The sequence below is a fragment of the Shewanella algicola genome (assembly GCF_014648035.1).
Taxonomy (GTDB): domain Bacteria; phylum Pseudomonadota; class Gammaproteobacteria; order Enterobacterales; family Shewanellaceae; genus Shewanella; species Shewanella algicola.
This window is the reverse complement of record NZ_BMQI01000013.1, coordinates 1-57,671: the sequence shown is the minus strand read 5'-3', so window position 1 is coordinate 57,671 and position 57,671 is coordinate 1. Positions and strand designations below refer to the sequence as shown.

The 57,671-nt window shown below is 42.5% G+C and carries 50 protein-coding genes (1 of these 50 running past the window's edge); 32 read left to right on the top strand and 18 right to left on the bottom strand.

Annotation, left to right across the window (positions count from 1 at the left end; translation table 11 throughout):
• A protein-coding gene (gene mnmE, locus IEY42_RS07510) for a tRNA uridine-5-carboxymethylaminomethyl(34) synthesis GTPase MnmE (protein ID WP_188924684.1) crosses the window boundary here: on the top strand, positions 1-1,351 show its 3' portion. It extends 11 nt beyond the left edge of the window; the window shows 1,351 of its 1,362 coding nt (coding positions 12-1,362); its start codon lies beyond the left edge, outside the window; the stop codon is at positions 1,349-1,351.
• Between the two features lie 55 nt (positions 1,352-1,406).
• Positions 1,407-2,024 (top strand): 3'-5' exonuclease, encoded by a 618-nt coding sequence (locus IEY42_RS07505; protein ID WP_188924683.1) that lies wholly within the window; start codon positions 1,407-1,409, stop codon positions 2,022-2,024.
• Here the strand turns inward: IEY42_RS07505 and IEY42_RS07500 are convergent, their stop codons facing one another.
• A complete protein-coding gene (locus IEY42_RS07500) occupies positions 2,025-2,891 on the bottom strand; it encodes a LysR substrate-binding domain-containing protein (RefSeq protein ID WP_188924682.1) in 867 nt (288 codons plus the stop codon).
• 138 nt (positions 2,892-3,029) lie between these two features.
• On the opposite strand from IEY42_RS07500, the gene IEY42_RS07495 reads away from it, so the two are divergent.
• The 21 genes from IEY42_RS07495 (at position 3,030) to IEY42_RS07395 (ending at position 24,140) form a co-directional block, all read left to right on the top strand.
• A complete protein-coding gene (locus IEY42_RS07495; RefSeq protein WP_188924681.1) occupies positions 3,030-4,160 on the top strand; it encodes an S-(hydroxymethyl)glutathione dehydrogenase/class III alcohol dehydrogenase in 1,131 nt (376 codons plus the stop codon).
• Between the two features lie 78 nt (positions 4,161-4,238).
• Complete coding sequence (fghA, locus tag IEY42_RS07490; protein ID WP_188924680.1) at positions 4,239-5,084, top strand: S-formylglutathione hydrolase; 846 nt, start codon at positions 4,239-4,241, stop codon at positions 5,082-5,084.
• 256 nt (positions 5,085-5,340) lie between these two features.
• Positions 5,341-5,784, top strand: coding sequence for an FMN-binding protein MioC (gene mioC, locus IEY42_RS07485; RefSeq protein WP_188924679.1), 444 nt, complete (start codon positions 5,341-5,343; stop codon positions 5,782-5,784).
• Positions 5,785-6,252: 468 nt separating this feature from the next.
• Positions 6,253-8,142: a tRNA uridine-5-carboxymethylaminomethyl(34) synthesis enzyme MnmG gene (mnmG, locus tag IEY42_RS07480; RefSeq protein ID WP_188924678.1), complete on the top strand. Its 1,890-nt coding sequence runs from the start codon at positions 6,253-6,255 to the stop codon at positions 8,140-8,142.
• Positions 8,143-8,253: 111 nt separating this feature from the next.
• A complete protein-coding gene (gene rsmG, locus IEY42_RS07475) occupies positions 8,254-8,874 on the top strand; it encodes a 16S rRNA (guanine(527)-N(7))-methyltransferase RsmG (RefSeq protein WP_188924677.1) in 621 nt (206 codons plus the stop codon).
• Positions 8,875-8,936: 62 nt separating this feature from the next.
• A complete protein-coding gene (locus IEY42_RS07470; RefSeq protein ID WP_188924676.1) occupies positions 8,937-9,725 on the top strand; it encodes a ParA family protein in 789 nt (262 codons plus the stop codon).
• A gap of 9 nt (positions 9,726-9,734) precedes the next feature.
• Positions 9,735-10,619, top strand: a complete 885-nt coding sequence (locus tag IEY42_RS07465) for a ParB/RepB/Spo0J family partition protein (RefSeq protein WP_188924675.1) — start codon at positions 9,735-9,737, stop codon at positions 10,617-10,619.
• A 225-nt stretch (positions 10,620-10,844) separates the two neighbouring features.
• Positions 10,845-11,228 (top strand): ATP synthase subunit I, encoded by a 384-nt coding sequence (locus IEY42_RS07460; RefSeq protein ID WP_188924674.1) that lies wholly within the window; start codon positions 10,845-10,847, stop codon positions 11,226-11,228.
• A 12-nt stretch (positions 11,229-11,240) separates the two neighbouring features.
• Entirely contained in the window at positions 11,241-12,035 is a 795-nt protein-coding gene (gene atpB, locus IEY42_RS07455) for a F0F1 ATP synthase subunit A (RefSeq protein WP_188924673.1), read from the top strand.
• Positions 12,036-12,100: 65 nt separating this feature from the next.
• Positions 12,101-12,352 (top strand): F0F1 ATP synthase subunit C, encoded by a 252-nt coding sequence (gene atpE / locus IEY42_RS07450; protein ID WP_011639455.1) that lies wholly within the window; start codon positions 12,101-12,103, stop codon positions 12,350-12,352.
• 37 nt (positions 12,353-12,389) lie between these two features.
• A complete protein-coding gene (gene atpF, locus IEY42_RS07445; protein WP_188924672.1) occupies positions 12,390-12,860 on the top strand; it encodes a F0F1 ATP synthase subunit B in 471 nt (156 codons plus the stop codon).
• 14 nt (positions 12,861-12,874) lie between these two features.
• Entirely contained in the window at positions 12,875-13,408 is a 534-nt protein-coding gene (gene atpH / locus IEY42_RS07440; RefSeq protein ID WP_188924671.1) for a F0F1 ATP synthase subunit delta, read from the top strand.
• Between the two features lie 14 nt (positions 13,409-13,422).
• Entirely contained in the window at positions 13,423-14,964 is a 1,542-nt protein-coding gene (gene atpA / locus IEY42_RS07435) for a F0F1 ATP synthase subunit alpha (RefSeq protein ID WP_188924670.1), read from the top strand.
• A gap of 53 nt (positions 14,965-15,017) precedes the next feature.
• A complete protein-coding gene (gene atpG, locus IEY42_RS07430) occupies positions 15,018-15,878 on the top strand; it encodes a F0F1 ATP synthase subunit gamma (RefSeq protein ID WP_188920665.1) in 861 nt (286 codons plus the stop codon).
• Between the two features lie 34 nt (positions 15,879-15,912).
• A complete protein-coding gene (atpD, locus tag IEY42_RS07425; protein WP_188924669.1) occupies positions 15,913-17,304 on the top strand; it encodes a F0F1 ATP synthase subunit beta in 1,392 nt (463 codons plus the stop codon).
• Positions 17,305-17,340: 36 nt separating this feature from the next.
• Positions 17,341-17,769, top strand: a complete 429-nt coding sequence (locus tag IEY42_RS07420) for a F0F1 ATP synthase subunit epsilon (protein WP_188924668.1) — start codon at positions 17,341-17,343, stop codon at positions 17,767-17,769.
• 154 nt (positions 17,770-17,923) lie between these two features.
• Positions 17,924-19,288: a bifunctional UDP-N-acetylglucosamine diphosphorylase/glucosamine-1-phosphate N-acetyltransferase GlmU gene (gene glmU / locus IEY42_RS07415; protein ID WP_188924667.1), complete on the top strand. Its 1,365-nt coding sequence runs from the start codon at positions 17,924-17,926 to the stop codon at positions 19,286-19,288.
• Between the two features lie 161 nt (positions 19,289-19,449).
• Positions 19,450-20,220 carry a DeoR/GlpR family DNA-binding transcription regulator gene (locus IEY42_RS07410; RefSeq protein ID WP_188924666.1) on the top strand — a complete coding sequence of 257 codons (771 nt, stop codon included), beginning with the start codon at positions 19,450-19,452 and terminating at the stop codon, positions 20,218-20,220.
• Between the two features lie 29 nt (positions 20,221-20,249).
• Positions 20,250-22,079, top strand: a complete 1,830-nt coding sequence (gene glmS / locus IEY42_RS07405; protein WP_188924665.1) for a glutamine--fructose-6-phosphate transaminase (isomerizing) — start codon at positions 20,250-20,252, stop codon at positions 22,077-22,079.
• A 141-nt stretch (positions 22,080-22,220) separates the two neighbouring features.
• Complete coding sequence (locus IEY42_RS07400; protein WP_188924664.1) at positions 22,221-23,282, top strand: type I restriction endonuclease; 1,062 nt, start codon at positions 22,221-22,223, stop codon at positions 23,280-23,282.
• Positions 23,283-23,723: 441 nt separating this feature from the next.
• Positions 23,724-24,140, top strand: coding sequence for an FAD synthase family protein (locus IEY42_RS07395; RefSeq protein ID WP_188923269.1), 417 nt, complete (start codon positions 23,724-23,726; stop codon positions 24,138-24,140).
• Between the two features lie 96 nt (positions 24,141-24,236).
• Here IEY42_RS07395 and IEY42_RS07390 read toward each other — a convergent pair whose 3' ends face one another.
• Positions 24,237-25,259, bottom strand: coding sequence for a CDP-glycerol glycerophosphotransferase family protein (locus tag IEY42_RS07390; RefSeq protein WP_188924663.1), 1,023 nt, complete (start codon positions 25,257-25,259; stop codon positions 24,237-24,239).
• A gap of 167 nt (positions 25,260-25,426) precedes the next feature.
• Positions 25,427-26,620 carry a class I SAM-dependent rRNA methyltransferase gene (locus IEY42_RS07385; RefSeq protein WP_188924662.1) on the bottom strand — a complete coding sequence of 398 codons (1,194 nt, stop codon included), beginning with the start codon at positions 26,618-26,620 and terminating at the stop codon, positions 25,427-25,429.
• 317 nt (positions 26,621-26,937) lie between these two features.
• Here IEY42_RS07385 and IEY42_RS07380 point away from each other — a divergent pair, with 317 nt between their 5' ends.
• From IEY42_RS07380 to IEY42_RS07360, 5 genes are all read left to right on the top strand, one after another.
• On the top strand, positions 26,938-27,456 hold the full coding sequence (locus tag IEY42_RS07380; RefSeq protein ID WP_188924661.1) for a TetR/AcrR family transcriptional regulator: 519 nt from the start codon (positions 26,938-26,940) through the stop codon (positions 27,454-27,456).
• Positions 27,456-28,502, top strand: coding sequence for an alcohol dehydrogenase family protein (locus IEY42_RS07375; protein WP_229779966.1), 1,047 nt, complete (start codon positions 27,456-27,458; stop codon positions 28,500-28,502). The genes IEY42_RS07380 and IEY42_RS07375 overlap by 1 nt, the downstream gene beginning before the upstream one ends.
• A 306-nt stretch (positions 28,503-28,808) precedes the next feature.
• Complete coding sequence (locus IEY42_RS07370) at positions 28,809-29,984, top strand: porin (protein ID WP_188924660.1); 1,176 nt, start codon at positions 28,809-28,811, stop codon at positions 29,982-29,984.
• Between the two features lie 118 nt (positions 29,985-30,102).
• Positions 30,103-30,627, top strand: a complete 525-nt coding sequence (locus IEY42_RS07365; RefSeq protein ID WP_188924718.1) for an FMN-binding protein — start codon at positions 30,103-30,105, stop codon at positions 30,625-30,627.
• A 21-nt stretch (positions 30,628-30,648) separates the two neighbouring features.
• Positions 30,649-31,407 carry a PepSY-associated TM helix domain-containing protein gene (locus IEY42_RS07360; RefSeq protein WP_188924659.1) on the top strand — a complete coding sequence of 253 codons (759 nt, stop codon included), beginning with the start codon at positions 30,649-30,651 and terminating at the stop codon, positions 31,405-31,407.
• A gap of 18 nt (positions 31,408-31,425) precedes the next feature.
• Here IEY42_RS07360 and IEY42_RS07355 read toward each other — a convergent pair whose 3' ends face one another.
• The 8 genes from IEY42_RS07355 to IEY42_RS07320 all read right to left on the bottom strand — a co-directional run bounded on the left by IEY42_RS07355 (position 31,426) and on the right by IEY42_RS07320 (position 43,950).
• A complete protein-coding gene (locus IEY42_RS07355; protein WP_188924658.1) occupies positions 31,426-33,027 on the bottom strand; it encodes a methyl-accepting chemotaxis protein in 1,602 nt (533 codons plus the stop codon).
• 232 nt (positions 33,028-33,259) lie between these two features.
• The gene (locus IEY42_RS07350) at positions 33,260-34,711 is read right to left on the bottom strand and encodes an SLC5 family protein (protein WP_188924657.1); all 1,452 of its coding nucleotides are present in this window, start codon (positions 34,709-34,711) and stop codon (positions 33,260-33,262) included.
• A 34-nt stretch (positions 34,712-34,745) separates the two neighbouring features.
• The gene (locus IEY42_RS07345; protein WP_188924656.1) at positions 34,746-35,510 is read right to left on the bottom strand and encodes a SapC family protein; all 765 of its coding nucleotides are present in this window, start codon (positions 35,508-35,510) and stop codon (positions 34,746-34,748) included.
• Positions 35,511-35,519: 9 nt separating this feature from the next.
• Entirely contained in the window at positions 35,520-37,043 is a 1,524-nt protein-coding gene (locus tag IEY42_RS07340; RefSeq protein ID WP_188924655.1) for a tryptophan halogenase family protein, read from the bottom strand.
• A gap of 118 nt (positions 37,044-37,161) precedes the next feature.
• Positions 37,162-39,924: a TonB-dependent receptor gene (locus IEY42_RS07335; protein ID WP_188924654.1), complete on the bottom strand. Its 2,763-nt coding sequence runs from the start codon at positions 39,922-39,924 to the stop codon at positions 37,162-37,164.
• Between the two features lie 384 nt (positions 39,925-40,308).
• Entirely contained in the window at positions 40,309-41,649 is a 1,341-nt protein-coding gene (locus IEY42_RS07330) for an alpha/beta hydrolase family protein (protein ID WP_188924653.1), read from the bottom strand.
• Positions 41,650-41,759: 110 nt separating this feature from the next.
• Entirely contained in the window at positions 41,760-42,908 is a 1,149-nt protein-coding gene (gene galK / locus IEY42_RS07325; RefSeq protein ID WP_188924652.1) for a galactokinase, read from the bottom strand.
• Positions 42,901-43,950 (bottom strand): UDP-glucose--hexose-1-phosphate uridylyltransferase, encoded by a 1,050-nt coding sequence (locus IEY42_RS07320; protein ID WP_188924651.1) that lies wholly within the window; start codon positions 43,948-43,950, stop codon positions 42,901-42,903. Before IEY42_RS07320 ends, galK begins: the two co-directional genes overlap by 8 nt.
• Before the next feature lie 241 nt (positions 43,951-44,191).
• Between IEY42_RS07320 and glpD the strand changes: the two genes are divergently transcribed.
• Complete coding sequence (glpD, locus tag IEY42_RS07315) at positions 44,192-45,715, top strand: glycerol-3-phosphate dehydrogenase (protein WP_188924650.1); 1,524 nt, start codon at positions 44,192-44,194, stop codon at positions 45,713-45,715.
• 80 nt (positions 45,716-45,795) lie between these two features.
• Here the strand turns inward: glpD and IEY42_RS07310 are convergent, their stop codons facing one another.
• From IEY42_RS07310 to IEY42_RS07300, 3 genes are read right to left on the bottom strand one after another with little or no spacing between them, the layout of a single operon-like run.
• Positions 45,796-46,713 carry an SMP-30/gluconolactonase/LRE family protein gene (locus tag IEY42_RS07310; RefSeq protein WP_188924649.1) on the bottom strand — a complete coding sequence of 306 codons (918 nt, stop codon included), beginning with the start codon at positions 46,711-46,713 and terminating at the stop codon, positions 45,796-45,798.
• The gene (locus tag IEY42_RS07305) at positions 46,706-47,668 is read right to left on the bottom strand and encodes a 2-dehydro-3-deoxygalactonokinase (RefSeq protein ID WP_229779963.1); all 963 of its coding nucleotides are present in this window, start codon (positions 47,666-47,668) and stop codon (positions 46,706-46,708) included. The genes IEY42_RS07310 and IEY42_RS07305 overlap by 8 nt, the downstream gene beginning before the upstream one ends.
• A gap of 1 nt (position 47,669) precedes the next feature.
• The gene (locus IEY42_RS07300) at positions 47,670-48,437 is read right to left on the bottom strand and encodes an SDR family NAD(P)-dependent oxidoreductase (RefSeq protein ID WP_188924648.1); all 768 of its coding nucleotides are present in this window, start codon (positions 48,435-48,437) and stop codon (positions 47,670-47,672) included.
• A gap of 192 nt (positions 48,438-48,629) precedes the next feature.
• Here IEY42_RS07300 and IEY42_RS07295 point away from each other — a divergent pair, with 192 nt between their 5' ends.
• On the top strand, positions 48,630-49,328 hold the full coding sequence (locus tag IEY42_RS07295) for a FadR/GntR family transcriptional regulator (RefSeq protein ID WP_188924647.1): 699 nt from the start codon (positions 48,630-48,632) through the stop codon (positions 49,326-49,328).
• Between the two features lie 87 nt (positions 49,329-49,415).
• Here the strand turns inward: IEY42_RS07295 and IEY42_RS07290 are convergent, their stop codons facing one another.
• Entirely contained in the window at positions 49,416-51,551 is a 2,136-nt protein-coding gene (locus tag IEY42_RS07290) for an alpha-galactosidase (RefSeq protein WP_188924646.1), read from the bottom strand.
• A 558-nt stretch (positions 51,552-52,109) separates the two neighbouring features.
• On the opposite strand from IEY42_RS07290, the gene IEY42_RS07285 reads away from it, so the two are divergent.
• A complete protein-coding gene (locus tag IEY42_RS07285; RefSeq protein ID WP_188924645.1) occupies positions 52,110-54,074 on the top strand; it encodes a beta-galactosidase in 1,965 nt (654 codons plus the stop codon).
• Between the two features lie 49 nt (positions 54,075-54,123).
• Here IEY42_RS07285 and IEY42_RS07280 read toward each other — a convergent pair whose 3' ends face one another.
• From IEY42_RS07280 to IEY42_RS07270, 3 genes are all read right to left on the bottom strand, one after another.
• The gene (locus IEY42_RS07280; RefSeq protein ID WP_188924644.1) at positions 54,124-54,345 is read right to left on the bottom strand and encodes a DUF2061 domain-containing protein; all 222 of its coding nucleotides are present in this window, start codon (positions 54,343-54,345) and stop codon (positions 54,124-54,126) included.
• 198 nt (positions 54,346-54,543) lie between these two features.
• Positions 54,544-55,458, bottom strand: coding sequence for a 1,4-dihydroxy-2-naphthoyl-CoA synthase (locus tag IEY42_RS07275; protein WP_188924643.1), 915 nt, complete (start codon positions 55,456-55,458; stop codon positions 54,544-54,546).
• Positions 55,459-55,556: 98 nt separating this feature from the next.
• A complete protein-coding gene (locus tag IEY42_RS07270) occupies positions 55,557-55,904 on the bottom strand; it encodes a hypothetical protein (protein WP_188924642.1) in 348 nt (115 codons plus the stop codon).
• Positions 55,905-55,980: 76 nt separating this feature from the next.
• On the opposite strand from IEY42_RS07270, the gene ccoG reads away from it, so the two are divergent.
• Positions 55,981-57,408 (top strand): cytochrome c oxidase accessory protein CcoG, encoded by a 1,428-nt coding sequence (gene ccoG, locus IEY42_RS07265; protein WP_188924641.1) that lies wholly within the window; start codon positions 55,981-55,983, stop codon positions 57,406-57,408.
• The last annotated feature ends 263 nt before the right edge of the window (positions 57,409-57,671 follow it).

Below are 57,671 nucleotides of genomic sequence, written 5' to 3'. Positions count from 1 at the left end.
CACTATCGTAGCGCAAGCAACAGCACCAGGACGTGGTGGAGTGGGTATCATTCGTGTATCTGGCAATCTCGCTGCCAATGTAGCCAACGCTATTATTGGTCATGTGCCTAAAACCCGTTACGCCGAATATTGTGATTTTAATAGCCACGATGGTCACGTTATTGATCAGGGTATTGCGCTATTTTTTAAAGGTCCAAACTCATTTACTGGCGAAGATGTATTAGAGCTGCAAGGTCATGGTGGCCAGATAGTACTTGATATGTTGATTAAATGCGTCATGGAAATCGATGGCATCCGTATTGCTAAACCCGGTGAGTTTAGCGAACAAGCCTTTATGAACGACAAGCTCGATTTAACTCAAGCAGAAGCGATTGCCGATTTAATTGATGCTACCAGTGAGCAAGCGGCAAAAAGTGCTTTGCAATCACTGCAAGGTGAATTTTCTAAAGAAGTTCATGAGCTAGTAGAGCAAGTCACTAACCTACGTTTATACGTAGAAGCCGCGATTGATTTTCCTGATGAAGAAGTCGACTTTTTATCGGATGGTAAAATTGCTAATGCCTTATATCGGATTATCGACAAGCTCACTACCGTTCAAGCCAGTGCCAAGCAAGGTTCAATTATTCGCGAAGGCATGAAAGTCGTCATAGCTGGGCGTCCTAATGCCGGTAAATCAAGTTTACTGAATGCCCTTGCAGGTAAAGAGTCTGCCATTGTTACAGAAATAGCTGGCACCACCCGTGACGTACTGCGTGAACACATACACCTTGATGGTATGCCGCTGCACATTATCGACACAGCAGGATTACGTGATACCACAGATACGGTTGAGCAAATCGGTATTGAGCGCGCTTGGGCAGAAATAGCGAGTGCCGATAGAGTCTTGTTTATGGTTGATGGTACGACGACAGATGCCGTTGACCCACATGACATTTGGCCCGATTTTATTGACCGTTTACCTTCAAGACTGGGTGTAACGGTAGTGCGTAACAAAGCCGATTTAACCGGTGAACCCCTCGAAATGTCGCAAGAGCAAGGATACGATGTTTACCGTATATCAGCGAAAACCGGCCTAGGAGTTGAAGAGTTAAAGCAACACCTTAAGTCATTAATGGGTTATCAAAGTAATCTAGAAGGCGGTTTTATTGCACGCCGTCGTCATTTAGAAGCGTTAGATTTAGCCGCAAGTCACTTACAACTGGGTAAAGAACAGCTTGAAGTGTATCTCGCCGGAGAGTTACTGGCAGAAGAGTTACGCATGTGCCAAATGGCGCTATCTGAAATTACTGGTAAATTCACTTCAGATGACCTACTCGGCAAAATCTTTAGTTCATTCTGTATAGGTAAATAGTGTATCGGTAAGTAATGCATTGGTAAATCGTGTATAGCTCAGTAGGAAGAAACACATGACATTGGCTAATCAAATCGTTGTACTCGACTTTGAAACCACAGGTTTATCACCCGATAATGGTGACAGAGCCATTGAAATTGGTGCGGTAAAGCTAGTTGATGGCCAAATAGTGGACACTTTTCAAGAGTTAATAAACCCAGGTAAACGGGTAAATAGCTTTATTGAGCAGTACACAGGTATTAGCAATAGCATGCTCAAACATGCGCCATCATCTAAAGAAGTGATGGCAAAATTTGCCAAGTTTATTGATGGATTTAATTTAGTCGCGCACAACGCAAGCTTTGATAAAAAATTCTTAGATGCCGAATTCAAACATAATAAGCTGCACTACACCGGCCAATTTGCTTGCTCACTGTTGTTATCTCGTCGTATAAGCCAAGATGCCCCCAATCATAAGCTTGGCACGTTAGTGAGTTACCACCAATTACCTAACAACGGTGTGTTTCACCGCGCCTTAGCTGACGCTACCATGACCAGTTACCTTTGGTTACATCAACTCGACGTACTGCAACAGCAACTGCCGCAGCACCAGATAACCTTAGATATTATCAATAAAATATCTAGCCTGCCCAAAGCTCAAATAAACCGCTACTACCAAACTATGGCTTGTTGATTACAACTCTTGGGCTAATTTATCCACTAGCAATCGTACTTTGGGTGACAAATGGCGGTTGTGTGGGTACAAAGCCCAAATACCTTCTTTAGGTTGTTGATATGGCGCGAGTAACACCACTAGCTGTCCAGCTTCAATTGCATCATTAACGTAATAACCGGGCAATTGCACAATCCCCAACCCCTTAATGGCCGCAGACAATAAACTTAAACCACTGCTACAACTCAACGACCCATGTACCTTAACCGCTTTAGACTTGCCCTGATCAATAAAATTCCAATGCGACTGATTGCCAATTAAACAATTATGCTGGCTCAGTTCCGACAAAGTATAAGGCGTACCAAACTGAGCAATATAACTTGGTGCAGCACACACATATTGGCTTCGATTAGTTAAGCGTTTAGCCATCATTGACGAATTAGATAACCGCCCTAACCTAATGGCTAAATCAAAACCACCTTCCACTAAATCGAGTTGGCGATTAGTTAACTCACACACCACCTCAATATCACGATATTGCTGCATAAAATCGATAACAACCGGCATGACAAAATTTTCACCGTAGGTCACCGGTGCAGTCATCCTAATTAAGCCTTGAGGTTTATCTTTTAAACTTGAAATAGCCCGCTCAGCTTCATCAAGACTGTCTAGCACTTGGCGGCAATGCTGATAATAAACTGAGCCTTCTTCGGTTAACGACACTTTACGCGTGGTGCGATAAAACAGTTTAGTGTTTAAACGGTTTTCAAGTTGACTCACTTGCCGGCTCACTTGTGCCGTCGAAATACTTAACCGCTTTCCCGCTGCAGTAAAACTGTCGGTTTCTGCTACCGCAACAAACTCAAAAATTCCTTCCCACTGCATCATTATTGCATTCTCGTAAAAGTCATTTGCAAAACCAGCTGATTATCATTTTATGATAAACAAATATAATGGATAAATACACTACACTGTAGTGATGTTAGTTAACCATCATTCATGGTATTACGTTTAAGGAAGCTATCTATGTCAGCACAATTTATTAAATCAAAAGCCGCAATTGCTTGGGGACCAGGACAACCATTATCGGTTGAAGAAGTCGATGTCATGTACCCAAAAGCCGGTGAAGTCATGGTACGTATCGTGGCATCTGGTGTATGTCATACCGATGCATTCACCTTATCAGGTGATGATCCCGAAGGCGTATTTCCAGCCATTCTTGGTCATGAAGGTGGCGGGATTGTTCATATGGTTGGCGAAGGTGTTACCAGTGTCAAAGTGGGCGATCATGTTATTCCGTTATACACCGCAGAATGTGGTGTATGTAAGTTCTGTACTTCTGGCAAAACCAACTTATGTAGCGCAGTACGAGCTACACAAGGTAAAGGCTTAATGCCAGACGGCACCACCCGTTTCTTTAAAGATGGCGAACCTATTTTCCACTACATGGGTTGTTCTACTTTTTCTGAATACACAGTCTTACCTGAAATTTCACTCGCTAAAGTCAGTAAAGAAGCGCCATTAGAAGAAGTGTGCTTATTAGGTTGTGGTGTTACGACCGGTATGGGCGCAGTACTGAAAACAGCGAAAGTACAAAAAGGCGATAGCGTGGCAATATTTGGCCTAGGCGGCATTGGCCTATCAGCCATTATTGGCGCAACTATGGCTGGAGCAAGCCGCATTATTGGTGTCGACTTAAACGAATCTAAGTTTGAACTGGCTAAAAAACTGGGTGCAACAGACTGCATTAACCCTAAAGACTTCGATAAGCCAATTCAGGATGTCATTGTTGAAATGACCGATGGCGGCGTTGATTTCTCATTCGAATGTATTGGTAATGTTAACGTGATGCGCAGTGCATTAGAATGTTGTCACAAAGGTTGGGGGGAATCTGTGATTATTGGTGTAGCAGGTGCTGGCCAAGAAATTTCAACTCGTCCATTCCAATTAGTCACAGGCCGTGTATGGCGTGGCAGTGCATTTGGTGGCGTTAAAGGACGCAGTGAATTACCTGGTATTGTTGAGCAATACTTAGCAGGTGAGTTTAAGTTAGATCACTTTATTACCCACACAATGAGCCTTGAAGGGATTAACGATGCATTTGATTTAATGCATAAAGGCGAAAGCATCCGCACCGTTATCCACTTTGATAAATAAGTCTAAAAGCAGATCTTAAGTCAAATAACAATGCAGTTAATTTTTTAATTAACTGCATTTATTTTATAAGGACCCATCATGACCATTGAAAATATCAGCAGCACCAAAGCATTTGGTGGCTGGCATAAACAATATCATCATCAGTCAACGGCGCTCAATTGCACGATGCGTTTTGCTATTTATTTGCCACCGCAAGCAGAAAATAAAAAAGTACCGGTTTTGTATTGGTTGTCAGGTCTTACTTGTACTGACGAAAACTTTATGCAAAAAGCAGGCGCACAACGCATTGCCGCAGAACTTGGAATCGCCATTGTCGCGCCAGACACCAGTCCGCGTGGCGAAGGGGTTGCCGACGATAAAGATGGTGCATATGACTTTGGCTTAGGCGCAGGATTTTATCTCAATGCCACCAAACCACCTTTCGATCAGCATTATAAAATGTCTGATTATGTGGTGTCTGAGCTGCCAGAAATTATCGAAGCGCATTTTCCGGTAACTAAGCAGCGCAGTATTAGTGGTCACTCAATGGGCGGCCATGGTGCACTGACAATTGCATTGAAAAATCCAAACCAATTTAACAGTGTATCGGCATTTAGCCCTATTTGTAATCCTATGGATTGCCCATGGGGAATTAAAGCGTTTCGCGGTTATTTGGGCGATGATCAACAGCAATGGCAACAATATGATAGCTGTGAGCTGATGCAAAACAGTCAACAATTTGTGCCTGCGCTGGTGGACCAAGGCAGTAATGACAACTTTTTAGATGAGCAATTAAAACCTCATACATTAGAAAAAGTCGCACAACAAAAGGGCTATCCTCTCGAGTTAAGAATGCAGCCAGGATATGACCATAGCTACTATTTTATTTCGACGTTTATTGAACAACACCTGCGCTTTCATGCTAAACATTTAAAGGCCAACTAATACTGAGCTAATATTTCACAAAGATTTAGCGATAATTTAGCCTGCACGGGCTAAAAAACACTCAAAACGAGCCTTTATGGCTCGTTTTTTTATTGCTAAAAAATATTGCTGAGATAAAAGAGCGAAATAAGCAACTTATTTCGGACTAAAAAGTGTAAATAAGCCAACATTAAGCGTAATTGAGCGAGTAAAATAACCTTAAAGCACATAAAGCTGACGATTAAACGAGCAGATTAAGCAAAAATTTGGAGTAGAAATGGCAAACATAGCATTATTAGTGGGTACAACATTGGGCAGTTCAGAATACGTTGCAGATGAAATGGCAGAGCAATTAACTCAATTAAACCACCATACTGAGGTGTTTATAGATCCACAATTAGCTCAATTAAGCGATTTTTCAATGTGGATCATCGTTAGTTCAACCCATGGAGCAGGTGATCTTCCAGACAATATAGTGCCTTTTTATAAACAATTAATGTTAGAAATGCCTGATCTTAACGGGATCCAGCATGCATTATGTGCCATTGGCGATTCAAGCTATGACACTTTCTGCCAAGGCCCTGAAAAAATAATCGATCTGTTATTACAATACGGATCAAACACCATTGTGGATAAGATCCAAATTGATGTTCAACAAGATCCAGTACCCGAAGAGCCCGCACTGGCGTGGTTATCACAATGGCAGGATAAAATTAAATAGGCATAAAATACGATCTTATTATTGTATAAACTAAGATCAACTCACAATTTAGATCTACCTTATCCACAAATTGCTATTTTAAATAATAACTTTGTGGATAAGCTATTATTTTCAGCGATCATAACTCTGTACTATTCACACCCCGATCTGCTTAAAGATCACCCTTGTGGATAAGTACCCGATCTATCCCCACCTTATCTTGAGTTTGATCGCGATCAGATCACAGGTTTAAAAGTTCATTAGTTATTGATTTTAAATATAAATAAAAGTTACTAACAGAAAATGGCGATCCTAATAATAAACATAATAAAAAGATCTATATAAAGATCTTAAGATCTATTAAGCAAACCCATCTTGATCATTCTATGAAAAATGATCATTCACGTTCAGACAAGCAAGTGCTAAAATGCGCAGCTCAAATAACGTTACAAATTGAATTTAACTTTCTAAGCAATCAAAGGTCGCATAATGCATTTTCATGAACGGTTCGATGTAATTGTCGTTGGTGGTGGTCATGCCGGAACTGAGGCAGCTCTCGCAGCAGCAAGAATGGGATCAAAAACATTATTGTTAACCCATAACATCGACACACTAGGTCAAATGTCTTGTAATCCCGCCATTGGTGGTATTGGTAAAGGCCATTTGGTTAAAGAGATCGACGCATTAGGCGGAGCCATGGCAACAGCAACAGACTTTGCCGGGATTCAATTTAGAACATTAAATTCAAGCAAAGGCCCTGCTGTTCGTGCTACTCGTGCCCAAGCAGACAGAGCACTATATCGTCAAAAAATTCAGCACATTTTACAAAATCAACCTAACTTACGCATTTTCCAACAAGCAGTTGATGACTTAGTTGTTGAAAATAATAAAGTTATAGGTGTTGTCACTCAAATGGGTTTGGCATTTGAAGCCCCTGCAGTGGTATTAACCACAGGCACATTTTTAAGTGGCAAAATTCATATTGGTTTACAGAATTACAGCGGTGGCCGTGCAGGCGATCCACCAGCCATTGCATTAGCAAACCGTTTACGTGAATTACCCATCCGTGTTGGCCGTTTAAAAACAGGTACACCACCACGTATTGATGCTAACACCATTGATTTTTCACAAATGACAGAGCAAAAAGGCGATACTCCATTGCCAGTAATGTCATTTATTGGTGATGTGAGTCAGCATCCAAAACAAATTTCATGTTTTATTACTCACACCAATGAAAAAACCCACGACATTATTCGTGGTGGCTTAGACAGAAGCCCAATGTATTCAGGTGTTATTGAAGGTATTGGCCCTCGTTACTGCCCATCGATTGAAGATAAGATCCATCGCTTTGCGGATAAATCATCGCACCAGATCTTTATTGAACCTGAAGGTTTAAGCACTAACGAGATCTACCCTAACGGTATTTCTACCAGTTTACCTTTTGATGTTCAGCTTAATTTAGTGCGTTCGATCAAAGGCATGGAAAATGCTGAAATCGTTCGTCCTGGTTACGCAATCGAGTACGATTATTTTGATCCACGCGATCTTAAAAACTCTTTAGAGACCAAAACTATTGCAGGGTTATTCTTTGCTGGTCAAATCAACGGCACAACAGGTTACGAAGAAGCCGGTGCTCAAGGTTTATTAGCGGGTATGAACGCATCTTTACAAGTGCAAGGTAAAGACACTTGGTGTCCTCGTCGTGATGAAGCATATCTTGGTGTATTAGTTGACGATTTATCTACTCTAGGTACTAAAGAACCATACCGCATGTTTACTAGCCGAGCGGAATATCGTTTATTACTACGTGAAGATAACGCCGATCTACGATTAACTGAAAAAGGCCGTGAGCTTGGTTTAGTTGACGATAGTCGTTGGGAATTATTCAGTAAGAAAAAAGAGTCGATCGAGCTGGAATTACAACGTCTACGTGGACAGTGGGTACACCCTAACTCACCATTGCTCGATGTACTTAATCCACAATTGAATACGCCAATTTCTCGCGAAGCTTCTTTTGAAGATTTACTGCGTCGTCCTGAAATGGATTACTGTAAATTAATGCAATTAGAAGGTTTTGGCCCAGGTCTTGAAGACCCACAAGCTGCTGAGCAAGTGCAAATTCAAGTTAAATACTCAGGATATATCCAACGTCAACAAGACGAAGTTGATAAAGCCGTGCGTCATGAAAGCTCATTATTACCGTTAGATCTGGATTACAAAGAAGTACCAGGTCTATCCAATGAAGTTATCGCTAAGCTCAATAACCACAAACCAGAAACGGTAGGACAAGCCTCGCGCATATCAGGAATTACTCCTGCAGCTGTCTCAATTCTACTAGTACACTTGAAAAAGCGTGGTTTATTGAGAAAAAGCGCATAATTACAGATATTTTTTCGACTCAATAACACAAGGGAAGCCATAAGGCTTCCCTTAGTGCTTTTACGGCTTCATAATAACTGCCGTCTGTTCATGCAATTTACGAGGCTTTCTGTGTTATCTGTGCAACTCCAAACCTATTTAGCTGAAATGAAAATATCGGCCACTGAATTACAGAAAAAACAATTAATCGGTTTTGTTGAAATGCTCGCTAAATGGAATAAAGCCTATAACCTCACCTCGGTGCGCGATCCTGAGCAAATGTTAATCCGTCATATTATGGACAGTTTAACCGTTTCTCCTTATCTTGAAGGAAATCGCTTTATTGATGTAGGCACAGGACCTGGTTTACCCGGGATCCCATTAGCCATTATGAACCCAGACAGAGAATTTGTATTATTAGACAGTTTAGGTAAGCGGATCCGCTTTCAAAAACAGGTTCAATTTGAACTTAAAATTAATAATATTACCTCTGTAGAAAGCCGGGTTGAGGCTTATCAACCTGAAGATAAATTTGATGGCGTATTAAGCCGAGCATTTGCCTCAATACAAGATATGCTCAGCTGGTGTCATCATTTGCCAAAAGAAAACGGTATTTATTACGCCTTAAAAGGTCAGTTAAGTGAACAAGAATTACAGCAAATGCCAGCAGGATTTTCGCTGGTTGATACCATTGTATTGCATGTACCAAAGCTAGATGAACAGCGACATTTATTAAAAATTGCTAAGCAATAAAGCGCATTTCTTTCGCTAATTAATCTAACCGGACATCAATAATTTAAAGACAGGATGACATAGTGGGTAAAATTATTGCCGTAGCCAACCAAAAAGGTGGCGTAGGAAAAACAACAACTTGCGTAAATTTAGCCGCATCACTTGCCGCCACAAAGCGTAAAGTGTTGTTGATCGACCTAGATCCTCAAGGCAATGCAACCATGGGCAGTGGTGTCGACAAATACGATGTTGACAATACCGCCTACGAATTACTGGTAGAAGAAAAGCCTTTTGCAGATATTGTGATTAAAAATACCGTGGGTAAATTTGATCTGATCGCCGGTAATGGTGATGTAACCGCTGCTGAAATTAAACTGATGGAGTTTTTTGCGCGTGAGATCCGATTACGTAATGCACTTGCGCCAATCAGAGACGACTACGATTACATCTTTATTGACTGCCCACCTTCATTAAATATGTTAACGGTTAATGCCATGTCTGCAGCTGATTCTGTTTTGGTGCCAATGCAGTGTGAATACTATGCATTAGAAGGTCTGACAGCGTTGATAGATACCATTACCAAGCTCTGTGCAATGGTAAACCCAACATTAACTATCGAAGGTATATTGCGCACCATGTACGACCCGCGTAATCGATTATCAAATGATGTGTCAGATCAGCTAAAACAACATTTTGGTGATAAGGTTTATCGAACTGTCATTCCAAGAAACATTCGTTTAGCGGAAGCACCTAGTTTTGGTGCGCCTGCCATGTATTACGATAAATCAAGTGCAGGTGCTAAAGCTTATTTAGCCCTAGCAGGTGAAATTATTCGTCGTGCAGAGCAGCAGACACAACCCAAACAAGCGTAGGACATAAAAATGACGTTAAAAAAACGCGGTTTAGGTAAAGGCCTGGATGCCTTATTAAGCCACAGTAATGCGGCCACTCGTAAAAGCGAGCAAACTGAAGAAACTCAGTCATTAGCCACCGCAGGCGACCTTATTCATCTTGATCTCGACAAACTCCAACCGGGTAAATACCAACCGCGTAAAGATATGTCGCCTGAAGCATTAGAAGAACTGGCTGAATCAATCCGCTCGCAAGGTGTTATTCAACCTATTGTTGTACGTAAAGTTGTAGATGGTAATTATGAAATTATTGCCGGTGAACGTCGTTGGCGTGCTGCACAACTCGCTAAGCTTGATAAAGTCCCTTGTATTGTTAAGCAGGTTGCCGATGAAGCAGCTGTTGCTATTGCACTGATTGAAAATATTCAGCGTGAAGATCTCAATGCAATGGAAGAAGCAATAGCGTTACAGCGTTTACTTGAAGAGTTTGAATTAACCCATCAACAAGTCGCCGATGCGGTAGGTAAATCTCGTGTTAGCGTGTCAAACCTATTACGTCTAAACAGCCTTAACGAACCTGTTAAGCGTTTGTTAGAATATGGTGACATTGACATGGGGCATGCTCGGGCATTATTGGCCATTGAGGGCGATGAGCAAACTAATTTAGCTCGATTAGTCGCGTCAAAGGAAATGACTGTTCGAGAAACTGAACGATTAGTCAATAAAGCATTAAATCCGGCTAAAGTTGCCGAAACTCATGCTAAAGATCATGATGTTAGTCGTTTAGAACAAGAGTTAATTGAAAGGCTCGGTGCCAAAGTTGCCATCAACCATGGGACTAAAGGCAAAGGAAAAATTGTAATAAACTACCAAAATCTCGCTGAATTAGACGGTATTTTAAGTAAAATCCGCTAAAAAGCCGACTAAACCATTTCATGTAGTAATTTTGTGACACAGCGCTAATTTTTACTTTTGTATATTTAGCGCTAATTCACTTATTAAATCGTTGTTTTCCTATCATCAAAGTTGCAAACAAAGCGCGAAAAGGTATACTTTGCAGGCTTTTTGTATCTTAAGGCTAGTTTAATCTATTAAATTTAACATTAGGACCGCGAAAGGCATTAATGCGGAGATATTAAGTTGGGTAATGTTTTAGCGCGTCGTGGTAGGTTAGCAGCCTATAAATTAGTGCTGGTACAAGCGATTGTTGCGAGTATTATTTCAATACTATTTTTCGTAATGTGGGGAGCACAGTATGGTCAGTCTGCATTAGCAGGTGCGATTATCGCTGTACTTCCTAATTTTGTATTCGCAACCCTAGCTTTCTCACATAGTGGGGCAAGCTCAGCAGCAAAAGTGGTTAAAAGCTTTTACTGGGGGGAAGCGGTAAAGATGCTGTTGACCATTGCATTGTTTACGTTAGTGTTTATCAACATTGAAGTCGGATTTATGCCGCTTTTTACTTGTTATTCGTTAGCGTTAGTTGTGCACTGGATAGCACCTTTATATTTCAAGCAAAGTTAAGTGGGATGAATCATGGCTGCAACTGGTGAAGCGTTAACACCGCAGGGCTATATCCAACATCACCTTACCAACTTAAGTGTTGGGGAAGGGTTTTGGACATGGCACATTGATTCGTTGCTCTTTTCGGTTGGGCTTGGTGTGTTGTTCTTATGGCTGTTTTACAGTGCTGGCAAAAAAGCAACGACAGGCGTTCCTGGCAAATTTCAATGTTTTGTCGAGATGATTGTTGAGTTTGTTGATAGCAGTGTGAAAGAAACCTTTCACGGCCGCAATCCTGTTATTGCGCCTTTAGCTCTGACTATTTTTGTGTGGATTTTCATGATGAACTTCATGGATATGATCCCTGTAGATTGGTTGCCTTGGGCAGCAAGTCTTGCAGGCGTGCCATACCTTAAAGTGGTTCCGACTACTGACGTAAACATCACTTTTAGCTTAGCTATTGGTGTGTTTGTGCTGATTATTTACTACAGCATTAAAGTCAAAGGTGTTTCAGGTTTTGTTAAAGAACTAACATTTCAGCCTTTTAACCATTGGGCAATGATACCCGTCAACTTATTATTAGAAACAGTGACTCTAATCGCAAAACCAATCTCATTGGCTTTACGACTATTTGGTAACTTGTACGCTGGTGAGTTGATTTTTATCCTTATTGCATTGATGTATGGTTCTAACGTGGCGTTATCTGCTCTAGGTGTAGGATTACAACTAGGTTGGTTAATTTTCCATATTTTAGTTATTACTTTACAAGCATTTATTTTCATGATGTTGACCATTGTTTATTTAAGCATGGCGCATGAAGATCACTAAGGGTAACCGAAAATTTTTTTGACCTAAATCATTAATAACAACGATTTAGAATATTGGAGATAGATATGGAAACTGTATTAGGAATGACGGCTATTGCTGTTGCTCTACTTATTGGTATGGGTGCATTAGGAACAGCTATCGGTTTCGGCCTTTTAGGTGGAAAGTTTTTGGAAGGTGCAGCACGTCAGCCAGAAATGGCGCCTATGTTACAAGTTAAAATGTTCATCGTAGCGGGTCTACTTGATGCCGTAACTATGATTGGTGTAGGTATTGCGCTATTTATGCTATTTACTAACCCATTGGGTGCAATGCTTTAATTAACGCTTCTGTCTTTAATCTAACTAGGAGGCTGTTGTGAATTTCAACGCTACCCTATTCGGTCAGACGGTTGCCTTTATTCTCTTCGTGTGGTTTTGCATGAAGTTTGTATGGCCTCCGTTGATGAATGCCATCGAAGAACGCCAGAAGAAAATTGCTGATGGTCTGGCAGATGCCGGCCGTGCAGCAAAAGATCTAGAGTTAGCACAAATTAAAGCTACTGAGCAACTAAAAGAAGCAAAAGTAACTGCCAACGAGATCATTGAGCAAGCTAATAAGCGTAAAGCTCAAATCGTTGACGAAGCTAAAGCTGAAGCACAAGTTGAGCGAGCTAAAATTATCGCTCAAGGTAATGCAGAAATTGAAAACGAACGTAATCGCGTTAAAGATGACTTGCGTAAGCAAGTTGCTACTCTAGCCGTTGTAGGCGCAGAGAAGATTCTTGAACGTTCGATTGACCCAGCCGCCCACAGTGACATTGTTAATAAACTTGTTGCTGAAATTTGATAAGGAGTTGAGTTATGGCTGAATTAACCACCATCGCTCGCCCTTACGCAAAGGCAGCTTTTGATTTTGCTGTTGAACATAAAGCAGTAGATAGCTGGACAGAAATGTTAGCTTTCGCCTCATTGGTAAGTGAAAACGAATCAATGAAACCACTGCTTAACGGTACTCTTGCGAGTACTCAACTTGCCTCACTGTTTATTAATGTATGCGGTGAACAAGTCAACGAGCAAGGTCAGAACCTGATAAAGGTAATGGCTGAAAACGGTCGTTTAGGGATACTGCCAATAGTATCGCTACTTTTTGCTGAATACCGTAATGAGTGGGCAAAAGAAGTTGAAGCCACTGTGGTTTCTGCTACTGAGCTAAGCTCTGAGCAACAGCAGCAAATTAGTGTTTCTCTAGAGAAACGTCTCGCACGCAAAGTTAAGCTGAATTGCAGCATCGACGCATCGCTCATTGGCGGTGTGATTATTAAATCAGGCGACCTAGTCATTGATGGCTCGGTAAGCGGTAAGTTATCGCGCTTGTCTGATAAGCTGCAGTCGTAATTGGGAGTTTGAGCATGCAACTGAATTCCACTGAAATCAGCGATCTGATTAAGCAGCGGATCGAGCAGTTCGACGTCGTTAGTGAAGCTCGCAACGAAGGTACTATCGTTGCAGTAAGTGACGGCATCATTCGCATTAACGGCCTTGCCGATGTAATGCAAGGTGAAATGATCGAACTGCCTGGTGGCCGTTTTGCAATCGCGTTGAACTTAGAACGTGATTCTGTAGGCGCCGTAGTAATGGGCCCTTATGCTAATTTAGCAGAAGGCGCAAAAGTTAGAACCACTGGTCGTATTCTTGAAGTACCAGTTGGTCGTGGACTACTTGGTCGTGTTGTTAACACCCTTGGTGAGCCAATCGACGGTAAAGGACCTATCGACAACGATGGTTTCTCTCCTGTTGAAGTTATTGCCCCTGGTGTTATTGAGCGTAAATCAGTAGATCAACCAATCCAAACTGGTTATAAAGCTGTTGATGCCATGATCCCAATCGGTCGTGGCCAACGTGAATTGATCATTGGTGACCGTCAGACTGGTAAAACAGCGATGGCTATCGATGCAATTATCAACCAGAAAGATTCAGGTATTAAGTGTGTCTATGTTGCTGTTGGTCAGAAAGCTTCTACCATCGCTAACGTAGTACGCAAACTTGAAGAACATGGTGCACTTGCTAACACTATCGTTGTAGTAGCATCAGCTTCTGAAGCTGCCGCTCTGCAATTCTTAGCGCCATATTCTGGTTGTTCTATGGGTGAATACTTCCGTGATCGCGGTGAAGATTCTTTAATCGTATATGATGATTTGTCTAAGCAAGCAGTTGCTTACCGTCAAATTTCATTGCTATTGAAGCGTCCACCAGGACGTGAAGCATACCCAGGTGACGTATTCTATCTACACTCGCGTTTATTAGAGCGTGCATCACGCGTAAACGTGAACTATGTAGAAAAGTTCACAAACGGTGCAGTAACAGGTCAAACCGGTTCGTTAACCGCGTTACCTATTATTGAAACCCAAGCTGGTGACGTATCAGCGTTCGTACCGACCAACGTAATTTCTATTACAGATGGTCAGATCTTCCTTGAGACTGACTTGTTTAACTCGGGCTTACGTCCAGCAGTTAACCCAGGTATTTCTGTTTCTCGTGTTGGTGGTGCAGCGCAGACTAAGATCATCAAGAAACTGTCTGGCGGTATCCGTACTGCACTTGCACAGTATCGAGAGCTTGCAGCGTTCTCACAGTTTGCGTCTGATTTAGATGATGCAACTCGTGCTCAACTTGAGCATGGTGAGCGTGTAACCGAATTAATGAAGCAAAAGCAATATGCTCCTATGAGCATTGCTGCCCAGGCTGTGTCTATTTTCGCAGCTGAAAAAGGCTACCTTAAAGGTGTTGCTTTAAATGAAATCGGTCGCTTCGAAGCCGCTCTGCTTTCATACATGAACAGTCAACATGCTGACCTAATCAAAACCATCAACGCTACTGGCGATTATAACGCTGATATCGAAGGTGAGTTAAAGGCAGGCATGGACAAGTTCATTGAAACCCAAACCTGGTAATAATGAACAAGAGGTGTCATTAGGCACCTCAGGTCCCAGATTGGAGAGTAGAGATGGCCGGCGCTAAAGAGATTAAAACCAAGATCGCGAGTGTTAAAAACACTCAGAAGATCACTTCAGCTATGGAAATGGTTGCAGCCAGCAAAATGCGCAAAGCGCAGGAACGCATGGCAGCTAGCCGTCCATATGCAGAAAATATGCGTAAGGTGATCGGTCACGTAGCGCAAGGTACTCTCGAGTATAAACACCCCTATTTAGAGGTGAGAGATGCCAAGCGGGTTGGTTACATTGTTGTAGCAACCGACCGTGGCCTTTGTGGTGGTTTGAACGTCAACCTTTTCAAAAAGGTTGTGTCAGACGTGAAGAAGTGGAAAGAGCAAGGTGCTGAAGTGGACTTTTGTCCAGTAGGTGCTCGTTCAGTTCAATTCTTCAAAAGCTTTGGTGGTAATGTTACTGCCCATGCATCAGGTTTAGGCGATGCGCCAAAACTTGCTGATTTAATTGGCACAGTTCGTGTCATGTTAAAAGCTTACAACGAAGGTAAACTGGATCGTCTGTATATTGTGTTTAACAAATTTGTTAACACAATGGCCCAGACTCCTGTGATCGAACAGCTGCTACCTTTACCTAAGTCAGATGAAGAAGTAGCGAGTTACCCTTGGGATTATATTTACGAGCCAGATCCAAAAGAAATTTTGGATGTACTGTTAACTCGTTATGTAGAGTCACAAGTGTATCAAGGTGTTGTTGAAAACCTTGCCTCTGAACAGGCTGCCCGTATGGTAGCTATGAAAGCGGCAACAGACAACGCTGGCGAAATGATCGATGATCTGCAATTAGTCTATAACAAAGCCCGTCAGGCTGCTATTACGCAGGAACTGTCGGAAATTGTTTCAGGCGCTGCAGCGGTTTAGGTTAGGTAACGAATTCAAGTTTAGAGGATTAATCATGAGCACAGGTACTGTTGTCCAAGTAATTGGCGCGGTTGTGGACGTAGAGTTTCCACAAGATTCTGTACCTCGGGTATATGACGCTCTGAAGATCACAGGTGAAGGCGCCTGTAATGGTTTGGTGCTGGAAGTTCAGCAGCAGCTAGGTGGTGGTGTAGTTCGTACCATCGCTATGGGTTCTTCTGATGGTCTGCGTCGTGGTCTAGAGGTAGCAAACTCAGGTTCACCAATTTCTGTTCCGGTAGGGGTTAAGACCCTTGGCCGTATCATGAACGTATTAGGTGAGCCAATTGATGAAGCGGGTCCAATTGGTGAAGAAGATCGTTATGAAATTCACCGTGCAGCTCCTTCATATGAAGATCAATCAAATGCGACTGAGCTTTTAGAGACGGGTATCAAGGTTATCGACCTTGTTTGTCCATTCGCTAAAGGTGGTAAAGTAGGTCTGTTTGGTGGTGCTGGTGTTGGTAAAACAGTTAACATGATGGAACTGATTAACAACATCGCTAAAGCTCACTCAGGTCTTTCTGTTTTCGCTGGTGTTGGTGAGCGTACTCGTGAGGGTAACGACTTCTACTACGAGATGGAAGATTCAGGCGTATTAGACAAAGTTGCCATGGTTTATGGTCAGATGAACGAGCCTCCAGGAAACCGTTTACGCGTAGCGTTAACTGGCCTGAGTATCGCTGAAAAGTTCCGTGACGAAGGTCGTGACGTATTGTTGTTCGTGGACAACATTTACCGTTACACCCTTGCTGGTACTGAAGTATCTGCACTATTAGGTCGTATGCCTTCTGCGGTAGGTTATCAGCCAACACTAGCTGAAGAGATGGGTGTTCTTCAAGAACGTATCACTTCAACTAAGTCTGGTTCTATTACCTCTGTACAAGCAGTATATGTACCTGCGGACGATTTAACCGATCCGTCACCAGCAACAACCTTCGCTCACTTAGATGCGACTGTTGTATTGTCTCGTCAAATTGCTTCATTGGGTATTTACCCAGCCGTTGACCCGTTGGACTCGACTTCACGTCAGTTAGATCCACAGGTTGTTGGTCAAGAGCACTATGATGTTGCAAACGGTGTACAAACTGTATTACAGCGTTATAAAGAGCTGAAAGACATTATTGCTATTTTGGGTATGGATGAATTGTCAGATGATGACAAAACCATGGTATTCAGAGCACGTAAGATTGAGCGTTTCTTATCTCAACCTTTCTTCGTAGCAGAAGTGTTTACAGGTTCTCCTGGTAAGTACGTTTCTCTAAAAGACACTATCCGTGGCTTTAAGGGTATCTTGGATGGCGAGTTTGACGCTATCCCTGAGCAAGCGTTCTACATGGTTGGCTCAATCGACGAAGCTGTCGAAAAAGCTAACAAAAAGAAATAACTAGGCCGTAAAGCTTAGTTCTTTAAGGAGAACTTGATGGCAGCCAAAACAGTCCAACTTGATATTGTTAGTGCAGAAGACAGCATCTACCACGGCGAAGTGAGCTTTTTTGAAGTGAACGGCGCTGAAGGTGAGTTAGGTATTATGCCTAACCACGTTGCTCTACTAACAAAAATCAAGCCTGGTATGGCGCGCTTTATCAAGCAAGATGGTAGTGAAGAAGTGTTGTATCTTTCAGGTGGTTTACTGGAAGTACAACCTACTGCAATATCAGTGCTTGCTGATGTAGCATTACGTGCCGATGATATTGATGAAAAAGCCGCTTTAGAAGCGAAGGAACGTGCAGAGCAAGCTATTGCTAATGCTGGCGCCGACTTCAATTATGAAGCTGCTACTATTGAATTGGCCAAGTCTTTGGCTCAATTGAAAGTAGTTGAAACCATCAAGAAAAATATCACCAGATAATCTGATTATTTGACGCTGAAAAGGCGACTCATTATGAGTCGTCTTTTTTATTGCCGTTTGATACATAAATACAATAACGTGAGCTTTTCCATTTGTAATGAGATTAAGCTAAAATGGCGCCAATTAGAATTAATGTTGTTTGAAGGGATCAATTATGTCGTTAAATGTTGTCATCTTAGCTGCAGGCAAAGGAACTCGCATGCGCTCAGATTTGCCTAAAGTTCTGCATCCAATAGCCCATAAAAGTATGGTTCAGCATGTTATCGACACCGCTAACTCATTAGGTTCACAAGCGATTCAATTGGTGTATGGCTATGGTGCAGATAAGCTACAAGCGGCATTAGGTGAGCAAACATTAAATTGGGTGTTGCAAGCCGAGCAGCTTGGTACTGGGCATGCGGTAGCACAAGCCAACCCTAATATTAGCGACGACGATACCGTGCTGATCCTCTACGGTGATGTACCGCTAATTCAACAATCGACACTCGAAAGCTTGCTTGCCGCACGTGAAAAAAATGGCCTCGCGATTTTAACCGTTAATCTTGCTAACCCAACAGGCTATGGCCGTATAGTGAGAGAGTTCGGTAAAGTGGTCGGTATCGTTGAGCAAAAAGATGCTAATGCAGACCAATTAAAAATCACTGAAGTTAACACCGGCATCATGGCGGTACCCGGCAAGCAATTAAAAGCGTGGTTAAATCGATTATCTAACAACAATGCTCAAGGCGAATACTATTTAACAGACATTATTGCTATGGCACATGCTGATGATGTCGCGATAACCACGTCACAACCCCAGTCTGCCATTGAAGTTGAAGGTGCAAATAATCGTGTGCAATTAGCACAATTGGAACGTGCTTACCAAGCTCGCGCCGCCGAAAAACTCATGTTAGAAGGTGCCAATTTACGTGACCCTGCTCGTATCGATATTCGTGGTGATGTCAACGTGGGTATGGATGTGATGATAGATATCAATGTCATCTTCCAGGGTAAAGTGATATTAGGTAATAACGTCACGATTGGTGCTGGTGCTATTTTGATTGATTGCGAGGTTGCCGACAACGCTGTAATTAAACCTTATAGCATTGTTGAAGGGGCAAAGCTTGGTCAAGCAGCAAGTGCAGGGCCGTTTGCACGATTACGCCCTGGCGCTGAACTGAAGCAAGATGCGCACATTGGTAATTTTGTTGAAATTAAAAAGGCGGTTTTAGGCGAAGGGTCTAAAGCGGGTCATTTGAGTTACATAGGTGATGCGGTTATTGGTGCTGGTGTTAATATTGGCGCAGGGACCATTACTTGTAACTACGACGGAGCCAATAAGTTTATTACCACCATCGAAGACGGCGTCTTTGTAGGAAGTGACACTCAATTAGTTGCCCCTGTGACAATCGGCAAAAACGCTACCTTAGGTGCCGGCTCTACGATCACTAAAGACGTAGCAGAAGATGAATTAGTTATTACCCGTGTAAAGCAGCGCCATATTTCAGGTTGGCAACGCCCAGTGAAGACTAAAAAGTAATACGGTAAGCTCAATACAGGCGTTTACTGTCAAAACCTCTGCTAACAACAGAGGTTTTTTTGTACTTTTATTTCAATTTTAATGATTCAGATCTAGATAAAGTTTCATTTGCTGCTAAAATATCTTTCGCTTCGAAACTTATGTGATAGATTTTTAATCAAATGACCAAACGTAATACTCAACAACGTCGCCATTCGATCATTAAATTGGTTAACGACCAAGGTGAAGTCAGTGTCGATGAACTGGCCAGTTTGTTCGCAACCTCAGAAGTTACTATCCGCAAAGATTTAGCCATGCTAGAAACGCACGGATTATTGTTACGTCGCTATGGCGGTGCAGTCCAGCTACCGCAAGAAATGACACAAATAACCAATGAGTCATTGTCATTAAACAAACAAGCTATTGCCACAAAAGCGGCAGAGCTTATTCGCGATCATAACCGAATCATAATTGACAGTGGCAGCACCACGTCAGGGATTGTGCAACAACTTAACGATAAACGTGGCTTAGTGGTGATGACAAATTCATTGCAACTGGCAAACGCGATTCATGAGCTTGAAAATGAGCCGACATTATTGATGACCGGTGGCACCTGGGATCCACATTCAGAGTCTTTTCAGGGCCAGGTAGCAGAACAAGTATTGCGATCATATAACTTCGACCAACTATTTATAGGTGCAGACGGCATCGATCTTGCGCGGGGTACCACCACATTTAATGAACTCACCGGTCTCAGTAAAGTGATGGCCGAAATGTCACGAGAGGTAGTGGTGTTATTAGAGTCGACCAAGATAGGCCGGCGGATCCCCAATCTAGAGTTGCCGTGGACAGTGATTGATGTATTAGTCACCGACGACAACGTCAGCCCCCAAGCAGTAGAAACCATTTCAGCACATGGCGTTAAAGTCATACTTGCGCCATATGCCAACTAAATTAAATTGATACAGTAAAGGAAAATAACATGTGTGGAATCGTAGGCGCTGTTGCGCAAAGGGATGTTGCAGAAATTTTAGTAGAAGGCCTTCGTCGTCTTGAATATCGTGGTTATGACTCTGCTGGTGTTGCAGTGATTAACCAAGGTGAATTAAGCCGTACCCGTCGTTTAGGCAAAGTACAAGAATTGTCATCAGCGTTAGACGCAGCGCCTCTGGCTGGTGGAACCGGTATTGCGCATACCCGCTGGGCTACCCATGGTGAACCAAGCGAGCGTAATGCGCACCCACATTTATCAGAAAATGATATTGCGGTTGTACACAACGGTATTATTGAAAATCACAACAAATTGCGTGAGATGCTTAAAGATTTAGGTTATGTCTTTTCATCAGATACCGACACAGAGGTGATTTGTCACCTTGTTCATCATGAGCTTAAAGCGGCAGGTAATTTATTGGCTGCAGTTCAAGCCACGGTTAAACAGCTAGAAGGTGCTTACGGCACTGTAGTTATTGACCGTCGTGATAGCGAACGTATGGTTGTAGCTCGCAGTGGCAGCCCGTTAGTAATTGGTTTTGGTTTAGGTGAAAACTTTGTTGCCTCTGATCAGCTAGCGTTATTACCTGTTACCCGCTCTTTTGCCTTTTTAGAAGAAGGCGATGTAGCAGAGGTCACTCGACGCGACGTTAACATTTTTGATGTAAATGGCAACACCGTTAAGCGTGAAGTGAAAGAATCTGACGTTACTCATGATGCTGGTGATAAAGGTGAGTACCGTCATTACATGCTTAAAGAAATCTATGAGCAACCTACTGCTATAGCACATACCTTAGAAGGTCGCATTGCGGGCGGTAAAGTGCTTGATTCAGCCTTTGGCGAAAAAGCTTCTGAATTATTAAAAGACATTAAACATGTGCAAATTATCGCTTGTGGTACCAGTTACCATGCTGGTATGGCTGCGCGTTACTGGTTAGAAGATTGGGCTGGCGTATCGTGTAACGTTGAAATTGCATCAGAGTTTCGCTACCGCAAATCGCACTTATTCCCAAATAGTCTATTAGTGACTATTTCACAGTCTGGTGAAACTGCCGACACATTAGCGGCAATGCGCTTAGCCAAAGATATGGGCTACAAAGCAACATTAACCATCTGTAACTCGGCTGGTTCATCATTAGTGCGTGAATCTGACATGGCTTATATGATGAAAGCCGGTGCTGAAATTGGCGTCGCTTCAACCAAAGCCTTTACCGTGCAGCTTGCTGGTTTATTAATGCTTACAACGGCAATTGGTCGTCATAATGGCATGTCTAGCGACATGGAAGCGGCAGTTACTCAAAGCTTGTTGTCAATGCCTGCCAAAGTTGAACAAGCATTAGGATTAGATGATGCCATTGCTGAATTAGCTGAAGATTTTGCAGATAAACAGCATGCATTATTTTTAGGCCGTGGCGACCAGTATCCTATTGCAATGGAAGGCGCACTAAAGCTTAAAGAAATTTCATACATTCACGCAGAAGCTTACGCTTCAGGCGAGCTAAAACACGGCCCGCTAGCGCTTATTGACGCCGACATGCCTGTTATTGTTGTCGCACCAAACAATGAGTTACTCGAGAAGCTTAAATCGAACGTTGAAGAAGTTCGTGCTCGTGGCGGGTTAATGTATGTTTTTGCAGATGTCGATGCAGAGTTTGAATCAGACGACACTATGAAAGTCATCCAGGTTCCACATTGTGATGAATTTATGGCACCGCTGATTTATACCATTCCACTACAGTTATTGTCATACCATGTGGCCTTAATTAAAGGTACTGATGTTGACCAACCACGTAATCTCGCAAAAAGTGTCACAGTAGAATAAGTTACTGATTTTATTGAAAAGGCTTCTTGTGGAAGCCTTTTTTGTTGTTTGTAAAATGCTCAATAAAATATTATGGTATTTGGTTTTTATCTGCTAACTTGAAATTGGAGTGACATTAATCATTAACACGAGGTCGATGAGATGGATTTTATTGAACGAATAGATGTTTTATCAAAAAGGATTCCTGAAATAGCAGCTAGTTTGCAAACTGAAGAAGCCACTAAAAATGCGTTGATCATGCCATTTTTACATACAGTATTAGGTTATGATGTTTTTAATCCCAACGAGGTAATCCCTGAATTTACTGCCGATATAGCCACTAAAAAAGGTGAGAAAGTAGACTATGCATTAGTTAAGGATGGTGAGGTACAAATTCTTATCGAATGCAAAAAATATGGTGAAAAGCTATCCATTAAACATGCAGGACAACTTTTTAGGTATTTTTCGGTTACAAACTCTCGTTTGGCCATTTTAACAAACGGCACAGATTACCAATTTTTTACCGATCTTGATGCCCCTAATAAGATGGATGAAAAACCATTTTTAACCTTAGATTTATTAAATATTGATGATCATTTGGTTCCTGAGCTTAAGAAACTCACTAAATCTTCATTTGATGTTGAATCTATCGTGAGTGCCGCTGGTGAACTTAAATATTTAAATCAAATAAAAAAATTGTTAAATGAACAATTTAAAGAACCAGAAGAAGAGTTTATTAAATTTTTCGCTGCAAGAGCATATGACGGTGTACTTACACCTAAAGTTAAGCAACAGTTTACTGAAATTACAAAGAAAGCTTTAAGACAATTTCTAAGTGATAGTATTAATGACAGGTTGAAATCGGCAATCGGTGGTGAGCAAGTTTCAAAAAAAGATGAAGAAACTCTCCATACGCAAGATGATGATAAACCAAAAATTATTACCACTAATGATGAAGTTGAAGGTTTTAATATTGTTAAAGCTATCTTAAGACAAAAAGTAGATGCAACGAGAATTATTGCAAGAGATACTCAGAGTTATTTTGGTGTGTTATTAGATGATAATAACCGTAAACCATTGTGTCGTTTACACTTTAACGCCAAACAAAAATATCTTGGGTTGTTCGATGTCGATAAAAATGAAACTCGGCATCCGATAGATACTATTGATCAAATCTTTGATTTTAGTGAGATATTATTACAAACAACAACATACTATGAATAATTTACTCTTTTTAGTTTAGCACCAAAAAATTGTGAGTATTTAGCTGCTAAAGCTCGATAACAAGCGACAGACTCATTGAGTAGTCGCTTTTTTACATATCACTAACCCCTTTTATTGCAGCAATGCTAGCGATTATTGTGGTTGGGGGGTATATCAATATCGTTACTGGAAAATGGTAGCTTGGCTGCGCTTACCAAATCTATTCTTATTAAATCACCCTTAATAACCTATTTATAAAAAACATAATCGAAACTGTTTGGGAGCATGATTGATACTGTTGTTAACCAGAGCCGTCACATAAGCCTAATGTATCAAGCTTGTCGTTGACGCAGCTGAACATTTATTTTATTTGAATATGGAGTGAGTTGATTTCTGTCATTGCAAACATCATGGCATAATGTGGCCAACTCGTTTTATATCCATTTGTTAATTGGGTTTTATATGAAAAAAATTGGCTATACCACAGGTGTGTTTGATTTATTCCACATTGGTCACCTCAACGTGTTAAAGCGCGCTAAGCTTGAATGCGATTACCTCATTGTTGGGGTGACAAGTGACGAATTATCTATGTCTGCTAAAAATAAAAAGCCGGTGATTCCATTTCAAGAACGCCTGGAGATTGTGGAAGCAATAAAGTTTGTAGATGAAGTCGTGCCACAAATGAGCTATGACAAACTAGAAGCTTGGAACAACCTAAAGTTCGACAAAATGTTTGTTGGTGATGATTGGAAAGGTACTGACAAGTGGATTGAAATTGAAAAAGATTTTGCAAAATTAGGTGTAGAGATCATGTACTTTTCTTATACGACTCATACCTCGAGTTCTATACTGCGAGACGTGTTAAGTAAAATCAAATAGCCCGCAGAGTCATCTTTGTTATCTGACGCCCTTATCGTGTTATTTATAAGGGCGGTAATTAAATTAAACGTCATAGCTATTCTTTATCGCAAAGAATTAACTCCAACGATAATACTTTAATTTCTTTCGTATTTTTATCCGACGAATTAAGTTAAAAGGTTTTGCTTTAAGGTGAGATGTCCCTGAAGCAACCAATTTATCAATCGCATTTAATACCCGCTCACTCGACTGGCCATCTTTGTAAGGATGAATTGAACCACAATGCGTTTTTATCCTTTGCAACAAACTCTCATTTGGTTGTAAAGCGGTCTCTAACACCTGCTCTAGTTGTGATGGCTGTTGAAAGTTAACCATCCATTCTTCTGGGCGTCGATTATTTAGCGCGACAACAACTTTCTCTTGTAAAGCAAACTCAGTCAGTATTGAAGAAGTGTCTGATAAAATGATATCGGCAGCTTGTAGCAGCGGTATAATATCTCCGGTTTCAACAAAGCGTAAGTTATTGCTTGATAAAGCTTTAAACATTGCCACTTCTTCAGCGGTTGCTTTGGGGTGTAATTTTACAATCCATTGCCAATCTTTAGTTTCAACGAGTTGCTTAATAAATGGATGTAAGGCGTACGTACTGGTTAAGCTGGGTGAAAAAGTAGGGGCATACAAGATCACAGGTTTTTCAGACTGATATTTTTCAGTATCCTGATGTAATGAAAATAATGGATCAAGCTTTGACCAGCCGGTTTCGACCACCTCACAAGTACCATCATTAATTGAGCTAAAACCTTGGGTAATGTTGGGGCCTTGTGTGCAATATAAGTCAAAAAAGCCTCGTATATTGAATTTGCCTTTTTTGCCAGAATCGAAGCCATGAAAAACTTGTACTTTTATCCCCGGGAAAAAATCAGGAATAAAGTTTCCAGGTGCTAACGTTGCATGTGGATCAAACTTTTTGACTTGGTCAACGTCAGCCAAACGATCATCACTAGATAAGAGAAACTTTTCAGCCTCACTTCCTTTTGGTATAAACCAGGCCACTTTGCCACCACGCTTTTTAATCGCAATTTCAAGAGGTCTAAGTACGCTAAAAGAGTATGACAATGTTACATAAAATAAATAGCGCATCTCATTTACTGCCTTTAAATTATTATTTGATTGTTCAAGCACGTTAACAACACCTGCATTTGCGTCTTTTTTGACATTAACACTAAAACACACCATAAGCCTATTAAGCTAGAGAGGGTAAATGTTTTAATTGTTAATGTTGTTGATTTTAAGGTAATTAGATTTTATTACCAAACCCTGGCAACCAAACCTTTAAGATAATAACCTTCAGGGAATGCACTGCTGATAGGGTGATCGCTTGCTTGGTGCATGCGTTCAACAAATTGCACCTCACGCTTGGCATCTAATGCTGCGTCGGCCACCACTTTTTGAAATAGATCTGACTGCATTAAGCCTGAACAAGAGAAGGTGAGCAAGATGCCGCCTGGGTTCAGTAACTGCATGGCAATCATGTTAATGTCTTTATAACCACGACATGCGCCATCTAATTGTGATTTATTGTCAGCAAACTTAGGCGGGTCGAGCACGATGACATCAAAGGTTTTTCCTTCATCGCGATATTGGCGCAATAGCTTGAATACATCAGCTTCGTTGTAGTTAACATGGTCATCATTAAGGTTGTTAATAGCCATGTTGTCGCGCGCTGTTTGCAGTGCTAAACCTGATACATCGACATTTTCAATACTGGCCGCGCCCGCCTTTGCGGCGTACAAACCAAAAGTGCCAGTGTAGCAAAAACAGTTGAGTACCGATTTGCCTTTAACGAAACGAGCTGCCATAGCGCGGTTGTCACGTTGATCTAAGTAAAAACCGGTCTTATGGCCTTTAACCACATCGACAGCGATTTTAATGCCGTTTTCTTCAATGATGACTGGCATTGGTGGCAATTCACCGTGCAGTAACCCCATTACTGGTGCTAAGCCTTCTTTTTTACGTGAATCAACATCAGAACGTTCATACACAGCGCAATCTGGATATTGCAGCACTAGTTGCTCAACAATGGTGTTGCGCCATTTTTCAGCGCCGGTACTGAGTAGCTGACACACAAGCACATTGGCATAGCGGTCAATGGTGACACCAGGTAACCCGTCTGACTCGGCCGCAATTAAGCGGTACCCCGTAAGCCCTTGCTCAATAATCAGGTCATCACGTCCGGCTTGTGCGCGTTTAATGCGTCTTGCAAAAAAGTCGCTATCAATTTCTTCTTGTTTATCGAAGGTCCATACCCTGACTTGAATCTGCGACTCGGGTGACCAGGCGCCACGACCTAACCAACGTCCGTCGTGTGCTACTACGTCAACCGTGTCTCCGGCTTGAGGTTTGCCGCCATTGACGTTGTGAATGCCGTTGGAAAACACCCAAGGATGGCGACGGTCTAATGAACGTTCGCGGCCGGGTTTAAGTTTAATTCTGATAGCCATGGTATTGCCTAATGTCGATAAAAAGTGAATAAAATTTCGCGATGCGAGTCATCGTTGCCATTGTGATTAGGCATTTTATATTGATGACATTAGCGTATTGCGATGAGTGCAGATCATAGCGTGTTTTGGGTATAAAAACCTGACAAATAAGCTCCCCACGAAGGGAATTGTTTGCTGTAGCGGCAATTATAAATCGTGGTGTGGTAATTAAGCATACAGAGGGCTGCACTAAATGAGTGTTTAAGCGTCGACACTTGACAGGGTAGAGTAACTATTCTACCTTGCGTGTAGAATGAATACTCTACTAAGAGGGTAAGATGTTAAAGCAACAAATTGCTGCACGATTGGAACAGGCATTTAGCCTGTATGGCTTTGCTGAACCCAGTGTGGCGCAGTTAAAAACAGCCAGTGAGGTGAGTTTACGTACCTTATATAAACATTATCCGTCGAAAGAGGCGATGATCATTGGCGCGCTTACATACCGGCATCAACGTTATTTGGATTTTTTACAACAAGACTCACCAGCTACAGGAATTGAAGCTGTTAATCATATTTTTACCCAACTTAAATTATGGATGCAGCAATATGCGCCACATGGGTGTATGTCGATGAACGCCATTGCAGCTTTTCCTGATAATGCTGAAATAACCCTAGCCGTTAAACAACATAAACAAGATGTTCGCCAGTTTTTAGCCCAACAAAGCCTGCGAGCCGACTTAGCCACGCAGTTATTTTTACTCCATGAAGGTATATCAAGTGCATGGCCTTTATTGGGGGAGGAGACAATTGTGTCGGCTCACCAAACTGTTAAACAACTTATGGAGATAAACTCATAATGAATACCATTCCAAGTGTTATGAAGGGCGTGCAATTACTCGGGCATGGTGGTCCTGAAATGCTGCAATACCGTGCCGATATTGCGGTTCCGACTCCACATGCTGATGAAGTGTTAATCCAAGTGTTAGCCGCAGGGATGAATAATACTGACATTAATACGCGTATTGCTTGGTATTCTAAAGCCGAAGGCGATAGCGCTGATGCGAGTTGGTCTGGTAATCCGTTAACTTTTCCACGTATTCAAGGAGCGGATGTCTGCGGTGTAATTGTTGCTGTCGGTAAGAATGTTAATCAACAACGTATTGGCGAGCGTGTGCTAATTGAACCTTGCATAAGGCAGGTAAAAGGGGTGTCATTGGACTTGCCTTGGTATTTTGGTTCTGAATGTGACGGAGGGTTTGCTAAATATACTGTTGTTGATGCCAAGCATGCCTATGCTATTAACAGTAAGTTGACTGATGCAGAATTAGCTTCGTTTCCTTGCTCTTATTCAACTGCAGAAAACATGTTAACCCGAGCAAAGGTAACAGCTAACGATCGTGTGCTTATTTCAGGTGCCTCTGGTGGTGTGGGTTCTGCAGCTGTGCAGTTAGCTAAAGCTCGCGGCGCGTATGTGATTGCAATAACGAGTCCAAGTAAAAATCAGCAACTATTAGATTTAGGTGTCGATCAGGTTATCGCAAGAGATGCTGATTTGGTTGATGTTCTAGGTGAAAATAGTGTTGATGTGGTGATTGATCTTGTGGCCGGAGAACAATGGCCGCAGTTTTTGTCGGTGTTAAAACCGGGTGGCCGTTATGCTGTATCTGGTGCAATTGGTGGTGCATTAGTTGAGCTGGATATCAGAACATTATACTTAAAAGATTTAAGCTTTTTTGGTTGTACTGTACTTGAGCCACAAGTCTTTCAAAATCTGGTTAATTGTATAGAACAAGGCAAAGTTAACCCTATTATTGCCAAGACTTTTCCCTTACAAGACATTAATGCTGCGCAAGAAGTCTTTTTACAAAAACATTATGTTGGTAAGTTTGTGTTAACAATTTGAACGGCAAAAATAAATACTCATCATAATAGGCATATTGGTAAATAACAGGTGAGGGTGTTCGATTTACTATACTGATAAAATAGATATAAAAACGGCTTACCTTCAACGGGTAAGCCGTTTTTGCAACTAACTCGTCTATTCCGGTTTGTTGCAATTGTCTGGTAAGTGTTGTGACCTAGTGCTTAGTTGGTTAATAACCTTAATGATAATGGTTTACATTAGTGTGTGCGTTATGTATAATCCGCGTAAATTTACATAGCTTTATACAAGCTTACGGTGTTCACTTTGACCCATCAGGATAACCAAATGAAAAAAACGTTAATTGCGGCTACTTTATTAAGCCTGTTTGCTAGCCACTATGCTACTGCGTCTGACGAAACAACTGAATTACGCCAAATCATTGAACAGCAACAAAAAGTATTAAAAGATCTTGAGAAGCGTCTAGAACAAACTGAACAGCGTGTAGAAACCACTGCCGATGTTGTTGAAGCAACAGCGTCTAGCAAGTCAGCAACTACCATTGGTGGTTATGGCGAATTGCATTACAACAACATTACTGACAACAAGACGGGTAACGATAAAAAAGAATTCGATTTCCACCGTTTTGTGTTATTTGTTGGCCATGAATTTAACAGCACAACTCGTTTTTTCTCTGAACTAGAAGTTGAACACTCGCTTGCTGGTGAAGGTAAAAAAGGCGAAGTTGAGTTAGAGCAGGCTTATATCGAGCATGACTTCAATGAAATGCTTACCGGTAAAGCGGGTCTATTTTTAATGCCAGTCGGTATTATTAACGAAACTCATGAACCGAATACGTTTTACGGTGTTGAGCGTAACCCGGTAGAAAAAGACATTATCCCAGCAACATGGTGGGAAGGTGGTTTAACGCTTAATGTTAAAGCCGCTCCTGGCTTAGCATTTGATACAGCAGTGACTTCTGGTTTGTATTTAGACCAAAGCTCGGGTTACAAAATCCGTAATGGTCGTCAAAAAGTATCTGAAGCCAAAGGTGAAGATTTAGCCTATACCGGCCGTGTTAAGTACACTGCTGTACCAGGTTTAGAGCTTGCTGCGACTGTACAATATCAATCAGATTTAACGCAAGGTGAAGCGGGTGTTGATACTGCCTCTGCAACCTTAGTAACAGCACATGCTATTTACAGCATCGAAAACTTTACCGTTAAAGCATTATTTGCTCAGTGGGACATCGACGGTCAAGAAGCTGAAGCGTTAGGTCGTGATAAGCAAAATGGTTTCTATATTGAGCCTGCTTACCGTATTAATGACCAGTTTGGTGTATTTGCTCGTTACAACGAGTGGGACAACAATGCCGGTGACAGCGCGGACACCAAGAAAAAGCAAACTAACGTGGGTGTGAACTACTGGTTACACGAAAACGTAGTGTTTAAAGCTGACTTTGAAAAAATCAGCGGTGCTGCTGACTCAGATGGCTTTAACCTAGGCGTTGGTTATCAGTTCTAAGCACTGACAAGTCTTAACGTTATTTTCGGTAAAACCGATTATCGATAAAAATGGGTGCCAACAGTGTATATTGTCGGCACCCGTATTTTTTATGATTGCTTATGGATGGTATGTGCCAATGTTTCGTTCGGTGTTAGTGTTTTTTATACTGTTGTTTGTAGGATATATACCAACGCATAGCGCGCAGGCTGCCACCCAATACCAGTCAAATGATGCATTTATAAGCCAGGCATTTAACGGCAATAGCGGTGATGCCAAAGTGTTATGGCTCGATGATGATTTAAAACAAGCTGTAGAGGCAATTTTAGCCCATCGATTTACTAAAATGCGCGTGCGTTATTGGTTACATAATAATGAGACCGTGTGGATTATGGATGAGATTGGTAAAGAGTCTCCGATTACTGTGGGTATTCACGTAAAAAATCAGCAAATTGCTCAAACTAAAGTATTGGTGTACCGAGAAAGCCGTGGTGATGAAGTACGCCATGATTTTTTTACCGACCAATTTAAAGCGGCAAAATTAACTGAGCAACATCAGCTCGACAAACACATTGACGGCATTACCGGGGCAACCTTGTCTGTGAGAGCATTAACAAAACTCTCGCGCATCGCATTGTTGCTAGATGCCCATATCAATCAATAAGCCATTTTTAAGCAGGTTAGCGTGACAAAACCCTCTAGAAACAGTCTACGAATTCAATTTTTACGCGTACTTCGCCCTTGGCATCGTCGCTTAGGCTTGGCGAGCGCGTTGTTTATTCTGCTGTTAACCTTAACGGGTGTCGCTATTAACCACAGTGATGACTTAGGTTTAGATAAAACCGGTGTGACTCAAGCATGGTTATTAGATTATTACGGCATTGCTGCGCCTAAGCATGTTGCTCAATTTGGCCAGATTTCTTCTGCTTTATACATTACCGACAACTTACTGTGGCAAAATCAACAGATGATTTTAGAGGCTGCTGACACCCTAATAAGTGCCACGTTTGCCAGTAATATGATCGTAGCGATAGATGCGCAGCAGTTATATTTATTTGATAAACAAGGCCAGTTACAAGAAACCCAAGGTAGCAGCACTGGGCTGCCTGCGGATTTGCTTGGATTAGCGGTTGTTGATAATCGAGTATGGCTTAATACGGCTAATGGTATTTACCAAGCCGATGAGCAACTTATTGACTGGCAATTAGCGTCGTTACCGAATAGATTTAATGCCTGGGTCAGTGCCAATAATGAGATAGACAAGGCCATCATTAATCGAGCCCGCAGCGCCAACTTAAGCTGGCAACGAGTCATGTTTGATTTGCACAGTGGGCGCTTGTTTGGTCATTTAACGATATGGCTATGGGACTTGTTTGCCCTCGCATTATTGATGGTGTCGTTGAGCGGCTTTTGGATTTGGTTAAAACAAAAACCGCCAAGATAAACTATTTTATTTTACGCTTTAGCGTTCAAACTGATAGACAGTATCACTGAGCTTGTTGGCCAGATTATTCAATTTGCTACCTGCTTCACTTATTTGGTAGTTGCCTTCTGACACTGTTTCACCTAATAGTCTGAAATCCTGGACCTTAAGTTTAACGGTATTCGCTTGTTGTTGAGAGGCTTGTGCTAGCATGGCGGCTTCTTGGCTAAGCGTTGCCAGTGACAAAATGGTTTGTCTGCTTTGCTCTAAAGTAATGACCAACTGTTTAGCAAGCTCTACAGACTCCTGAGCCTTTTGTTGATTTGATGACATATTGCCGACGGCAGATTGAATAGAGTCAACAATATTGGCCAGCATGCTGTTAATTTCTACCGTTGATTGGTGCGTGCGCACAGCTAAGGTTCTAATTTCATCCGCGACTACCGCGAAACCTCTACCAGACTCTCCAGCTCGAGCCGCTTCAATGGCGGCATTCAAGGACAATAAATTAGTTTGTGAAGCAATATCTGCAATGGTTTTTACCACGGTGGCCACTTGTTTACCTGAGTTTTGCAAAGTTAATAGCATACTTGCGGTGGTTTCAATGTCGTCAGCTAACACACTAATGCTGGTGGCTGTATGTTGTACTTCTTGCTGACCAGCGGCCATGCTTTGCGCGCCTTGTTGTGCTGAATCCGCTGCACTTTGAGAGTGCTCAACACTTTGCTCCATGTGTTGCTCTAGTTGTGACATGACATCAACTAAGCTCACAATCGTGTGTTGTAACTCATCTACAGATGCAGAAGAGGTTTCCGTTGAACGACTCAGCTGTGCCACGGTTTGGCTGATACTGGCGATAGCGTCATGTACGTCATTCATTCCTAAGCGGAATACCTTGATTAATCCATTAACGCTGGTGGCCACATTACTGATTTCAACAATACATTCATCAGAGAGTTGAGCTTTTAGGTTGCGGTTTTGAGCAATACGAGTCAGGTCGTTTGACAGTTGTTGGATAGGACTGGCAATTTGTTTTTGCGCCGCTAAATATGCACCTACAGCCACCAATACCATAAGGCCCACCAGCACATATATCAGCAATGTATTGTCACCCAATTCTTTTTGGATGTTCATCGCATTTTGATTGGCTTGGCCTGAGATATCTTGTGCAAGTGTATCAAGGCGGTCTTTTAAGTCATTAGCACTATTATTTAATAAGCTTAGTTGTTCGCGAGCATTATCCCAATCAACAGATTGCTTGCTCATAGTTGACTCAAGTGCAGATAAAGCCGCATACAGGGCGTCAATTTGTGGCATTAATGGCGTAGATATTACGCTGTTGAGTTGTCGATATTGTTGGTTTAGATTCTCGCTAAGCAGATTTTTTTGTTCACTAAACTCGGTCACACTAATGGTTGTGCCATACAATGAATATCCCATTAACACTAATTCTTTAGCATGGCTTTGTACGTTGGTAATGCTCTTAAGTGCTGGTAATGTACCGTCAACAAAGCCTGCAACTTCAAGTTTTACGGTTTGATTGCTGCTACTGAGTAGGCCTGCTGCGACTAAAGTCATAATGACAGTTGCGGCGTAGCCTAACAAGATTCGGGCTTTTATGGTGTTAAACGCATTAAGCATGGTGATACCTTAGGTTTTTAGGCGCAATAAAAGGATAAGACCTGACAAGTGTGATTTTATGTTCAAGCGTGCTGATCTTTAAACATTGTATTTACACTATGATGATAAGTGCTAAATATCAATGTTAGCGCTCAAGCGAAGATTGTTTTATTAAAAATGTATCGGCAGCTCTAATGGCTTCTTTAAGATAAAAAAGAGCATCTAAATTGATGCTCTTTTTTATTAGTGCGTATTAAGCAATTTCAATATCGTTGCTAGAGGCAAATTGAATAGCATTACCAAAGACAAACTTGTTGGCAAGTAGCGCAAATGATACGCAGGCTGCTAAGGTTACTGGCATTAAATGAATGTAGTGCCAGCTTGAATAGAATGGTGAAAACTCGAATGTTAATGAGGCATACAGCAACACGCCAAAGATAACCGCGCCAATGCCTGCACGAGCATCAATATTTTTAAACATTAAGCCGACAATGAATATCGATAAAATAGGCATACTGAGTAAACCATTTAACTGTTGTAATAGGTTAATAATACTCTCAGCTTGTTGGTAAATAGGTACCAGAGTCAATGTCAGTATGCTCAATAACAAGGTCACCCAACCACTCAAGCGCACTACGTTAGGATCTTTCTTAATATAGGCTTCATGAATATCGCATACATACAGCGCAGTTGCCGAGTTGAGCAAGCTGTTGTAGGTCGACAAAACGGCAGCGGCCATTGCAGCAGCAAACACACCAGTTAACCATGTCGGCATTAAGTCGCCAACAATGCGCCCATAGGCTGCATCGCCAATATCGCCGTACAATTTGTACGACACAATACCTGGGATAACCACAATCGCAGGGACAATTAAAATGCGAATACCGGCAGCGGCAAAGACCCCTTTTTGTGCCTCTTTAAGGGTGGGGGCTGCCATTGCACGTTGGGTGATTGTTTGGTTGGTGCCCCAGTAAAACATTTGAATAAAGATCATACCGGTAAGCAGAGTATGCCAAGGCAAGGGTGAATCATTGTCACCAATAAAGGTTAACCGTTCAGCTGGGATGTCAGAGAAATCATAGTTAATGGCATTTAAGGCTAAAAACACCACAAAAATGGCCATACCTAAAAGCAATACGCCTGAATAAGTGTCTGATACCGCAACTGCACGTAAGCCACCAAAGAAGGCATAAACCGCACCCAACGTGGCAAAAGCAACTGCAATATACATTAACGGAATGTCGACATTAAACATGGTTTGCATAAACAGCGCCCCAGAATAAATCACCGCAGGCATGTAGATAAATGCGTTACCTAAAAAGAAAATAGCGCCAATAACGGCACGTATATGTTTATTGTTATATCGTTTTTCTAGCAGTTCGGTTGTTGTTGTACAGTTGTATTTATAATAAACAGGCAAAAACAATTTAGCTAAAATGATTAACCCGATAACCGCAGAAAACTCCCACCAAGCCAGTAATGCCATTTGGTTACCGTTCATCCCCACCAGCTGATCGGTACTCAAATTGGTTAATGTGATAGACCCGGCAACAAATATCCAACTTAAGCCTCCCCCAGCTAAGAAGTATTCTTTGTTTTGTGTGCTTTGATGCCGGTTGTTTCCGCGACACTTCATGTATGTGAGTAAACCGATAATTGCCGTGACCAAGGCAAATACCGATAATTGGATCATGTTTTCAGACATTGTTTTTCCTTTCCCAATCGAGTGTTGGGTATTGTTATGCTGCCGTTGTTTTTTTGCTGACTTCTAGTTTTATGTTTTTAATTGGCGATAATTTTGCAACCTTATTGTGGCGTTTTATCAGACTATTAAGCTGAAATAACGACATCAACATGGCTTGTAATGGTGCTAAATATCCCTTGTGGTGCAGTTCAAATAAGGCATCTTTATCGAGTGATTGCAGTTTGTCTTCGTCGATGGTGTATAAGCCAGATAAACTGGGTGTGCTGCCATCTTGGTGTTGTACCAAAATATTTATCGGACGCAACAAACCGAGTTGGCTAATGTATTGGTTAAATTCCTGGGTACGAATATCGTTTTTGATATCGGCTTCGAGTAAGGTTTTAACTCTAGACAAATGCAGTGATGCTTTGCCGTTGGCTTCAAAAATACTCTTGCCGCTGGTGGTTGAAAACACGGAGTGCGTCTGATCAACACCAATGGTGTATTGCTGTGGGTTTTCTGGCGACTTCATTAAGAAAAAAGGAAAGGTTTGCATGTTTGCTGGCATGTGTAATGCCGTCCATTGACCTTGTTCAATAAACAAGTTGCTCCCTTGCTCAAAACTGGTAAAGCCGGTTAATACCCACTGGCCGTTTTGACTATTACGCACATAAAAAATCGGCATACAACATGCAACTTGGGTTACTTCAGTAATACGCAGGCTCATAATGTTTTGCTGCTGGGCAAATTGAATGGCACAGTCGTCTGCTATACGTAAATTTTGATGTTGTTGTGGGGTTAATTCTGTCAGTGTTTTCATATTATTATTCTACTGTTGAGAGTGAGTTAACCATTGTTCAATAAAGTCACGATGAGGCGGCAGGGTGTTGAGCATCTGCTGTGTGAGCTGAACATTGCGGTTTAATATTTGCGACGCTTGCGCGTGTTGCTGGTACAAGTGGGCGTGTTGCGAATAGTCTGGCTTAAACTCCATACCATAAAGAACATACTGATAACTGGCTGCAGGAAATAGCTCATTTGGACCAGTAAAGTCTTTGCTGGTGGGGCCTCTAAATGCCCACATGCTTAGGTCGTCTTGTAGGCTTTGCGGGATAGAGTCTGGATTACAGTGCGCCTGCCAATATGGCTCTGGACGTTTGGTTAACATGTAATGAAGTTTTAAAAAATCGACGATACGACCCCAGCGATAATCCATTTGTTGATTAAAGCGCTTGGCCGTTAATGCCATGATGTTATCGTTAACGGGTAAATTCTCAGCAATGTAGCGGGCTGATATTTCAATCAGCATAATGGCGGTTGCTTCAAGTGGCTCTACAAATCCTGCCGACATCCCCACAGCGACACAGTTATTTTGCCAAAAACGTTCACGGTGGCCGCTTTGGTAACGAATATGCTTTACGGGTAATCCGTCTGCTTTAGGACCAATATAACGACGTAAATTGGCTTCTGCTTGTTCGTCGCTCATAAAGCGGCTTGAGTAAACATGACCTACGCCGCGGCGGTGCGTTAAGCCGATATCCCAAATCCAACCAGAATCTTGTGCGGTTGCGATAGTGTGTGAAGCAATGGGGCTGTCTGCATTGTCGTAAGGCACTTGCATGGCGATTGCGCGGTCATTAAACAGTACATGGTCGAGCTTAATGAAGGGAACGTTTAAGGTTTTTCCGAGCAATAACGATGCAAACCCGGTGCAGTCAATAAATAAGTCACCTTCGATAGGAGCTTGATCGATAAGTGTTACATGGCTGATATTGCCCTGGCTGTCGACGCTAGCATGGTCGACCGTACCAATAATGTGATTAACGTTGAGCTGGGTTTTACAGTGTTGTTTGAGCAAGTCGGCAAAGGCGCCCGCATCGAGGTGGTAGGCATAGTTGCATGTGCCTTGATAGTCACCTTCTGCCATGCTGCGCGGCGCAAGGCCTGACTCGCAAATAGCATGTTGAAAATTGGTTTGTTCGGCGTAATCTTTAATATTATCAATATATGGCGCCAAATCGAGGCGGCCGTAGCCCAGTGGTACAGTAAAAGGATGATAATAAAAGTCGCCATTGCCATGCACCCAGCTGACAAATTTGCCGCCTTGTTTAAACGTCGCATGGCACTTTCTAAAAACATCACTTTCGTTCAACCCTATTTGTTGTAGGGTATTTTTCATGGTTGGCCAAGTGCCTTCATCCACTCCAACAGTTGGAATATCTGACGACTCGATTAAGCTTATGTCTATCGCCTGGCCTGTTTGGCTTTTATGATGCGATGCAATGATGGCTGCCGTTAACCAGCCCGCTGTTCCGCCGCCCACAATGATTATTTTTTTTACTGCTTTTGCCATTGGGTTAACATCCTGTTTGCAATTGAGTGCTTAAACACTATCACAAGGTGAAGTTTGTCGGTCTTGTTATAAACAAAAAGACAGGTGCGCTTGCACCTGTCTTTTTAAGGCTTATAACTTAGAACTTGCCTCTTAACCCTACTGCGTAGCGTGAACCGTTGTCTTCAACCGAGTAAACTTGGTTGGCGAAGCGGCCCGTTTGTACTAGTTCTTCTTCAGTGATGTTAATACCTTCAACAAAAACAGAAATGTTTTCGTTAATGTCATAGCTGGCGCTAATATCCCACTGTCCGAAAGTTTCAGTTTTAATTGGCTCACCGTTAAAACCGTTATCTAGTTGACGTAAAAAACCTTCACGGTTGTTAAATGCAACGCGTGCTTGCCAGTTGTCTTGCTCGTAGAACACGATTAAGTTTTGTGAGTCACCTAAACCTTCAAGCGCGAAGCTTTGGGTAGAGTTAGCATCCACTTTAACGTTGCTATCTACCACTGTAGCGTTAGCGGTTACACCAAAACCGTTGTCGAATACGTGAGTTAACGCAATTTCGTAACCGGTAATACGTGCAGATTCACCATTGCGTGGACGGGTCACTGTATACACTTCAGACTGACCATTTAATTCTTCTGTGGTCGCTACAACGTCGCTAGTACATAGATCTGAGTTAGCGGTGCTACAGTTGTAATCAGGACCACTACGATCGGTCATTTGGTAAGTTTCTTCACCGGTTAAACTTACGATGAAGTCGTCGACTTCTTTGCTGAAGAATGCAAAGCTAAATAAGCTCGCATCGTCGTAGTACCATTCGTAAGACACGTCCCAGTTTTCAGAACGGAACGGCTCTAGCGCAGGGTTACCACCACTTGCGGTTAAGTTTTGACGGCGTGGCTCATTAAAGTTTGTCGCAGGCGAAAGCTGAGACATGGTTGGGCGAGTTAATGAGTCATACACAGCAAAGCGTAAAACCATATCGTCTTGCAGATCTAACTTAATGTTTAAGCTTGGTAATAGGTTAGAGTAAGATGTGCCTTGGGTAATGTTTTCCGCTGGGCCATAAAAGTTTTGAAACAAGGTTGCATCGCTGGTAGGAGCTACGTCTGAGATATAGCTTTGTACTGCACTTACATCCACATCGGTATTTGAGTAACGCGCACCAAAATCAACGGTTAATGGCATATCGCCAACGTCATAGATAAACGTGAAGTTCATGTATAGGCTGGTGACATCTTCATTAATGGTATAACGGTTGTTTTGTAATGTTGGCGTAATGGGGTAGCCTTCAGCAGCTAAGTAATCCACCATCGCATCACCGTCATAGGTGTAGAAGGTGTCGATTAAGCCAGAGAAATAGTTGTTGGCTGTGTAAGGTCTAAAATCAATCGCGTCGATTGGAGCCTCGGTGCCGTAGCCACAGAATTGACATTGACTACCAAAAATTTGATAGCTCGATTTTTCACGTTCTTGACGATAAACACCGAATTTAGCTTTGGTAAAAACTAACGAATCGGGGGTGTATTCAAAATCAGCTTTAAACTCAGTGATTTCATCTTCATCGCTGAATTGATTACCTTTTTCGTTATAATGCAAACGCGCTAGATTCGCGTCAGGCAAGCTGCCATTTGTAAACCCATCATGAACGACTGTTGGCACGCCGCCGGTGCCATCAAACGCAAAACTGTTTATCATACCCACAACGTTAAAGCGGTCACGCCCAGCACGGTCGTTTTCTGCATTTGAGTTTGATACGTCAAAGTTAGCTTTTAATTGGTCTGTTACATCCCATTTCACATTTAAGCCAACACCGCTGTTAGTCACATCGCGAGAGTTACGTGTGTGCGATACAAAGTCGGTGGCTGGATCGCCACTGCCTTGATGTAACCCCACGTCTTGGGTAAATGATAATAATGTCCCAGTAGAAGGATCAATCGTGGCACTGCCGACACGATCGGGTTCAAACCATGAGGCTAAATCGGTCACTTGTGAGTCGACTTCAAACTTAGAGATAAAGCCGTCTAAAGTAATGCTGACATCGTCAGAGGGTGCATATTGAAACACTAAACTGGCGTTGGTACGGGTACGGTCTTGTTCATCAACGATTTGGTCCCAGTTACGTGGGATATAAGCGTTTGTGAACAACACACCATCTCGTGCGTTAGAAATCGTTTGGCCGCCGCGCCAGCCTGCTGTATTAATTTGGTTAATTTGCACGCTACGTTCTTGATGGCTTACTGCCAATAACACACCCATGGTTTCGTCATTAAAGGTGTTACTGATTAAGCCTGAAACCGCAGGAGATACGTCTTCTGAAAGGCTTTCGTACATGCCTTTTACTGAACCTACAATTTGCAAGCCGCTGTAATCAAATGGACGTGCCGTTGTTAGGTCGATTGTGCCGCCAATGCCGCCTTCTTGCATACTAGCATTGGTGGTTTTGTATACGTTGGCGCCGGTAATTTGCTCAGCAGCCAAGATGTCGAAGTTAAACTCACGACCTGCACTGTCGGTTGCCATTTGGCGGCCGTTAACCAGTACCGTGTTAAATTGTGGGCCAAAACCTCGAACGGTAACGGCTTGACCTTCGCCGCCGCTACGGTCAATAGAGACACCTGTAATACGTTGTAATGACTCTGCAACGTTTAAGTCTGGAAATTTACCCAGATCTTCTGCCGAAATACCATCTGAAACCACGGATGCGGATTTCTTGTCGGCCATAGAGTTTTTTAAACTGCTGCGGATCCCTTTTACAGCAATGACTTCAATTTGCTCATTGGCTTGAGTTTCAGCTTCTGCTGCTGTTACTCCGTGAACACTGCCAATTGCCCCAGCAATAGCAAGTGCTAACGTTGTCCTCTTACCAAAAGTAGCGATTCCTTTTGTAGACATTTTTCTTCCCCCAGTTGATGTTGTTGCTTTTTTATAAATCTTGATTTTTAAATTAAAGCTTATTTATCTTATAAATATAGTAAGTGAGGTTAAATATCAACCTTTTCTTAACAATGTGACCTATGTCAAATTCTGATTTTGTTGTTTTTTAGGTTGTTTTTTGAACGAAACATGTGTGGGTATCACAATGAAATTCACAGGGATATTTTGATTTTTATTATTTATCAGGTTGTTACGTGTTACTTTTGAGGTGGTGATATATATTTTATCAGCTTTACATTTGTTGGTTTTTTGTTGTGGTTTTACTGCGAATTCAATTTGTGATATTGAAAACAAACCGTCAAAAATCGACAGTTTGTTTTCAGAATGGTAATCGCTAAACGACTAAGGCTTAGGCTTTTTCATATCCCATGACATTCCTGTCGCGTAGCGATGGGCAAACCCTTTCCATGCGGGTGTTGGGTTGCCTTGGGCATCTTGTTCATTTGATTGACCATTGAGCTGTAAGAATGCACATTTATCTTGTTGATTTTTAACATGACAATTCATCATGGCTAATGCGAAGTGTTTATTGATAGTGTTGAGTTGAGTGTTGCTCCATGCTGGCTCAAAGTAATGACCAAGGTCTATTTCATTTTGGTAAGCAATGTGTGGTGCAGGATGAGGCGCTATGTTGTGGCGTGCGTTGTGGTAGGTAAGCATATAAGTGCTGTCGCCACCGGTTTTTTGGTATAACGATTGGATGCCTTTGTACCCTGAAATATCATCAAGGTCGCCAGAAACATATAACGTTGGGGTCGTGATTTTGGCAAGCGACTCAGAATTAAACAGTTGATAGTTTCCGCCCCAAGGTGCCATGGCTATCATGGCTTTCCATTTAGGGTCGACTTTTGCTGGCGCAGATTGACCACCAGCACAGGTATTGAGCAATGCAATCGCACCATTAATCACATTCACATCTTTACTGCCGGTAAACGTGGCCGCGGTTTGTTGATTAAATTGGTAACAGCCGCCAACGGTATTTACCGCACCATAGCCGCCCATTGAATAACCAATTAATCCAGCACGTTGAGTGTCGATTATGCTGCTAACAAAATTGTCTGTGTTAGTAAAATAATCAAGAGTAAATTGCTGATCGCGAGAGCGATTCAGTAGCGTACTAAAAAAACCACTAAACGGTGCATTAACCATGTCGACGTCGGCATTGGTCGAGTCGGTATGATCAAGTGCTGCCACCACATAACCGTGTGAGGCTAAATGCTCTGCCAAATAAAACATAATGGTGCGATAACCGGTATAGCCGTGCGATAACACCACTAATGGGAATGGCTGGCCTGTTAAGTTAACCACTTCGGCTTCGCGAATGGCATTGCCTTGTAATGCAAAGGGTAAGCCTAAGCGCGTTTCGTCACGGTAAACTGCTTTGGGTGTGGTTGTAGGAGTTTTATTGGTTGGGTACCAAACTTCTACGGTTAGCTTTCGGTCTTCAAGGGTTTGGCTGCTCGGGTTAAATTGTTTTTTATTCACCAGCTGAACCGTTTTTACACCCACTGAATATTGGCCAATTTGAGCTAATTCAGGCAGGGCTTCTTTGGGCAGCAATGTTGGATAAAGTTGCTCAGGTTGAGATGCTGCATTGGTGTCTGGATTTAGTGTGCCTGCCACCACGACAGTGGAGGTGCTTAACCATAATAATGCTGCGCAGCTGAGCGTCTTTTTATACATTTAATGCTGTCCTTTTCGGTAGTTCATTTCCATATGCATCAATAAGGCTGATGCATAGCGGGTGCTAATTCTTGCCCGCATAGCGTGTTGATACAAATGAGTGTAGGCTTTTAGTATGGTTGTACTGTCAGTCCGTTACCTGCGGTACACACATAGATGTCGGCTTGCAGATTACACTGGGCAAAGTATTGCTGTTCTACTGCTTGCTGAATGACCGCGACATCTTCGTGGCGACATAAACAAACAATCGCACCGCCAAAACCGCCTCCGGTCATGCGTACTGCACCACGATCGCCCAGTGCTTGTTGGCAAATTTGCACTAGGCCGTCGGTTGCTGGCACGGTCACTTCAAAGTCATGCTTGAGTGACTGGTGCGATGCGGTCATCAATATTCGCAGTTGTTCAATGTCGTTATTGGCTAGCGCTTTGGTTGCGGCAATCACGCGGTCGTTTTCGGTAATAACATGATGGGCGCGGGCAAACTCGTCTGCGCTCATTTGCGGTTTTGTTTGCGCTAGTAATGTCAAATTAGCGTCGCGTAACGTGGTTAGGCCCATTTTGCTTGCGGCTTGTTCACAGTCTATGCGGCGTCGGTTGTATTCACTGTCGACTAACTTGCGTGGATAGTTTGAATTAACAATCACAATTGATAAGTCGGTAGGAATGGTTACCGCTTGAGTTTGTAGGTTTTGGCAGTCAATCAATAAGGCTTGGTCTTGTTGACCTTTAGCTGAAATGAGCTGATCCATAATGCCGCATTGGCAATCCATAAAGTCGTTTTCAGCTTCTTGGCCAAATAACGCAATTTGCTCTTCGCTAAGGTTCAAACCACAGACGTGATTAAACATACCTGCAATTGCCACTTCAAGGGCTGCAGACGATGATAAACCACTGCCTTGAGGGACGTTACTTTCAATCAGTAAATCAACACCATTGAGCTGGTGGCCCGCACGGTTTAGCACAAAAGCGACTGCGCGAATGTAGTTACCCCATTGCGAGCTACCTTGAGTAATCGTTTGATTAACCTCAAAGCTTTCTTGTTCATTGGGATACATTGTCGAAATAACATTAACGTTATTGTCGTTGCGTAAACGATAAAGCACTTGAGTGCGAAATGTTAAGGCGCAAGGTAAAACATACCCCTGGTTGTAATCGGTAAATTCACCAATCAAATTAACACGACCGGGTGCGCTGACCACACCTTGTGCATCTGATCCATATTGCTGGGTAAACAATGCCTGCAGCGCGCTGTTAGTCATGTTGATTTCCTTCGGTGTAGTGTACGTCGCTGGCATTTTTTAGTATTTTTGCAGCGGTTTCAGGGCTTAAATCGCGTTGGCTTTCGGCTAGCATCTCATAGCCGACCATGTGTTTTTTTACCGTAGCTGAGCGCAATAATGGTGGATAAAAGTGTGCATGCATGCGCCAGTGGCTATCATCGTCTAAGTCACTTGGGGCGCAGTGCCAACCCATCGAGTATGGGAAACTGCAATTAAACACGTTGTCATAACGGGTGGTGAGCACTTTTATGGCGTCAGCGAGAGCGGTTGATTGCGCTTCAGTTAATTGGCCAAAATGACGTACGTCATCTTTACTGACTAATAAGGTTTCAAATGGCCATGCCGCCCAAAATGGTACAACAACTAGCCAGTGGTCATTTTGGTATACCACACGTTCACCATCAGCTATTTCACGCTTAACGTAATCGGCGAGTAAATTGCTGCCGTGGGTTTGTTGGTATTGATGTTGGCTGGCTTGTTCTAATTGGATTTCTGTCGATAAATGGCTGTGGGCCCAAACTTGCCCGTGTGGGTGCGGTTGTGAGCAGCCCATCACGGCGCCTTTATTTTCAAAAATATGCACACAAGCATACTGGGCAGACAGTTCTACATAGTGCTGTTTCCAGGTATCGACAACGTCTTTAATTTCGTTAGCAGGTAGTTCGGGTAGGGTTTTATTGTGTTTAGGTGAAAAACAAATCACCCGACATTCGCCCGTGGCAGCTTCTATTTCAAATAATGGGTTTGTTTCAAGTTGTGCTGCTTGCTCTGCTACGTGAGGTGTGAGAGCGCCAAAGTCATTGGTGAACACAAAGGTTTTGTCATACTCAGGGTTATGGGTGTCATTAGCGCGTTGATTACCTGGGCACAATGGGCATGTCTCATCGTGTTCTGGTAAGTTTGAAGGGGCACTTTTTTCAGTCGCACCTAACCATGGACGGTTATTTCTGTGTGGCGACACTAGCACCCAATTACCCGTTAACGGGTTTTTTCGTCTGTGGGTAAATTCAAACTGGCTCATGGCAATCCTTTTATCTGTGTTTATGCTGTCGCCTTACCGTTTTTAGGGCAACATTCATACGATGATAAATTATACAAATTAATTTATATGATAAATACTACTATTAAGTATTTTATTTAACAAGATGTAATCAATTTCGACAAGATCTTTCTAATTCTGCTTGTCAATTAACGGTGAGTCACTCTATTATGTGATTAATATATAGTATTTATCATATTTATTTTAGCAGGTGGGTACGTAAATGGAAGCCGATATAGAGATAGTCGATGTTGTCGTGATTGGCGGTGGCATTAACGGTGTTGGAATAGCGGCCGATTCGGTAGGGCGTGGATTGAGTGTATTACTGTGTGAACAAAACGATTTAGCCTCGGCGACATCGTCTAACAGCAGTAAGTTAATTCATGGCGGCTTACGTTATTTAGAGCATTATGAATTTCGCTTAGTTAAAGAGGCTTTGGCTGAGCGTGAAGTGCTATTAAAAAAAGCGCCACATTTAATTACCCCATTAACGTTTAGACTCCCGCATCAGGCGCATTTACGCCCATCATGGATGATCCGTCTGGGATTATTTCTATATGATAATTTGGCCTCGCGCGCCACGTTAAGTGGTTCAAGAAAAATCGCCTTTAGTGCCGATAGCCCGTTAAAACCAAGCTTTATTCAAGGTTTTGAATATTCAGATGCCTGGGTAGATGACTCTCGTTTAGTGGTATTAAATGCGTTAGCTGCAAAAGAGTTAGGGGCGCAAATTTGCACTCAAACGCGTTGCATTAATGCTGAGCGTCAGGGCGAGTTTTGGCGTTTAAGCTTACAAAACCTGGCTGAACAATCGGTGCGCGATGTGCTGGCTAAAACCGTGGTGAATGCTTCTGGTCCCTGGGTGTCGAGTTTATTTAGTCATGTCATCAAGCAGCCTTCACCGCAAAAAATCCGTTTGGTGAAAGGTAGCCATATTGTGGTGCCTAAAATCCACCAGCAGCCACATGCTTATATCTTACAAAACGAAGATCAACGAATCGTTTTTGTGATCCCGTTTGAAGATGATTTTTCATTGATTGGCACCACGGATGTTGATTTCGTTGGTAATCCCAAAGATGTGAGGATTGATCAACAAGAAATTGATTACCTTGTTAATATTACTAATCATTATTTTAAAACCACCATTAGTGAACAAGACATTGTACATACTTTTTCTGGGGTGAGACCCTTGATGGATGATGAGTCTGAATCGGCACAATCTGTTACGCGTGATTACACCTTTATTGTCGATGCCCCCAAAGGTAAAGCGGCCTTGTTGTCGGTATTTGGCGGTAAAATTACCACGTATCGCAAACTGGCCGAAGCGGCAGTGAATCGTCTTAAGCCGTTTCATCCTAAAATGGGTAACCCTTGGACTGCACAACAGGTATTGCCCGGTGGTGACTTTAGTCATTTAGCCGAGTTAACCCGTATTTATCAGCAACAATATCAGTGGTTAGCACCAAAATACATTAGCCGGTTATTGCGTACTTATGGCGCGAGAACCCAATATATTTTAAATGACGCTAACTCAGCTGAAGCATTAGGTATCGATTTTGGCCATGGGCTTTATCAGGCCGAAGTTGACTATGTGATGGCAAACGAATGGGCTTGTACTAGTCAAGATGTGCTGTGGCGTCGAACAAAGCTTGGATTGCATTTTTCTGCAGAGCAACAACAGCAACTGAGCAACTATATGCAGGCGACTCAGGCTAACGTGGTTGAGGCTTCACAGCAGGCGGGCTAGGTAAGCCGTATTAGCCCTAGCTGAGGTTAATTTGTAATCATATTACACGCCAATATCCCTGTTGATATTGGCGTTTTAGTTTAGGCTTTTAGCAGGCCACAAGGGGTGTCGACAATACCAGTGACGTTATTTAATTGGTAAATAAACACATTGCCAGACAACGGGTAGTCTAATAATTGTTGTGGTGATAATTCGATACGAGATGTGGTGACAATCAGCCAATCTAGGTTAGGTCCACCTATTGCCACGCTTGATGGCTGCACCGCAGGAACAACCAGTTTTTCAACTATCTTACCATCAGGGTTATAGCGCACTACGCTATGATCGCCCCATTGCGCATTCCACATAAAACCGTCGGTATCCACGGTAGAACCATCAGGAAATACATGATTTTCTGTTGTAGCAAAGAGCTGTTTTTGGCTTAATGCATGGCTTTGCTGGCAGTACTTGTACTGATAAATACAATGGCGCTCAGAGTCTGCGTGATACATGATACTGCCGTCTGGGCTCCAGCATAGGCCGTTTGATATCATTATATCGCTAAAATATTTATGGTATTGCCCCTGGTGGTCTACACGATAAAGGCTACCTTGCTGCTGTGGCGTGTGGCGTGTTTCAACCATGGTGCCAGCCCAAAAATGGCCGCATCGGTCGGTGCGACCATCATTAAAACGATTTCCAAGCTGTGTGCCTTCCGGTTGGTTAAGCCAGGTTATTGCATGGGTTTCAAGATGATACAACGCAAAACCTTGTTCAAATGCCACAATCACTTGATGTGCATTCTGGTCGGCTAAAAATGCAAAACTGCCGATGCGGTAAGGTAAATGATATTGCTGGTGTGCTTGGTCATCGATAGTGTATTTATGGATGTCGCCCGCCATAATATCTATCCAATAAATTGCGCGATGCTGTGGGTGCCATAAGGCATTTTCCCCCAATTGGTTTTGGGAAGGAATAACCTGAATAAGCTCGCCAATACAAGATGAAAGACTAATCATTACTAGTTTTTATCGCTTGCTGGTACACCATATTGAAGCCTGCGAGTGTTGCTTCAGTGACATCCCAAAGAGTGGTGTTAATGTTGCAAAAATTTAAGGCTTTAGCAAAGCATTGGCTCAGATGAGGCGGACCAATAATGGCCACAGAACTCAATTGGGTTAATTGCCATTCAGTTGCATGTTTAGCTGCGCGCACATCACAACCAATTAATAAACCAGACAAATAAGCATGGGCTTGTTTAGTGGTATAGCCCTCGAAGAGTTGCTTGCTGCGCACGCTGTATAATCCGTGGGCGAAATTGTCGGTGGCAGAAGATAAGCTAAAGTCAGCCCCTTGAATAAAGGCATCAAAATCAAACTCTAAATCAGAGACTTTTTCTTGGATCAGTACACTATTAGACGACAGTAAGTCATATAGCTCACCGGTTAGGGCGGTTTTAAATAACACCACTTTACCATCTTCAATTAATACCCATTTAGTATGAGTACCTGGTAAACACACTAAATGCCGACCTTGTAAGTGCTGTGGTGCCATGGCTAACCAACCAAGCAAATGGAACTCTTCGCCGCGCATAGAATCATGCAAATGGTTGTGTAATTGACAACGCAAACCAGGATAAATCGTTACCTGATGGCCCTGGCAATTAAAGCGGGTGCCCGCACTAATCACTTCTGTCGGCGAAATGGGGCAAGCCAGATATTGGGTTTCTTTCCAACCAATGCTGGAGCCTATTTGGCCAATCATTAATATGGGTAATTGACCAAAACGTGCTGCCCAAGGAGCGACACTGTCCATTAACGTTGTTTCAAAGTCGGTAATGATTTTTTTTACGCCAACATTGTTGCCTTGCTCAAGTACGGTAAGCGGTTTATTGGCTTCAGCCAAACACAGGTAAGCGCGTAAATGACTGGTACCCCAATCTACGGCAATAAAGTGTTGATGTTCAGTAAACAAACTAGGCTCTCCCACCGTCAATATTAATACACTGTCCGGTGATGAGTTCACTGTTATCGGATGCTAAAAATAGTGCTAGCTTAGCGACGTCTTCAGGGGTAATACGACGTTTTAAGGCCATTGCATCGGTCCACTTTTGTTCTTCTTGTTCGGTTAGCCAGCTCGACAGCTGTTTTTCAGTTGCGACCCAGCCAGGTAAAATGGCATTGACGCGAATACCTGCGTCCCCAAACTCCCGCGATAATGAGCGTGTCATCCCAATTAAGCCCGCTTTTGCCGTCACATAGCCGGTCATTTGTTGCGAGCCTAATAATGCGGTAATTGAGCTGAAGTTAATAATACTGCCCGAATGCTGGAGTTTCATTTGGCTGTAGGCTGCCTGAGAGGCAAAAAAGGCTGGGTCTAGGTTGATTTGCATACACTTGTGCCAGTCGTGTGCCGAAATGGTTTCGACATCCTGGCGTGCATCATTGGCGACATTATTGATTAACACATCAAAGCGACCAAAATGCTCAGCAACGTCTCTAATGGCTAACTGCAGCGACTCAGAATCGGTGGCATCGACAGCGCGAAACCAAATAGAGGTGAGTTCATTTTGTGTCAGTTTTTGTTTAAGCGCATCTGCCGCTTGTTGGTCTATATCAATAAAGGCCACTTTGGCATGTTGGCGGGCAAAAGCTTCAACCATTGCCGCACCAATACCACTGGCTCCGCCGGTAATAAAGATGACTTTGTTTGTTAAGTCTTGGTACTGAGTGGACTGACTCACAGATAACGCTCCAAACCTATTATTTTTGCTTATGGTTAACTAGCGGTATGTTGGATTAACAACTTAATCCGATAAATACTATTTATTTTTAGTTATTTTTAACATTAACAACGAGTAAAACAAAGTTATATCGTAATCGCATTTAAATATGATATAACATATTTATGTACTGAATATTGGACAGTAAAAGGCATGAGCACTTCACCGCGTCAAAATTTAACCCATCAACTCACCCACGATTTAGGGATCGCCATCGTAAAAGGGGTTTACCCAGTTGGTGAAGGTTTGCCGTCAGAAGCTGACTTGTGCATCGAATACGACGTGAGCCGCAGCTCTACTCGTGAAGCAGTCAAGATGTTGTCTGCTAAAGGGTTGATTTCTTCGCGGCCTAAACAAGGTATCCGCGTGCTGCCTGAAAGCAATTGGAACATGTTTGATACTGACGTATTAAAGTGGATTTTGAGTAGTAAGCCGTCATTAGCCTTATTAAAAGAATTTACCCAGGTGCGCGTTGCGTTAGAGCCTCAAGCTGCTGCACTTGCTGCTATGAATGCGTCGGACGAGCAAATTGCTTCAATTGAGAAAGCCCTAGAGCGCATGGTGGAAGCAGAGCAAGGGTTAGATGATCCGTTAGAGGCTGATATTGCTTTTCATACCAGTATTTTAATTGCCAGTGGTAATCGTTTTTTTGTGCAGTTGACTGAATTTATCAGCACAGCGCTTAGAGTCAGTATTCGCTACACCAATAAAATTAAAGGCGTACCCGGTGCTGATGTGCAAAAGCACGCTGAGATTTTTAACTCGATAAAAGCACGTAATCCACAACAAACGCGCGCTGCAGTATCAACGATTCTAGAAGAAGCGCTTGAGTTAATTGAGTCAAAATTATAATCGTTAATTGATAATCCGATAATAAAAAGAGCATCTAATCTAGATGCTCTTTTGCTTATGGGGATAAGTTGAATGCGTACAACCTTGTTATTTCACTTGGTTTAATTCAAAAATCAATGAAGTCTGCGGGAAGGTGATAGGCAATTGCATACCAAAGGTCATCAATGCTTCGCCACTAAAGGTTTGGTTTTCTATTACGCTCAATATTGATGGCGAATAGAACGAGAACCCAGTTGGCCATACAAGTGATAATTTATAGTCTTTATCTGCATCTAATCCGGCAAAGTGGAACTTAGGTGGATTAGTACGCTGGGTTTCTTTTACGCTGTTATAAGCAAATAATCCCTGGCTTTGCTCTGCGTTAACAATACCAAAATTAATAGAGTCGCCATCGGTATTTAAGCGCACTAGCTTGCCGCTGTGGATCAATTGACGATGCTGTTTATGCAGTTTAATGATTTGTTGTAATTGCTGACGTTCGTCGTCGGTTAATTCACGCGGGTCCATTTCAATACCCATATGACCAAAGAACGCCACCGCGGCGCGCATGGCAATACTAATATTGCGGCCTGTAATATGACAATCGCGTGGACCTACGTGCGCGCCTATCACTTCTGCTGGGAAAAAGAATGAACAACCACGTTGAATGGTAAGTCGGTCTAAGGCGTCGTTTGAGTCTGACGTCCAAACACGATCGGTATAACGTAATACGCCATAATCCACACGCGCACCACCAGACGAACAGCTTTCAATTTCAACATGAGTATGTGCTTGCTTCAAGCGTTCTATTAACGCATAAGCCGCCAGTGTTTGTTGGTGTACTGCTGGCTTGCCAGCTAGGTTACCCGCGTGGTTTAAGTCGCGGTTCATATCCCATTTAATGTAGACGATTTGCGGGTACTCAACCAAAATGTCGTTAATCGCATTAAATAAATAATCTGTTACCGCTGGGTTGGTCATGTCTAGCACCAACTGTTTTCTAAATTTAAGTTGCTCGTTACCTGCAGTTTGCAGTGCCCATTCTGGATGGTTACGATACAAATCACTGTCTGGGTTAACCATTTCTGGTTCAAACCATAAACCAAACTCCATGCCGACGTTATTGACATGATCAATTAATGGCTGCAAACCGTCTGGGTAGATTTCGCGGTCAACAGTCCAATCACCTAAACCAGCAAAGTCACCACGACGCCCTTTAAACCAACCGTCATCAAGTACAAAGCGCTCAGCACCAATGTCTGCCGCTTGAGTGGCTAGAGACTGTAAAACCGCGACATCATGGTCAAAATAAATCCCTTCCCAGGTGTTGTAATGCACAGGGCGCGGTTTTTGGCGCACTTTGTCGGTGATTAATGATTGACGTACAAACTGGTGGAAATGATGCGACAACCCACTAAAGCCCTGGTTTGAGTAGGCGGTATACAGTGTCGGGCTGGTGTAAGACTCATTGGGTGCTAGGGCGAGTTCTCCTGGCATTAATAACTCGCCTAATTGCGCATAACTGCGACCTTCAGCCAGTAGTTCTGCACGCATTTTGTGATTACCGCTCCAACCCAAGTGGAAGCCATAACATTCACCACCTTGTTCGTGGGTCAGTTTGTTGTGCATTACCATGCCAGGGAAGTTGTCGTGCGATGTTTTACCTTTACGGTTTTCACGCACAAAGCTGCCTAAGAACATATCGAACGATTTACGTTGAAACTCATTAGACCAACGGCCTTCAAAAGACATAATTTGGTCGATATGCAATGGCATTGGAATAGTAGGCGCTGCACACCAGTTCACATTAACAGTGCGACTACCTAAGTTGGTTAATTCAGTGGTGGCACTGAGCACGTCAGAGTGGGGGTCTAGCATTAAATGATGTTTTACGCTTAAGTTACGTAAACTGTCGATAGACTCAAAAATCGTTTCGTTGGCAGAGGGTTGGGTCACCGAGGTTAGTGCGCCGCCAATAGACCAAGCAATGTTGTTATCAAACACTTCAATACCAGGTGCACCAGTAAAGCCTTCACCCATTAAAGGCGACAGCGAAATCGGTGCCTCAAGTACAACAGAACACTTAGCTTCTTGCCTTGTGCTAAGTTGCTTCATCATGTCGTAGGTGGTTTTTGACGATAGTTTTTTGCCAAAATATAAGATTGTTGGGGTTTTATTGCTGCAATCAACAATCAAGCTGGTGTGCTGGCCATTTAGCAAAACGAATTGTGGGTGAGGCGACATGAGTAAACATTCCTTGATTGAGAGTCTCGTTTAACAGTTCTGTGCTGCATAATTAAATCGTAATACCACGGATTGAGCCATTGATATCCGCGGTAACACTGAACCACTTATTTAAAATACTATATATCATATAAATACTAAGTTAGTATATTATCTGCCATTAAAATTTCGTCAAATAAGCATTGTTAGGGCTATGACATTAGAACAAAATAACTGTGATTCTAGGGCCTGTTGATCTTTCAAGGTTGTTTTTGCAGCGAATTGTTTGCCATTACTCACATTTACAACGGCGCGGCAGAGACTTCGGTGTGTAGTTATTCTACATAAAAAGTCGATAACGCAGTAAAAATGGCCAACAAATGCTGCCCGAAGGGTTCGGCTAAAAACGTTTTGCTCTTTGTTGAATGCATCTTTGCGAATAAAGGGTTGCTTAGATGACTAGGCTTCAATCCATTCGCCTCGATTAAAACGTTTTTAACTCGAACAAAATTCAACCAACAAAGATCAGCAGGTCCTAGTGTTCACCTGAGGTTTACGCACAATTTATTGGAGATTAACATGTTAGGAGTTTGCTATTACCCAGAGCATTGGCCTGAATCTATGTGGCAACAAGACGCGAAAGAAATGCGTCAGCTCGGATTACAGTATGTGCGAATTGGCGAGTTTGCATGGTCTAGAATTGAAGCCCGCGACGGAAAATATTCTTTTGAGTGGTTAGACCGTGCGATTGAAACGCTTGCCAATGAAGGGCTACAGGTGATCATGTGCACCCCAACGGCAACGCCTCCTAAATGGTTAATCGATAAATACCCAGACATTTTACCTGTCGACATTAACACCGGCACTCCACGTGGCTTTGGTTCGCGCCGTCATTATGATTTTTCTAGCCAAAATTATTTCCGTGAAGCCATGCGTATTTCAACGGTGATTGCTGAGCGTTACGGTAAGCACCCCAGTGTATGTGGTTGGCAAACCGACAATGAAATAGCGTGTCATGACACAACACATAGCGGTTCGTTAGTGGCTAAGTTGGCATTTCAACAGTGGTGTAAAGACTATTATCAACATGATGTTGAAAAGCTCAACACGGCATGGGGTAACGTGTTTTGGTCGATGGAGTACCAAGACTTTGAGCAAATCGAGTTGCCTATTTTAGCTGTGACCGAAACCAATCCTGCACATCAATTGGCGTATCGTCGTTTTAGTTCAGATCAAGTGGTTAAGTTTCACGATTCGATGATTGAAATCATTCGTGCCCACGCCCCCAATCGTTTTGTCACCCACAACTTTATTCCGCTGGTAGACACCCAGGCTGATAACTTTGCGTTAGCTAAAAATCTTGATTTTGTTAGCTATGATAATTATCCGTTAGGTCGTTCAGACATGTTCTTTAAACACATGCCTGCGGAACAATTTAAACCCTACATGCGTACCGGTCACCCTGACTTTTCAAGTTATTCATTTGACCAAAGCCGTGGCGTCAGCAATAAAAACTTTTGGGTAATGGAGCAACAACCGGGGCCAGTAAACTGGGCACACCATAATCCGCGTCCTGAAAAAGGCATGGTCAGACTGTGGTCCTGGCAAGCCTTTGCTCATGGCGCAGACTGCGTATGTTATTTTCGCTGGCGCCAAGTACCGTTTGCTCAAGAGCAGATGCATGCAGGTATTAAGCGTAACGACAATTCAAAAGCTGCAGCCTGGACTGAAGTGGAACAAATGCGTGATGAATTGGCTAAAGTCGATTTTACCATTAGCGATCCTGTACAAGCTAAAGTGGCGATTGTAACGGGGGCAAATAGCCAGTGGGTGACCGAAATTGAACGTCAGGGTGACAGTTATAATCATCAGCGCGTTGAATTTGCTTATTACTCGGCGTTACGCCAATTAGGGTTAGCCGTTGATTTTGTGTCAGTAGACCACGACTTAACTCAGTATGCTCTAGTAGTGGCACCATGTTTACCCATCGTGCCACAAGCATTTGTTGAGAAATGTCAGAAAGCTAATGTGCACCTGGTGATAGGTCCGCGCTCTGGCAGCAAAACCGATGAATTGTCATTAGTACCAATGCTAGCGCCTGGCGTATTGCAAGCATTAGTACCTGTAAAAGTGTTATCAACAGAAACCATTCGTCCAGATTGCAGTGAAGTATTGCATTTTAACGGGGCTAAATTTGAAAGCCAGTGTTGGCGTGAAGAGTTAGAACTTGCGGAGGGTGTTAATGTTGTCGCGACTTATCATGACGGTAACCCAGCACTCGCACGTCATCAAAATACCAGTTATGTGGCCACACTCACGTGTGATGCGTTTTTGCTCGAGTATTTTACGGTGTTAGCGGCAGAATTAGGGCTAGCGACTATTGCACTGCCAAAAGATATGCGTCTTGTGCAACGTGGTAATTATGCTTATTTATTTAACTATGCAGGCTACTCACAAACTGTACCGAGTGAGTTACAAGGTCAATATGTATTAGGCAGTGCAAACCTTGCTGCTTATGACGTAGCAATCGTTAAACTCGTATAATCTTGTTTGTATCTGGTCACATTATGGTTAGTCGTTAACCATGATGTGACTAGTTAGCAAGCTGAGCAGGCTCCGCTGATATTGCTACAGAATGAGCCTGTTTAGACTCAATGTTCTTCCAGACTTTGTCATGGAAATAAAACACCACGGTATTCACAGCGGGTTCTAGTAAGGCAATCGCACCACCGATAACAATGCTACCTGTTAATAAATAGGTAATCGTAAATGCGACGCTGAAGTGTAAGATGGCAAAGCTAATAGTCTTTTTCATGATGAATCCCCCCTGTTGATTTAATCAAATGATAACAGTTCTCATTATCATGTAAAGAGGGTTGATTCGATTGTTTCAAATGATAATTTCGATTAGGATTGTTTTTTAATCATAAAATAATAAAAGCCCTTAAAAAGGACTTTTATTATTAATGAGGTTGCAGTGTTCTAGGCATCTACTTTGTAGATAAGTTAAGCCTTAGTAGTGCCAAGGAAAACGTGAGAAATCCTGGTCGCGCTTTTCTAAAAATGCATCACGCCCTTCCCGCGCTTCTTCGCTTGCATAAGCTAAACGTGTGGCTTCTCCCGCAAATAGCTGTTGGCCCACTAAACCATCGTCTGTCATATTAAAGCCATACTTAAGCATGCGCATTGCAGTAGGCGATTTTGAGTTAATTTCTTTGGCCCAGGCTAATGCTTCTGTTTCGAGCTCTGCATGTGGTATCGCTCGGTTAACCATACCCATATTAAAGGCTTCTTCGGCGGTGTAATTAAAGCCAAGGAAGAAGATTTCACGGGCGCGTTTTTGGCCTATCATCTTGGCTAGGTAGGCGCTGCCGTATCCAGAGTCAAAACTGCCTACATCAGGGTCGGTTTGTTTAAATACTGCATGTTCTTTAGACGCTAGTGTTAAATCACACACTACATGCAAGCTATGGCCGCCGCCAACAGCCCAACCGGGTACAACCGCAATGACCACTTTAGGCATAAAGCGAATAAGTCGCTGTACTTCTAGAATATGCAGGCGCCCCATGCGGGCAACATCTGGTTGGCCTTCTTCAGCACCTTCGTATTTGTAGCCATCTTTGCCGCGAATACGCTGATCGCCGCCGGCACAAAATGAATACTGACCTTTTGCGGAAGGCCCGTTCCCGGTTAGTAGCACGCAACCCACATCAGACCATTGTCTGGCATGGTCTAACGCAATAAAGAGCTCGTCTACCGTTTTGGGGCGAAATGAGTTTAAACAGTCAGGCCGATTAATCGCAATACGGACAGTGCCTTGTGATTTGGCTCGATGATAAGTGATATCAGTAAAATTGAACTCATCGACAACATCCCATAAGGCTGGGTCAAAGATGTCAGATACCGATTCTGTGTGTGATTGCGTCATAAAAAAACCTAACCCCTATTGTAAATTTTACATAAAGGCTAGGCTTATTTGTTACTTAGGTCAATCTGTTACCATAAAACCGTTAACTAACTCAGGTATCAAATTTTATCGCAAATAAATTGTAAGTTCTCTTTGGAAAACACCGAATGACGTGCACTACTATTGCAATATTGAGTTTTAAACTCAGCAATAGACTCATTACTGGCAAACACTCTATCTAACTCTCGGCTCTCTTGCGTTGATAACCGTTCTCGAATTTCTGATTTAACTTGCGGTATATGCTTGTCTATTTTAATGATTTTGGTACCCGTCATAGAATCAAGCTTATTGTCAGCCTTAGTAAACATACTTTTTATGTCATTAATTGGCTTATCAAGCTTGTCAGTTTCAGTCGCGAAGTAATATACAATCCCCGCGATTATTGCTAAACCTATCCAGCCTCTCATCTTTTTATCCAATAATGTGTTATTACCTATATAATAAGCTAGTTGTCGTTCAATATTAAAGCAGTAAGGCTGTAAAATGACGAAAGAATCTAACCCCAAGGATTTCGCTAAACACCAACGTATCAAAATCCATCAACCAGATGCCAGTAAAGCAGACCGTTTCAATCCGCGCAACCGTATTTACGTTCGTGCTATTGATGGGTTATGGACTAAGTTACGTCGCCAAATGGGGTGGGTGGCAATGTCTTTATTCTTATTATTACCATGGTTACCCTGGGGAGATCGTCAAGCAGTATGGTTTGATCTTGCTCAACAGAAGTTCCATGTATTCAGCTTAACCATTTGGCCACAAGACCTAACATTACTGGCCGCTCTATTCACCATTGCCGCTTTTGGGCTATTTTTTGTGACGACATACCTTGGCCGGGTATGGTGTGGGTACACTTGCCCACAAACCGTGTGGACCTTTATCTTTATATGGTTTGAAGAAAAGTTCGAAGGTGCGCGTAATAAACGTATCAAGCTTGACCAAATGCCATGGAGCTTTAACAAGTTATGGCGTAAAACAGCAAAACATACATCGTGGCTCCTCGTCTCACTCATTACCGCCACAACCTTCGTATCCTATTTTATCCCTAGTCGTGAACTTTATATCGACTTCATTACCCTCAATGCCAGCGGTGCTATCTATTTCTGGATTATCTTCTTTACGATTGCTACATACGGCAATGCAGGGTGGATGCGAGAAATCATGTGTATTCACATGTGTCCTTATGCACGCTTCCAAGCTGCAATGTTTGACAAGAACACTTATATAGTTGGATACGACTCGGCACGAGGTGAAACTCGTGGTCCACGTACCCGTAAGCAAGACCCAAAAGAAATGGGGTTAGGTGACTGCATAGATTGTGACTTATGTGTGCAGGTATGCCCAACAGGGATCGATATCCGTAACGGTTTACAATATGAATGTATTAACTGTGGAGCCTGTATTGATGCTTGTGATAATACAATGGAGCGCATGGGATATGACAAAGGCTTAATTAGCTACACCACCGAAAACAAACTCGAAGGTGTACAACAAAAAGTCTTACGTCCAAAGCTAATGGGTTATGGAGTCGTATTAACGGTAATGGTGATGTTATTCATTTATGCAAGTGCCACCATCGCACCCGTTAGAATGGATGTCATCCGCGATCGTAATTCGTTATTCAGAGAAAACAACCAAGGTAATACCGAAAATACATTCACATTAAAAATCCTCAATAAAACAGAGCAACCCCAGGAATATGAATTAAGTGTTGAAGGGTTATCTAATGCACAATGGATAGGACCACAGCATGTCTCTATTGAGGCAGGTGAAGTTTTAACATTACCGGTAAGTATTGCAGTAGACCCAATTGAGCTGAAAAGAACCATTACCAAGATTGATATTAAAATCACTGCAGAGATTGATGGCAATCCAGTAGAGATAAAACAAGAAACTCGATTTTTTGGCGGTTAAAACTGAGCAAAATAGCCAAAAAAGGGACGAATAGTCCCTTTTTTGTTCTTTTCGATTGAAAAAGCACCTCTCAGTCATGTTTTTGCAATATTTCTGCTTTTTACGCTTGCACAAAAATTTAAGCTCCCTATAATGCGCAACCACTGACACGGCAGACGTCGCTGACAGGTTGAAAGGTTCAAGTTGAAACTTTTAAGGGTGAAAAGAAAGTTTGAAAAAACACTTGACGCCAACACGGGAAAGCGTAAAATACGCCTCCCAAG

Bases quoted from the DNA above. Each gene is read 5' to 3' on its own strand.
- IEY42_RS07505 (WP_188924683.1), top strand. From the start codon at position 1,407: ATGACATTGGCTAATCAAATCGTTGTACTCGACTTTGAAACCACAGGT.
- IEY42_RS07500 (WP_188924682.1), bottom strand. From the start codon at position 2,891: ATGATGCAGTGGGAAGGAATTTTTGAGTTTGTTGCGGTAGCAGAAACC.
- IEY42_RS07495 (WP_188924681.1), top strand. From the start codon at position 3,030: ATGTCAGCACAATTTATTAAATCAAAAGCCGCAATTGCTTGGGGACCA.
- fghA (WP_188924680.1), top strand. From the start codon at position 4,239: ATGACCATTGAAAATATCAGCAGCACCAAAGCATTTGGTGGCTGGCAT.
- mioC (WP_188924679.1), top strand. From the start codon at position 5,341: ATGGCAAACATAGCATTATTAGTGGGTACAACATTGGGCAGTTCAGAA.
- mnmG (WP_188924678.1), top strand. From the start codon at position 6,253: ATGCATTTTCATGAACGGTTCGATGTAATTGTCGTTGGTGGTGGTCAT.
- IEY42_RS07465 (WP_188924675.1), top strand. From the start codon at position 9,735: ATGACGTTAAAAAAACGCGGTTTAGGTAAAGGCCTGGATGCCTTATTA.
- atpB (WP_188924673.1), top strand. From the start codon at position 11,241: ATGGCTGCAACTGGTGAAGCGTTAACACCGCAGGGCTATATCCAACAT.
- atpE (WP_011639455.1), top strand. From the start codon at position 12,101: ATGGAAACTGTATTAGGAATGACGGCTATTGCTGTTGCTCTACTTATT.
- atpH (WP_188924671.1), top strand. From the start codon at position 12,875: ATGGCTGAATTAACCACCATCGCTCGCCCTTACGCAAAGGCAGCTTTT.
- atpA (WP_188924670.1), top strand. From the start codon at position 13,423: ATGCAACTGAATTCCACTGAAATCAGCGATCTGATTAAGCAGCGGATC.
- atpG (WP_188920665.1), top strand. From the start codon at position 15,018: ATGGCCGGCGCTAAAGAGATTAAAACCAAGATCGCGAGTGTTAAAAAC.
- atpD (WP_188924669.1), top strand. From the start codon at position 15,913: ATGAGCACAGGTACTGTTGTCCAAGTAATTGGCGCGGTTGTGGACGTA.
- IEY42_RS07420 (WP_188924668.1), top strand. From the start codon at position 17,341: ATGGCAGCCAAAACAGTCCAACTTGATATTGTTAGTGCAGAAGACAGC.
- glmU (WP_188924667.1), top strand. From the start codon at position 17,924: ATGTCGTTAAATGTTGTCATCTTAGCTGCAGGCAAAGGAACTCGCATG.
- IEY42_RS07410 (WP_188924666.1), top strand. From the start codon at position 19,450: ATGACCAAACGTAATACTCAACAACGTCGCCATTCGATCATTAAATTG.
- glmS (WP_188924665.1), top strand. From the start codon at position 20,250: ATGTGTGGAATCGTAGGCGCTGTTGCGCAAAGGGATGTTGCAGAAATT.
- IEY42_RS07400 (WP_188924664.1), top strand. From the start codon at position 22,221: ATGGATTTTATTGAACGAATAGATGTTTTATCAAAAAGGATTCCTGAA.
- IEY42_RS07395 (WP_188923269.1), top strand. From the start codon at position 23,724: ATGAAAAAAATTGGCTATACCACAGGTGTGTTTGATTTATTCCACATT.
- IEY42_RS07390 (WP_188924663.1), bottom strand. From the start codon at position 25,259: ATGCGCTATTTATTTTATGTAACATTGTCATACTCTTTTAGCGTACTT.
- IEY42_RS07385 (WP_188924662.1), bottom strand. From the start codon at position 26,620: ATGGCTATCAGAATTAAACTTAAACCCGGCCGCGAACGTTCATTAGAC.
- IEY42_RS07380 (WP_188924661.1), top strand. From the start codon at position 26,938: ATGTTAAAGCAACAAATTGCTGCACGATTGGAACAGGCATTTAGCCTG.
- IEY42_RS07375 (WP_229779966.1), top strand. From the start codon at position 27,456: ATGAATACCATTCCAAGTGTTATGAAGGGCGTGCAATTACTCGGGCAT.
- IEY42_RS07370 (WP_188924660.1), top strand. From the start codon at position 28,809: ATGAAAAAAACGTTAATTGCGGCTACTTTATTAAGCCTGTTTGCTAGC.
- IEY42_RS07365 (WP_188924718.1), top strand. From the start codon at position 30,103: ATGTTTCGTTCGGTGTTAGTGTTTTTTATACTGTTGTTTGTAGGATAT.
- IEY42_RS07355 (WP_188924658.1), bottom strand. From the start codon at position 33,027: ATGCTTAATGCGTTTAACACCATAAAAGCCCGAATCTTGTTAGGCTAC.
- IEY42_RS07350 (WP_188924657.1), bottom strand. From the start codon at position 34,711: ATGTCTGAAAACATGATCCAATTATCGGTATTTGCCTTGGTCACGGCA.
- IEY42_RS07345 (WP_188924656.1), bottom strand. From the start codon at position 35,510: ATGAAAACACTGACAGAATTAACCCCACAACAACATCAAAATTTACGT.
- IEY42_RS07340 (WP_188924655.1), bottom strand. From the start codon at position 37,043: ATGGCAAAAGCAGTAAAAAAAATAATCATTGTGGGCGGCGGAACAGCG.
- IEY42_RS07335 (WP_188924654.1), bottom strand. From the start codon at position 39,924: ATGTCTACAAAAGGAATCGCTACTTTTGGTAAGAGGACAACGTTAGCA.
- IEY42_RS07330 (WP_188924653.1), bottom strand. From the start codon at position 41,649: ATGTATAAAAAGACGCTCAGCTGCGCAGCATTATTATGGTTAAGCACC.
- galK (WP_188924652.1), bottom strand. From the start codon at position 42,908: ATGACTAACAGCGCGCTGCAGGCATTGTTTACCCAGCAATATGGATCA.
- IEY42_RS07320 (WP_188924651.1), bottom strand. From the start codon at position 43,950: ATGAGCCAGTTTGAATTTACCCACAGACGAAAAAACCCGTTAACGGGT.
- glpD (WP_188924650.1), top strand. From the start codon at position 44,192: ATGGAAGCCGATATAGAGATAGTCGATGTTGTCGTGATTGGCGGTGGC.
- IEY42_RS07310 (WP_188924649.1), bottom strand. From the start codon at position 46,713: ATGATTAGTCTTTCATCTTGTATTGGCGAGCTTATTCAGGTTATTCCT.
- IEY42_RS07295 (WP_188924647.1), top strand. From the start codon at position 48,630: ATGAGCACTTCACCGCGTCAAAATTTAACCCATCAACTCACCCACGAT.
- IEY42_RS07290 (WP_188924646.1), bottom strand. From the start codon at position 51,551: ATGTCGCCTCACCCACAATTCGTTTTGCTAAATGGCCAGCACACCAGC.
- IEY42_RS07285 (WP_188924645.1), top strand. From the start codon at position 52,110: ATGTTAGGAGTTTGCTATTACCCAGAGCATTGGCCTGAATCTATGTGG.
- IEY42_RS07280 (WP_188924644.1), bottom strand. From the start codon at position 54,345: ATGAAAAAGACTATTAGCTTTGCCATCTTACACTTCAGCGTCGCATTT.
- IEY42_RS07275 (WP_188924643.1), bottom strand. From the start codon at position 55,458: ATGACGCAATCACACACAGAATCGGTATCTGACATCTTTGACCCAGCC.
- IEY42_RS07270 (WP_188924642.1), bottom strand. From the start codon at position 55,904: ATGAGAGGCTGGATAGGTTTAGCAATAATCGCGGGGATTGTATATTAC.
- ccoG (WP_188924641.1), top strand. From the start codon at position 55,981: ATGACGAAAGAATCTAACCCCAAGGATTTCGCTAAACACCAACGTATC.